The sequence below is a fragment of the Pseudoalteromonas sp. APC 3495 genome, from assembly GCF_030407645.1.
Taxonomy (GTDB): Bacteria; Pseudomonadota; Gammaproteobacteria; order Enterobacterales; family Alteromonadaceae; genus Pseudoalteromonas; species Pseudoalteromonas tetraodonis.
On record NZ_JASDDA010000021.1, the window covers coordinates 1 to 57671 of the forward strand.

The window sequence follows — 57671 nt, forward strand, 5'->3', positions numbered from 1 at the left end:
GTTCGGGGTTCGGCAAAGTATTTTATAAAGCGGGCTAATTGATAGCTCGCTTTTTTATTATGAAAAATTAAATGGAGTGCTTCTTTGATCGAGTAAAGGACGATCACTTTAGCTCGTTTTTGTTGAATTCCAGGTTAGCATTCATACCAATTCAAGCGATTCATTATAACTTCAAGTCTTGCAAAGTCACTTTATTACTTAACCATCATAAAAATAAGTATCGTATTTATTAAAATAGAAGCGATACTTGTAAGCAACTCAAAATATTAGCTAAGTCATTTGGTTCTACTATTTTTATACAATCTATGTAGCGCTAGAATTACGAAAAAAACAATTCCTCATAGTCATCTTTAGTTAGTCCATTTTTTTCAATAATTTTCACTAAACAATCCCTTAAAATTGGAAAAGTTTCATCCATAATAATACTAGGTCTTAATTTACCTCGACCGTTAACTTTGTATGAGTCTTTAAGAATCCCATCATGAACAGCGGAGGAGCGTATACTGTATGCTGCATTCAATAAAGAAGATATTTCTTTACGCTTTTCAAGGTCATCAGAAGCCAATTTTGAACCAATAATTTTTATTTGTAGAGCTAGCTCTCCATTAGTATCAGGCTTTGTTAATATCGACTCAATGGCAATACCTAGATCAATGGCTTTATTTGTATCATTCCAAGTGTTCATAGCCTGACAGAGACGAGCCAAAGAAATATCTAAAGGCAATCTAATTTTCTCATTCATAGATAAATATTTTCCAAATAAATTAGTAATTTGTTCAGCGTCAATATCATTCCATGAATCATAATGTGTAGGCTTAATAACCTCTAAATATTGAGTTGAATGTATGTCTATTATTCCAGAAAGAGGTGTAGTGTCTTCTAAAATACACCAGCGTAATTCAACGCAAGGGGCGAAGTTAGAAGCGAATAAAGATAGAAAATTAGTTATTAAAAATTCTTTATTTACATAACCTTTCATAGTTTTGATATTAGCATCACTAAGATCATTTGAAAGTAATATGCTTTTCATGGGTTGACATAAAAATGTATAGGGCGGGTGGATTTTTCCACTAGATGAAATACTTGAAGATAATTTAATTAATTTGTTATTTATATTTTCCCTGACTGTATTGGGTAAATTTCCAAAATCACAAAAATAAATACCATCTATTAATTCTGCTTTTCCTTTAAAATCCACCCCACTAATTAATGAGATATTATAAATCACTACATCTGATGAAGATTCAAGCTCTAGTAAAGATGAATAAGCAAGTTCCGCCCCAACCTCAGAAGCCTGTAAAACTAACCATTTCGCCAAATACATTGCATTAATCTTTTCCCCATACCCTCCAACGCGAAATGTTGAGGAAGATAACCTAGGGTGCTCTTCTTCAATAAGATTAGCTAATTTTATTGAATTACGTGATGCACCGTATTTCTTTGCATAATTACGCCAATCATCTTGGGCTATCCATAAAGTAAGTTGCTGTATGTTTCTTTCTACAACTGACGTATTTATAGCTTTAATTATTCGTTGATTCATACAAGTACTATCCCTAATATCTCATTATTACCAGCGCAATTACATTATACACTTAACGACTTTAATTCCAGTTACTACTCAGGCCTCATGTGATCGTTAAAAATACTCAGTACTACATCACGGAAATCACAACGAACAGTATTAGAATAATTGATAAATTTTACTAGGGCAAATGTGCTTGAACAGGATGTAAATGAGTAAAGGGTCTTGCGCATAAATGGGCAATAGTAAATTGGCCCCGCCTTCCGTTCATGGTACTCAGCCTATAGTCGGTATAGAGTGGTTTAACTTACTGTATAAAGCAGTTATTTATATCGCTAACGTGGTAAGTTGGGTTGTTTCTGGTAAATTCATTATTTTTGTCGGATGGCGTGGCTCCGCCACTTATCCGACCTATGTCAAAATGTAGGTTGGTTAAGCCGAAGGCGCCACCCAACAGGCTTTCAAATTCACTTTTTATCCGCAAATGCCACATAGCTGACATTGCTACATAGAGTTAGGATAGGAATAGAGAGAAATAATAACTCATTGATTTTATTGGTAGCCCCTGCAGGAATCGAACCTGCAACTGCCCCTTAGGAGGGGGCCGTTATATCCATTTAACTAAGAGGCCACGCTGGGTGCTAAGTACTAAGTGTTTGGAAATTATAACGGCATCTGGTTTTTTATATCAAGCATCAAATTAAGTTAATTGCTTGATAAATATATATCTTCTTTATTTAATACGTAAAGCGGTATAAATGTTCGGCTGCTGGCTGCTAAGCGTTTGCTTTGAATATCAATAACGCGTGCGTTTATTTCTACCCCGTCCTCTCTATAAATAAGGGTGCCTGACAATACATGGCTGGCTATACTGGTACCTGCAAGTTTGCGAGTGTTACGTGTAAAGGCAAAATCGCCTTGCTTATTTACGGTAATTAAATTGGCTGTTTTAAAATCAACGGCGCTATAACCAAACTTTTGTAGCTGATGTATAAAGGTTTCTGATAACTGATTACCTAACTGGCTTGTTGTAGTTAAACTTGCGTCTAAATCAACGAACGACGTAACCGCAATCGCTGCATCTTGAGGGGCTACTTGCATGGTGTCGGTTAAATCAAGTGCCATTTGCTCAACGTAATTAACTAAGCTTTTGTGGTGCTTGTTTGGATTAAATTGCGTTGTATCAGCATATTGCTCTTGCTCGTCATTGCGCTGCATTTGCGCCATGATCTGGTTAAAATCAAGATCACTTACCACTGTTTGCTCTGGCTCAGATTTGGCGGGCTCGGTCGCGGTCGACTCGCCCATTAAATTACAGCCTGAAAGTAATAATGATAATGCACTTATGCTAATTAAAGCTGAGCGCTTAGCTAAGTTAGCCATGATAAACCTCACTTACTCGCTTGTTTTAGCATGATGCCATCAGCACTGTTACTGCTATTTAACGCGTCGATCACTGATTGCGGAATAAAGCCCTGTGCAGAGCCTACAACCGCTTTACTCGCTAAACCAACAATACGTGCGTTTACTAGTATGCCACCTTGGTGGTTTACTAGCGTGCCGGCTAATACGTAACTAAAATTTTGTTCTTGGTTAAGCTCTAAGTAGTCGCGACTAAAAACAAAATCGCCGCCAGGTGTTACACGCATATAATCGGTGGTTTTAAAATCGATTACCGGTACACCAAAATTATGCAGCTCATGCATAAAGCTCTCTGCTATTTGATTACCCACTAAGTCAGCATTGTTGTAGTCACGGTCTAAAAAAACAAAGCTTGATACCGCTAATGGCGTTTTAGTATTTACGTACTGTAAATTTTCAGCCATGTCTTGCATGATGCCACGCACATAATGATTAATATTTTTACGTGTTGGCGTGTTAACTTGTTTGTTTTTATTCATCACTGCTGTTTTATTTTGATACAGCGAGTCGCTTTGTGTAGGTGCGGCTACAGGGCGTTGCTCAAAAAACATAGGCGTATCGTCGGTAATTTGTGTGTCACTATGGTTTGTCATTTGTGAACAACCAAAGCCTAGTGGCAAACATAAAGTTAATAGTAGGCGTTTCATGTGTGCTCCTAATTAATATTCACTGCGGTAAATATAGTCACCGCGCTGCTGTATTTTTTCATTGCTCCACATCACATTGATGGGAATTTCAGTACTGCCGGCAGATACAACTTGGTTGGTTTGCATATTTACCATTCGTGCATTAACAATATAAGCATGCTCTTGGCGAGTTAAAGTACCGGTGATGACAAAGTCAATAATCTGACGCTGCTTTAAGTTGCCAGTATTGCGGCTAAGTACTGAGTCTGCACTCGCTGATAAGTTAAGTTGGTTTTCAAGCCGATATTCAACCGTGTTATAACCTAATTGGGTGAATTGGGTTATTAAGCTTTCCTGAATCTGCTGGCTAAGCCCTGCCCCCTGTCCTTGAGCAACGTGAGAATCTAGGGCATCTGCTAAATAAAAGCTACTGACCGCAATTGAAGCAGTGCTTTTAAAAGGCTCTTTAATATGGCTAAGCTGGGCACTTAAGCTACTTACGTACTGGTTCACCGTATAAGGTGCCATAACCGCTTTAGGCGCATCAGTGCTTATACTCGGCTTTGGCTGAGGTGTTAAACTACAGCCCGCTAAATTTAATAATAGTAAGGGTAACAAAAGGCGCATAGTTGCCATCCTCTAAAAACATAATAACAACAAAGCAATTATTATGCCGAATACCCTTGCCACATATTTATTTTAAAGGCTGCTGGGTGTAATGACTCACAATGCAGTTGATTTGGCGCTGTTTAAGTTTATCGCAATCAGCAGCCGCATTTGCTTGTTCCTGATAAGCCCCAAGCTTTAAACGGTAGTAGGTCATGCCACTCACGTTGATAGTTTCTACATTCGCCACAAACTCCCCCTCAAATAACGAAGATGCGCTGGCTTTTATTTGATTTAAACTTTGGCTAAGTCGGTCTTTGTCGGTAACGGCTGCAACTTGGAGGGCAAACAGCGCTTTAACGGCTTGTTTTTCATCAGCTGCTGCATTCGTTGCCACTTGAGCTTTTTGTGCTACTTTTGGTGATACCGTTTCAGCTGAAGCTTTAGCTGTTGGTACTACAGGCGTATTTGTTGATGCGGTGTCTTGATTTGCCACCGCATTTAATTGGCTTATTAATAGCTTTAAGTCTTGTTCAATCACTAGTAGACGCTCAACACCTGCTTTGGCTGCTTGCCACTGCTGAGATGATGCTTTTAGCTGCGCTAACTCCTCGTCAGAAAGGCTTGCACTGGCTTGTTTAGGCTGAGGCGATTCCACTGCTGTTTTGGGACTGCTGCATCCAGATATAAAAAGAGCACCAATATAGGCGATGAGTATTGAATAGCGTTTATATAAATTAGCATGTTGCATGGTTAAACCTTATTGTTATTAGTGGCTAATAAGTTGCGCTTGGACTTGGCAGTTCAAGCCTTTCACTTTTAATTCTGCGCATACTTGTTCAAGCTCTCCTTGGGCAGACTCGGCATAAGCGACGGCTAAAATATACCGCTTTTGTTTATCGTCTTTAATATAAAAAGCATCACGCTTTGATTGCTCATTTAGATGGCGCTTAATTAATTGATAATACGCTTTCATAATCGGCAATGATGAAAACCCACCCGCATTGGCAATATACGCTGGCGTTTGTGTTTTTTCTTTCAGTTCAAAGTCAACGCCCATTACTACTTCACCTTGCGCTGGTAAATTCACCATTACTTGTTGCGTATCTTTTAAGGACTTACGTTGCTTAAACTTATCATCTATAACCGCTTTATATTCGCCAGGGCGTAAATCGGTAAACAAATAATAGCCATCATAGGCAGCTTGAGTTTGCGCCACTTGGTTACCTTGTTTATCGAGTAATTTAACGGTAGCAAAAGGCTGCACTTCACTGCTGCCTTGCTCATCTCGTTTGTAAACAGTTCCCTCCAATTCACTACTGTGATTAAGCGGTATTTCCATATATTCAACAAAACCGGCACGGGGCGTAATAGAAAAACCATCGTTTGCGGTAATTAAGAATGGATCGCTAATGCTGTCAGGCTCAATAACTATATCTGTGGTTAAATTAGCTGGCATCCCTGATAATAAGGCTATACCGTTTTCATCGGTAACGGCTCTTCGATAATTTTGTAGCCCTTTAACTTTTATCCCTTCTAAGTTTTGCTCGCCTTTATCAAATACTCCGTTATTATTTGTATCAAGGTATACATGCACCATTAACGAACCCGACTGCACTAAACTACGGCTATTAGCAAAGTAGTTGTTATTTTTAGCGTCATAACCTAGGCTAAAGCGACCAAATAAACCGATGCGCCAATTATTCTCACTATCGTAATTAAAATTACTATTTAAGCTAAACAGCTCAGCTTGCCAATTTAATCCTAACTCAGCAAACTTAATGTTATCTTCTAGCTGGTGTGTTAATTTTAATTCTGCTTGTAAATTAGAGCTTAGGTTTCGGCTAAACTCCGTTTCGTAACTCGTAATTTCACTTTCAGGTTTAATTTCGTAGTTAATACCGAAACGCGTACTCAAACGTCCAAAACGTTTTTGCAACCGGCTACTACCAAAAAAGGTGTCATTATCTGACCACTGTAAATTATTATTAAACGAATAGCCGCTATTATAGTAATTTAAGCTATTTCCAAACCTAAGGGTGCTTTGTTGAGTATCACTACTTATATGTGACGCCGTGTTTTGATAACTTAACTGACCATAATTATTTTGCATAACATTACCCGATACAAATAACTCATAAACGTCTATATCGTTATATAAATTACTGTGCGAGCTAGCATTTAATAATAGTGATGCTTTTCGCATACTAAAGCGCAAAGATTGACCGGCAAGTTCAGTTCTGGCTGCAAGTTCAAGCTCTTTTTCACTGTCATTACTTTTTTCATAATCTAAATTAATTAATACACGATTAAAAATACTCAAATTAGAGCCAAACGCATAATTATTTTGATTCTCTGCGTTATCATTTTTTAGAGCCGATGTCCCCGCATAAACAGAAAAGTAGTCAGTTACCCCCTGTTCATAGCGACCTGATAATAACCAGCCTTGTTGATCGTTGAAGTAATTTGGTGTTGTGAGGACCTGCTCGCCCTCTTGGGTTAATGAAAACTCATAAAAGCCTTCTCCCTCATTTAAACTATTACCATCAATTAAATACTCTTCAACTCTGCGCTCTACTTGTCCCTGTGGCCCGTAAAATATAAGCTCAAACGTATTAGTCCCAAACTGTAGGTCTATATTTTCAAAAAGATAGCGCCCATCAGGTAAACTAAGCTGCTGACCAATTAAAATTTTATTGCGATATAGCTCTACATCCCAACCAGCCTGTATTGCACCAGTTAAGTTTATTTGATTACTATTTACCTTTTTATACAACGGTTTGTTATTTATTTTAACTCCACGTGCGTAGTTACTAGTAAAGTTACTTCCTATTTGCGTAGAAAGTACATCACCAAACGCTATACTAGTTGCATTTAACGGCCCTAATAAGCTTGCGCTTGCGTCTTCACGGCTAAAAGACAAACGTGAATCCCTAATAACATCGCCGTTTTGTCCTGCAAGGTAGTATTCACTTTTTAAATAAGCGAGATCTTGCGAACCTAAAATTGAGTAATCTAAAGAACGGTTAGATTCATTTGCAGAATAACTAAGTTGTAAATCAGCTACTGGTGTAGATACTGCTTGGTAAGGGCTGGCTTTCCAAGGTAATGTGGGCTCTAAATTATTCGCATTCGATGATATTTTCCGCTCTTCTCGTTGTAGTTTTTGTTCTATTGGTAAAACTTGCTTAGGTGAAAAGCCAAGTTCTAAAGAATTAAAGTTAAGCCGCATGTTTAATTCAAACCATTGATTTAAAAGTGCTGAATCAACAAACACATCACCGGAATCAAGATAGTAGTCTTGCTCTGAAAATGAATAAACCTCGTTCTTTATCACTACCGCTTTATTATTTAAGTTCAGTTCAAAACGATTTTCAGGTGAAATGTACCACCCTTGTGCGGTTAAGTTTTCACTATTAATGGTAATTGCAAAGTTAAGTTGCTCAAATAAACTGTTAAGTTCAATCCAAGCGCCACTTTCACTTTTTATTGCAACCAACTCCCCTAAATAATATTGGCGTAGGTATGCTGAAAAAAACAATAGTTCACCCACAGGGATACCTGCGCTTTTATCGTCAGCGTTGTTAAAAAGCGTGACCTCTTGCCCTTCATTTTTTTCGAGCTTTAATTGCCCTGTATTCAGAGCTTGCTCGTCAGTCAAAGCCTGCCATTTTTTCTCAATATTAAATAAAGTGTTATATATAGCGTCTGTTTTATTTACAGACGCGTGTACAGAAAAACTTAACACAAACAGTATTAAGCTCACACACCATGTAAAATACATTTTTAAAATCAGTTTAATAACCCTACTGAGCTTGCATTAATATTAACCACTTTCTCGGCAAATTTGATACCTTGATATTCTTTTAAACCTGAATATACAATACGCAACTTACCAGAACCTTTAATCGCATTTTTTTCAAATAGATTTAACGTCAATCTAGCCAATGGCACTTCAGCGTAAATACTATAGTCGTTAATCATAGACACTTTCATTTCTTCACTACTATTACTTGCTTGGTAAAAAGCTTCAACTTTACCAAAAGTACTATAGTTTCCTGCTCTCGCAAGCGAGACAAGTAATGCGTTATTTTTTTGATTTTTTATTACTTCAACAGATTCAATATCTACTTCAGGTATTTTAGCCCCTTGGCGTAATATAATTGGTATGGAATAACTCAAAATCATATTAATTGTGATACCCATTCCTTGTTTATTGCTTTTAGTTTCATTGGGTAGGGCCTTAAATAATAAATGCGAACGATACTCTTTATCGTCCAAACCTTTTGGTTTTCTAAGTGCAAGCTTTACTATTTGACGCTCACCTGGAGCTAGGCGTACCTGTGATGGGCTCATACGTACCATATTGCTTAATGATGAAGGAAGTATCTGCCTATCAGTTAAGGTAATATATCCACCTTCTGGCTTTGCTGTTTTTTCCTGCCATTCTAAACGGTATGTCTGATATTCATCGCCATTGTTTATTACAATCACTTTTGCAACGCGTTGGCGCTCATCAAAAGAAATACGAGTTGGAGAGATAAGTAAATTGGCTTGGCTATTAAAGCCTATAAATAGTTGACTGGCACATGCAAGTATTAAAAAAAGTTTATATAAATTCATTTTGAGATTGCTCTTAATACGAAATTGTTAATTCAATTGTGGTGCTGTAGTTATCGTCTATATATGGTTGCCCGTTGCCACTGGTGCTTAACTGCCCGCCAACCTTTAAAACCCCCATACCATATGCGTTTGTTGTTACTGAAGAAGCATAAATGACATTGTTAAGTATAAAAGCGTTTCCACCATTCACTCTGCTAAGGGATGGATATACACCTGTATCACTTATGTTTAATTGTACTCGTGCCCCGTATCCCTCAAAAAGCAATTCTGCAGGATTTCCACTGTGCATTAAATGTATGTTGGTTGTCGAACTGGTTCCACTTGGTAAAAGAGTGATTGAGCTACTAGGTGTATTTTTTACGACAACAATCGTACCAAAGTTTAGAGGTTCAAGAACGGTCACCTGAGCAAGTACTTTAGCGCTAAAAAAAACACTTAGTAGTAAAATAAGTTTTAGCACAAAGCGCCTGCCATTAAGGCAGGCAAATACTATTAATAATCTAATATTAATGTGAATGTACCACTGTAATCGCCATCAATGTAATCACTTGAAGGCGTTGTTGCATCTGTAGTTAATGTCGCACCCATATTAAATGTAGCAGCGCCTGTAGAGTCAACTTGGATAGTTGTTGTTGCTGCACTATTTGGGTTTGCGCCAGTTAATACGTAGTAAGTAGGAGTACCAAGTGTAAAGCCTGCAGTGCCTGCAGGAGCAGTTACTGGAGAAATAGCACCCGATACACCTGTCGCATCAATTGTAAGCGTTGCAAAAGGAGAAACCCCAGACACTGAAAAAGAAGCTGGCGTACCTGCTGCAAGTACTGCAATTTCTGCGCCCGCACCTGAAGCTGCTGTTATCGATGATGTTGCAGGATTAGCTGCAAGAACAAGAGTCGCCGTATCTGTTGCAGCTGTATCTGCTGTAGCACGAATAGTACCAAAATCTAAATCTGCAGTACTTTGAAAAGTAAATGCGTTTTGAACAGTTACACCTGCGTTAAATGTCGCAGTTTCCGCTATTACACCAAAAGAAAGAGCAGCCATTGACGCAGCCAATGCTGCTTTAGTAAATATTTTGTTCATAGTTTTCCCTTAGATATATGTTATTAACCTTTTGTTCAGGTTAATTTAAGTATCGGCCAAAATCACTAAAAAGTTAAAAAATATTTACTTTATTTTGATTTATAATAACAGGATGCAAAAATAAGCGAAAAAAACCTTAAACATCCTCTGAAAATGCCGCTAAGGTACATTTATTACCCATCTTATAAAAAAACAAACACAACTGCGCCGCCTGTTGTTGATTTTTTAGCGGGCCTGCTACAACACTATAAAAGATAGTTGATTCTTTTTTTTGCTCATTAATACGGTATTGCAAAATACTGTTTAATTGAGGGTATTGCTCTTTTAGTCGCTCCACTTGCCTTTTGGCTCCGTTAGAAATTAAATAACGTCCAATTTGCACACCGTACATTGCTTTGTTTGTACTGGTAGTGTTATCAGCTAAAGCGGTTTCTGATGAGTGTTGTAACGATTGCTTAGAGCCATACTCAACACGTTTAACTTTCTCTTTCATCGGCTCTGGTACGGTATCAATATCTGTTTGTGCAGAAAGCGCTTGAATCAATAACGATAAGTCTTCTTCCATGGTGCTTAAGCGCGCTATTTGCTCTTTGTTGTTATCCCATTGCTCTAGGTAAGGTTTTATATCTTTTTCACGTACAAGCTTATCGCTTTGTGAATCTGAAGGCATTAGCTGGTTGCTGCAACCAGCTAATGCAAATGGTATTAATAATGTTATTAAATAAAGTTTCACTTTAGGCACCCATTACAAAAGACTAGCTATCTACAGCTATTATGCAATAAAAGCGCCAAGTAATATTGTTTTATAACCTGATTGGTCCGTCAGTGTAGTTACTCACAAAACAGTCAACTTTATAAAATTTAAATACCTCGCAATCATCCTCTGCACTTTTAAAGTTAAAATACTCACCTAATTTTAGTCGATAATAGGTTTTGTTATTAACCTTTGCTTTTTCAATATTTGTCGTGATTTTGTCCTTAAACAAAGGCGCTGCTTTTTTGTTAATTTGCTTCCATTCTTTGGCAACACTCTCTTGTGAATCGAGTGACGCAACCTGCAATGCAAATACTTTTTTGTTGGTATCAACCATTGCCACTTTTGTTAGCTTCGATGTTTGAGGGAATACTTTTTTCTTCACGATTGAGTTCGTTGCTTTCGCAGGCAAACTAACAGCGCGCTTACTGTAGCTTTTTGAAGGGGCTGTAATCATTTTTGTAGGCACGCTAGCATAGCGACTACTGTGTCGCTGATTGTATGGAGCGTCCCCTTTAGAGGATTTTGCGTAGCGATTACTATACCTTTGCCTTGGTCGTTCAACTTTATCTGAGGTGCTTGCGTAATTATTACCATATCTAAGATTTGGCGGCGCCTTTGTGTTTATTACTGAGCGAGCATAACGATTGCTAACAGCCTGATTAGATTGCGCTATTGCTTTACTGTTAATAATATCTAGGTGATCAACTAAATATGTGAGCTCACGTTCTAACTTTAATAGCCGCTCTATGCCAGAGCGCGCTTGCTGCCATTGCAAGGCGGCATCTTTTAGTTGAGCAAGCTCGAGCGCTGTGATGGTTACATATTCAGGTGAGTCTTTAACTTCTTCATTTAATGATGTTTTATCAGGCGATATCGTACAACCAGTACTTAATAACAACAGTAATACGACTAACAGATATCGGTGATACTTTTTGCTGTATTCACACATTGATTGTTTCTCTTTCAATAGTTTAGACCGCTCAATCAAGTCAATTTTCAATTGAATCAACAAAGCACGTTAACAACAAAACAACTTGGGTTAACATAAAGATTACAACACAATGTTAAATATGTCTGTATAACTGCAAAAATAGTGATAATTTAAAATACTAAAAAAGCTATTTTACAATCAAAAAAAGCGCCATATAGGCGCTTCTAATAATGATAAGTTTATTTAAATTAACGTTTTAATAAACGTTTTAAGCTCACCGGCGAATTCATCACGACGAAGAGCAAATTCAATGGTTGCTTTTAAATAACCAATTTTACTGCCACAATCATGGCTTCGGCCTTTCATTGCGTAGGCATCTACTTTTTCATCTTGCATAAGCATGGCTATTGCATCTGTTAGCTGAATTTCATCACCAGCACCTTGAGGGGTTTTAGCCAGTAATGGCCAAATATTTTTACTCAACACGTAACGACCAACCACAGCAAGGTTTGAAGGTGCCTCGTCAACGGGTGGTTTTTCTACCATGCTTTGAATGGGTGAGCTTTCACCTTGGTTTAACTCAACATCACCTAAATCCACAACACCAAATTTATCTACGTCATCTTTAGGGACTGGCTCAACCATAATTTGACTGTGTTTAGTTTGCTCAAAGCGAGTAATCATTTCAGCTAAGTTGTCTTTTGTTAGGTCACTTTCTACATCATCAATAATAACGTCGGGTAAAATAACCACAAAAGGTTCATTGCCAATAATAGGGGCGGCACAGTTAATAGCATGGCCTAGGCCTTTTGCTTCACCTTGACGTACATGAATAATGGTCACATCTTTAGGGCAAATAGACTGTATTTCGGCAAGTAATTGCCGCTTTACACGTTTCTCTAATGTTGCCTCTAGTTCAAAGCTGGTATCAAAATGGTTTTCAATCGAGTTTTTACTCGAATGCGTTACTAGCACTATCTCTTTAATACCAGCGGCAACCGCTTCGCTAACAACGTATTGAATGAGTGGACGGTCTACAACGGGCAGCATTTCTTTTGGAATTGCTTTAGTTGCCGGTAACATACGTGTTCCAAGGCCGGCTACGGGGATCACTGCTTTCATTATGCTCTCCTTATTTTTTAAACTGAAAATGGGTATTGAATAGCCTCGTGGCATTGATAACCAACCACCTCAAAATCATCACGTGTTACCCATGTTTCTATATCTTCGAGCGACTTAATCTCTGGGTTAATTTTTAATTGAGGAGAAGCAAATGGCTCGCGCTTTAATTGCACGTCTCGCATTAAATCTAGCTGATTTTCGTAAATGTGGGCATTGGTGATTTTATGATATGCCTTACCTGCTTTGTGGCCAGTAATTTGTGCAACCAGTGCCAATAAAACAAAACATTGAATTTGATTAAAGTTTAGCCCTAACGGTACATCACAACTTCGTTGGTACGAAGTTAAATACAGGGTATCGCCTAGTAATGAAAAGGTATGCGTATGCATGCATGGGCGCAAGCAGCCAAGCTCAAACTCACCTGGGTTGTAAAAGGTAATAATTTCGCCGCGATCATCAATGCCATTTTTTAAATTATTGATGACCTTTGCAAGTTGATCCAGTGTTGAACCATCAGGGCGTTGCCAGCCTCGTCCTTGCACGCCATAAACGCGCCCCATATCATCCTCACCTTTACGATTAGGATTATTGAGCCAGGCACTATTTTCATTGGCGTTAGCATCCCAGGTTTTACAACCTATATTGCGAAACTGCTCAGCACTGTCATAGCCTCTTAAATAACCTAATAATTCAGCAATAGCCGCTTTGTAATAGCTTTTTCGCGTAGTGATCATTGGGAACTGATTATTAGCCACATCGTATTCTAAATCAGCGTTTATAACCGTTAAACAACGTGTACCGGTACGCTTGTTTTCAATCCATTGTCCTTGGTCAACAATGCGCTGACATAATTCTAAATATTGTTTCATCTAACTTCTTCTTTTAAGCTTTTGCCGCTGTTTTTGATAGTGGTTGTTTATAGGCCCAAATAAGTAAGCCTAACCCGCCAATTATCATTGGTAACGATAGAATTTGCCCCATAGAAATGAAATCAGCAAATAGCCCCAATTGCGCATCTGGTTGGCGAAAATATTCAATACAAAATCTAAATACGCCGTAACCCAGTAAAAACAAACCCGACACACTTCCCGCAGGACGTGGACGCTTAATAAACCACAATAATATGACAAACAATACAAGCCCTTCAAAAAAAGCTTCGTAAAGTTGTGAAGGGTGGCGTGCAAGCGGGCCTCCGGTTGGAAACACCATTGCCCACGGAACATCAGTGGTACGCCCCCATAATTCGCCGTTAATAAAGTTACCTATACGCCCAGCCAGTAAACCAACAGGCACTAAAGGTGCTACAAAATCACCGACTTGTAATAACGATTTTTTACGCTTGTAAGCAAAAATAGCAATTGCAGTGATCACCCCCAGTGTTCCACCATGAAACGACATGCCACCTTGGTCTATTCTAAACAAATATAAGGGGTTTTCGATAAAATAGCTAAATTGATAAAACAGAACATAACCAATACGCCCACCTAATATAACGCCCAGCATGCCGTAAAAGAGTAAATCGCTGACTTCGTCTTTAGTCCAACCTGAACCGGACTTATTAGCTTGACGATTAGCAAACCACATCGCAAACGCAAAACCAATTAAGTACATTAATCCATACCAACGAACGCTAAGTGGCCCAATAGAAAAAATTATTGGATCAATTTGAGGAAACTCCAGTGCCATAAAAATAAACCTTTAGCTAAAAACCATTTTAATAGCGATGATAACAAGTAACATCGCGAAAACTTTCTTAATTGTATTCACAGGTAAGTAATGCGTTGCTTTGGCGCCTATTGGCGCTATAAACCATGAGGTAACAACAATCCCTAACAATGCAGGTAAATAAACAAATCCCATAAAACCATGCGCTAAGTCAGTTACTTGCCAACCGGCGCTGACATAACCAATAGAGCCAAAAAAGGCAATTACAATACCACATGCAGCAGCGCAACCAATTGCCTTTTTAATATCAACCGAAAAATAGTGCAACATAGGCACAAGTAGTGCGCCACCGCCAATCCCAATCAACCCAGATAGTGCCCCCATTATCGCACTAATACTTCCTAGCACGGGGCCTGCAGGCATCGGGTGACCTACGCTCACTTTATTACGGGCAGAAAGCACCATTCTCATAGCAATAAAAACCACACTCACCGCAAACACGGTTCGTAACATTTTCTCAGGTATAAAGCTGGCAGCAAAGCCGCTAATCAAGGCGCCAATGGCCACACCCGACATTACCCAAGGGGCAATTTTCCAAGGCACATTATCATTTTTATGATGAGCTAACGCTGAAGAAGTCGAGGTAAATAAAATAGAGGCTAAAGATGTCGCAATAGCGATAACCAATACATGATCGGCAGCGGCCACATTAAAACCCAGTAACAAGCTCGTTAGCACCGGCACAATGATTAAACCACCGCCTATGCCTAGAAGTCCTGCTAAAAAACCAACAATGCAACCTAATAACGCACAACTTGCAACTAGAAGTCCTAGTTCATACATAGTTATCTCTAATACATTTAAGAATATGTATATTTTAATTGATTATATAAACAATAACAGCTCTATCATTTAGGTGTATAAAATAAATTACCTAGCTGATGCTCTATCATAAAATTACGGGTTAAACGCAACACTTGTTTAGCATTGGGCTGTGCTAAACACTCGCTCAGTAATTGTTCCATGTCACTAACATTTAAGCGCCTAAGCACCCATTTCACTTTATTTAACGACGATAAGTTCATACTTAAACGTCTATAGCCCATGGCAATGAGTAATATTGCTCCCTCGGGATCGCCGCCAAGCTCACCACATAAACTAAAGGGCAATTCATAGTGCTCACATTCGCTGGCAATATTATTTAATACACGTAACACAGCTGGATGATAAGGATTGAATAAATCGGCCACACGGGCATTTGCTCTATCTACCGCTAATAAATACTGAGTTAAATCGTTACTACCCACTGAGCAAAAATCGACTTTTCTAGACCACTCTGGCAGCATAAATACACTTGAAGGTACCTCAAGCATAATGCCAATATCTGGCTTTTCTATTAATTGCTCAGGAAATGTTTCGCTTAACTCATAATAGGCTTGGTTATACAATGCCAGCGACTCTTCAACTTCATCAGTGCCACTGATCATAGGCAGCATTATTTTTAAATTACCTAAGCCAATATTCGCTTTGAGCATGGCTTTGAGCTGATCTAAAAAAAGCTCAGGATGATCTAGGCTAATTCTAATACCACGCCATCCTAAAAACGGGTTTTCTTCGGTAATATTAAAATAATCTAAAACTTTGTCGCCACCAATATCTAACGTTCGCATAACTACGGGGTTAGGATAATAGCTACTGAGTACTTCGCGATACCATTTTTCTTGTTCTTGTTGCGATGGAAACTGCCCTTTTTGCATAAACCACGCTTCGGTTCTGTAAAGACCAACACCATCACAAATATGGGCACTATTTTGTTGCGTATTAAGTTCAAGCCCTGCGTTGAGCAATAAACTAATATGCTCCCCGTCCAAGGTAATTGCAGGCAGTGATTGCTCTTCTAAAAAACGATTGTTGAGTAAGTTATCTTGATGTTGTAACTCGGTATACTCATCAATAAGCATTTGCGAAGGCGAAATATATAAACGCCCAGCAAAAGCATCTAAAATCATTTCTTTGTTATCAAACTGCAGTAACGGTAAATCTTCAATACCCCAAATTGCAGGCACCCCCATTGCTCGCGTTAAAATAGAGGCATGGCTATTAGCTGAACCATTAATGCTTACCACACCTGCTAAACGCTCATTTGGCACTTCGGCTAACATCGCAGGAGTTAATGTGTGAGCGATGAGGATTGTGTTTTCAGGGTAGTCTTTTATTGCATGCTCAGTGTTCACTAAGTGATGAAGCACCCGTAAGCCAATGTCTTTAACATCAACCGCACGCTCTTTAATATAAGGGTCTTGCATTTCATTAAACTGTGCAACTAAACGTTCAATCACAATTTTTAATGCACTTTTTGCACACCAACCTTCTTGTAATTGTGCCTCTACATTATGACCTAAGCTTTTAGCATCCAATAATTGCTGATACACATCAAACACCGCCAACGCCTCTTGCGGTATGGTATCGCTTAATGTCATCGATAAAGTGCTAAATTCTTTGCGCGTTGCAGCAACCGCTTGCGTGAATAAACGGCGTTGTTCATTCACATCACTATTTTTAGTAAGCTCTATGGACTTAAAATTAAGTTTAGGAATAACAACAAAGGCTTTACCAATACTAATGCCTGGCGCACTAGACACCCCTTTTAAAACCGATGTTTGATGAGACGACTCATCTTGGCGCAATACTTCTTTTATTTCGGCATGTGCAAGCTGTGAAGCTAACTGCGCTGAGAGCGTAATTAAAAACGACTCTTCATCTTGAGAAAATACTCGAGCCATTTTCTGTTGCACAACAATAACGCCTAATACCTTTTTTTGATGAACAACAGGCACAGACAAAAAAGCGTTGTAGCCTTCTTCGTTCACTTCTGGGGAGAGTTTAAAGCGAGGATGCGATTTAGCAAACGCAATGTTAATCGCCTCTTCGCGCTGAGCAACTAGCCCAACAAGTCCTTCAGTAAAGCCAATTCTAAATTTACCCACCGCATCGGGGTTTAACCCTTCGCTGGCCATTAGTACAAAGTTATCTTGACTGTAATCGGCAAAATAAATGGAGCAGCACTGGGTATTCATGGCATCTTTTACCATTTTCACAAAGCACACTAACGCATCGTCTAAATTCGCTTGTTGCGAAACAGACTCAGCTATCGATCTGAGTGTTGCCAGCATACACTGCTCCTTTTTATGTAAAACTACCTTTTGCTTCGCCAATTGTCTTTTTGTTGCTCTCGCTTATTGAAGGGCATAGCAAAAGGAGCAAACTCTTTCATAACACGTCGATAAACATCCCGTTTAAACGATACTACTTGCCTTACCGGATACCAATAACTCACCCACCGCCAATCATCAAATTCAGGATGGTGCGTTTTTAGTAAGTTTACATCTTCATCTTTACAGCGTAACTTCAGTAAAAACCATTTTTGTTTTTGCCCAATACACACCGGACTTGAGTCGCGGCGGATTAATCGTTTGGGTAATTTATAGCGTAACCAATGTTTTGAGCTTGCAACTATTTCTACATCTTCTGGTCGCAAACCTACTTCTTCGTGTAATTCACGGTACATAGTTTGTTCTGGTGTTTCACCATCATCAACACCGCCTTGGGGAAATTGCCAAGAATGTTGACCATAGCGTCTGGCCCAAAACACTTGCCCCTGATTATTGCAAATTACAATTCCGACATTGGCACGAAAACCTTCGGCATCAATCACCTTAGTGCCTCATTTGTAAGTCGATTTTTTATGATTGTTCCACATTAGCTGCAATACGGCAAATACTATTACGTACAAGCCCCGTTAACGTCCTCGGTTAAGGCAAATTAATAGCGAAATCCATTGCATGTTAATAACAAACAACACTGCCATGATAAATACATAAAAACCACACTGTTTGTGCTGGTTACTCACAGCTTGTGCATAACTTTTGTAAAACACGCTCATTTAGCAAACAAATCCACAATACAAGATCTAAAAGGTGATGTTCTCCACAGAATCTGTGGATAAACATGTTTATACATCTGTATTTATCCTTACAACATTTATAGACCTTAATTAAAACTGAACACTAAAAACAAAAAAAACAATGCAGTTCAGTTACTTAGTTAAGCTTGGCGTTTTAAAACAGTGCATAAAATTGCACCACACACGGCACGAACAAAATTCAACCAACCGCTAAAGATATCCACTAACACACTAATTTGCTATCATGGCGTTGGTATTTATTCAACTAAAATAAACAGTATGCAACCTTTAAAACCTCATTCAATCAATCAATTAATGCAACGTGTCGATGCTATTGCAGGACTCACACTAGGACAACTTGCACAGCAGTACCACTTTAAAACGCCAGATGATTTATTGCGTGAAAAAGGCTGGACAGGTCAACTGATTGAGTATGTATTAGGCGCAAGTGCTGGGTCAAAACCGCTACCCGACTTTGAGGATTTAGGCATAGAGCTCAAAACCTTGCCCATTTCATATAAAGGCAAACCGCTAGAAACTACCTTTGTGTCGGTTACCCCACTAATGAATGTAACTGGCATGACCTGGCACACAAGTAGCGTACGTAAAAAGTTGAATCATGTTTTATGGCTACCTATTTTAAGTGAGCGCGATATTGCTCCGTTTGATAGAACCATAGGCAGTGGCTTTTTGTGGCAACCCTCCCCCGCGCAAGATGCGCAATTACAGCGTGACTGGGAAGAGCAAATGGAGCTTATAGCGCTTGGTCGGGTAGATGAAATATCAGGGCATTTAGGCGACGCCATGCAAATACGGCCAAAAGCAGCTAATAGCAAAGTAGTTACCGATGCCATAGGCCCCAACGGGCAAATTATACAAACCCTGCCCCGTGGCTTTTATTTGAAAACCAGTTTTACAAAAGAGATATTAAAACAGCAGTTTCAGTTGTAATTATTTGTCGGTATTAATTTTTGCACCAAATAGATTCGCGTAACCAAAAAGGTTTTTCTCGCATCCAAAGGGTACAAATCCACTTTTCACCTAATAATACGGGTTTTCCACTATGTACTGAGTTTTTATCTACCTGATTACCAATCATATTATTAAATTTAATTACTTGTCCTTGCTTGGCTTTAACACTTACATTCCAGTCTTTAAAGGCGGTTTCTCCACCTTCAAATCCGTCATTTAAATTTATAATACGTGTTCGCCGTCTTTGACCAAAAAAATTAAGTTCTTTTTTAGCATTTTCATTTGAAGGTGTAATAAAATCATAGTGCCATTTGTATTGCTGACCTTGAGTATAACGATAAATAATCATAGGCTCAGCATATGCTAAGTCAGCATAGTCGTCTGAACATATGATGCGCTGTAATATAGCTATTAAAATATTATCGACTGGTAATTGTGTTATAAGCTGCTCATTGTCTCTGATGTCTATAACTTTTTGTCTTGTAGAGTTTTCAGCATACACCCCAGCTAAATTTAAATTATTATTAGCAAGCTTTATAATCTCCTGCGCTAATTCATTCGTTAGTTGCGTTTCTAATGTTGTCACAGGTAATGATTGTTCAGAGGATTGAATATTCAATGGCATAATTAAGCTACTCCACAACCCTATTAAATCGGTTTCAATACCCTGCTGTATAGTCTTAGGAAGGCCCGATATATGTTTTTCAAAGTTAATTGTTACTTGCGGATCAGCAGTTCGGATTGGCCAAAAGTGAGATAAAACCTTAAGAGCTTCAATTTTATGATACTTAGCTAAGCATAAAACAATGGCTAGCTCCTGAGAAGAAGTTGATGATGAAACCGCATGACATAACCAATAGTGAACAAATTCAGGAGCTGTTAGCGCAAAAGACACTATTTCTTGTTTTGGAGGAAGCGTGCCATGATATTTGGCATTTATGAGGTGAGTAACATAGTTATTTTTCATAATCATTTTATTGTTATTTTTAATACGCTCCTAAAGTAACAATAAATTTACAAACAATAAACCACCCACCTGTTATATTTGCATTTATGATTAAAAATCCCCGCATAAGCGAGGATTTTTATAATTTTAAACAAATTAAAGAATTACTGGCCTTTAACTTCTTTTAAACCATTGTACGGTGCTTTAGCGCCTAATTGCTCTTCAATACGAAGCAATTGGTTGTACTTAGCAACACGGTCTGAACGGCTTAATGAACCTGTTTTGATCTGGCCTGCAGCTGTACCAACCGCTAAATCAGCAATGGTTGCATCTTCAGTTTCACCAGAGCGATGAGAAATAACGACTGTAAAACCAGCATCTTTCGCCATTTTAATTGCCGCTAACGTTTCTGTTAGTGAACCAATTTGGTTAAATTTAATTAAGATTGAGTTAGCAATACCATTGTCGATACCACGTTTTAAAATCTTAGTATTGGTTACGAATAAGTCATCACCCACTAATTGGACTTTATCGCCCATTAGTTTAGTTTGATGAGCAAAGCCATCCCAATCAGACTCATCTAAGCCATCTTCAATTGATACAATTGGGTATTGCTCAGTTAAGTCTTTTAAGAAGTAGTTAAACTCTTCAGAGGTAAACTTTTTACCTTCACCTTTAAGGTCGTAGATATTTGCTTCTTTGTCATAAAACTCAGAGGCAGCACAATCAAGTGCAAGGGTAATATCTTTACCAAGCTCATAACCGGCATTTGCAACAGCCACTTTAATTGCTGCAAGTGCTGCTTCGTTTGATGCAAGGTTTGGTGCAAAACCGCCTTCGTCACCAACAGCTGTTGAATGACCATCTGCTTTAAGCACTTTTGCAAGGCTGTGAAATACTTCAGCACCCATACGCAATGCTTCACGGAAATTAGCAGCACCAACTGGCTGAACCATAAATTCTTGAATATCTACTGAGTTATCAGCGTGCTCACCGCCGTTGATGATGTTCATCATTGGTAGTGGCATAGAGTAAACACCTGGCGTGCCATTTAAGTCAGCAATGTGCTCGTATAGCTCTACTTTTTTAGATTGTGCAGCCGCTTTTGCGTTAGCAAGTGAAACCGCTAAAATAGCATTAGCACCTAGTTTTTCTTTATTTTCAGTACCATCTAAATCAAGCATTACTTGGTCTACATCACTTTGAGCAAGTGCATTTTGACCTTTTAAAGCCGCTGCAATTTCATTATTAATGAAACCTACCGCTTTTAATACGCCTTTACCTAAATAACGAGTTTTATCACCATCACGTAATTCTAATGCTTCGCGAGTTCCTGTAGATGCACCTGATGGTGCAGCAGCACGGCCCCATGAACCATCAGCTAAATATACCTCAGCTTCTACAGTTGGGTTACCACGCGAGTCCATAATTTCACGACCGATTACTTTTACGATTTCTGACATCTTGATTCCTCTATATTCCCAAAATGGTGAGTACGGCTAACCTAGGCCAGCCTTAGAAACAAAAAAGGCCGCGCAATATGCACAGCCTTTTTTAAATTACGAAGACGCTTTTTGGTAGGTATGAGCCGCAGCTACAAACCCTTCAAATAGCGGATGACCATCGCGTGGCGTTGAAGTGAATTCCGGGTGGAATTGCGCTGCAATAAACCAAGGGTGATCTTTATTTTCAATAATCTCTACTAGCTTTTTATCTTCAGATAAACCAGTAAAGCTTAAACCTGCTTGTTCAAGCTGTGCAACGAAGTTGTTATTAACTTCGTAACGGTGACGGTGACGTTCAACAATTTCGTCGCTGCCATACACTTCATGTACTTTAGAGCCAGGCGTTAAATGGCATTTTTGTGCGCCTAAACGCATTGTGCCACCTAAATCAGACTTTTCATCACGTACTTCTACGTTACCCTCAGCGTCTAGCCACTCAGTGATTAAACCAACCACTGGAGCCTCTGAGTTTGCATTAAATTCCGTTGAGTTTGCATCAACTAAACCGGCAACATTTCGTGCGTATTCAATTAGCGCAACCTGCATACCTAAACAAATACCTAAGTAAGGCACTTTGTTTTCACGAGCATATTTAGCCGCTAAAATCTTACCTTCAACACCACGACCACCAAAACCACCTGGCACTAAAATAGCATCTAAGCGAGAAAGAATATCCGTTCCTTTAGTTTCTAAGTCTTGTGAATCAACGTATTGAATATTAATAGTTAAACGATTTTTTAGTCCCGCATGTTTTAATGCTTCGTTTACTGATTTGTATGCATCCGGTAATTCAATGTATTTACCAACCATACCAATTGTCACTTCACCCGTTGGGTTAGACTCTTGATACAATACTTGTTCCCACTCAGCTAAATCAGCCTCAGGCGCGTCTAAATGGAAACGACGACATACAAAGTTGTCTAACTCTTGCGACTTTAATAACGCAGGGATTTTATAAATACTGTCTACATCAGGCAGTGAAATAACGGCTTTTTCTTCAACGTTTGTGAACAATGCAATTTTTGCACGCTCGTTATTTGGCAGCTTACGATCTGAGCGACAAATAAGAATATCTGGTTGAATACCGACTGAGCGTAACTCTTTAACTGAGTGCTGAGTTGGTTTTGTTTTCACTTCACCGGCAGGGCCTAAGAATGGCACTAGCGTTAAGTGAATAAATAGCGCACGTTCACGACCAATCTCTGTGCCCATTTGACGAATAGCTTCGATAAATGGTTGTGACTCAATATCACCTACCGTACCACCAATTTCAACGATTGCTATATCATGGCCTTCTGCGCCATCATAAACACGTTGCTTAATATCATTAGTGATATGAGGAATAACCTGAATTGTTGCGCCAAGATATTCGCCACGTCTTTCACGACGTAGTACATCTTCATATACGCGCCCTTGCGTAAAGTTATTACGGCTGGTCATTTTGGTGCGAATAAAACGTTCGTAGTGACCTAAATCAAGGTCCGTTTCTGCGCCGTCTTCGGTAACGTATACTTCACCGTGTTGAATTGGGCTCATTGTGCCTGGGTCAACGTTGATGTAAGGATCCAGCTTTAAAATGGTAACATCTAAGCCACGGGCCTCTAAAATAGCGGCCAACGATGCTGCTGCAATACCTTTACCCAACGAAGAAACAACTCCGCCAGTAACGAAGATAAATTTTGTACTCATGCGAACCCTAGAATATCAGGAATTAAAAGGAATATAATACCCAAACAAGTGATTTTGGAATATAAACAAGACGGGGCGAAATTGTACCAAAACATAGCTAAGCAATCCAGCTAAAATTGGTAAATCTGTGCACAAAAAACAAACATTTTTTATGTCCCTATTTATTTAGTTTTTTTATCGCATCCCATGCTGCATCCATTTCCTCTAAAGACGCAGAATCAATACATTTACCCTGTGCAATTAAGTAGTTTTGTACCTTTTCAAACCGTGCAGAAAACTTATCGTTGGCACTGCGAAGCAGTTGTTCGGGGTCGCGTTTAACATGGCGCGCTACATTAACAGTAGCAAACAGCAAATCACCTAGCTCTTCTGCTGTATGATCTGAGTATGGGTCATGAGCTAAGGCTTCTTTCACTTCTTCAACCTCTTCACTCACTTTATCAATAGCACCGTGATAAGTCGGCCAATCAAACCCTAACGCAGCGACCCGTTGCTGAATTTTTTTAGCTTTTGTTAAGCTAGGTAAACTGTTTGGTATATCTTGCCAAAGTACTGAGCTTTGGCCTTGGGGTTTAGCCGCACGCTCTTGTGCTTTTATTGCTTGCCACTGCGCAGCTAATTCGGCATCGGTTTTAGGTGTGTCTTGCGCTGAAAATACATGCGGATGACGACGCACCAACTTTTCATTTAACTGTGCCACTACATCGTTAAAATTAAATAATTGCTGCTCTTGTGCTAGTTGCGCATAAAACACGATTTGAAAAAGTAAGTCGCCTAACTCATTTTTTAAATCGCTTAAATTATTCGTTTCAATACAATCAGCCACTTCATAGGCTTCTTCAAGAGTATGCGGCACGATTGACGCAAACGTTTGCTTGAGATCCCAAGGGCATCCGCCCTCAGGGTTTCTCAGTGTTTGCATTATTTCCAGCAGTTGGCTTATAGCCTCATTATTAGCCTGATTACTGCCCTCGTTTTGCACTGTGCACCCCTTCTATCTGGTGTAACTTAGAAAGCACTTTATTTGTGCCTTGTAAGTCATGCACTTCTATTTGCATCACAAAAATAGCCGTTTGAGTGCTATCAACCGTGTTGACATTCATATTGAGCACATTGACTTTTTCATTCGCCAAAGCAGAACTAATATCACGAATTAAACCAGACCGATCGCTGGCTTCAATACGAATAGTTAACGCGTAGGAGCTGCTAATATCATCTGACCAACTTACTGAAATAACGCGCTCTGGGTGCTTGTTTTTTAAATTACTAAACGAGTCACAATCCTCACGATGCACGGCAATGCCACGGCCTTGGGTAATATACCCAATAATTTCATCCCCAGGTACAGGGCGGCAACAGCGAGCAACATGGCTCATTAAACTGCCTACTCCATCAACCACAATACCGTTTTTATCGCCAGTCACTTTACTGGGCGATTTAAAGCGAATAACCGGCTCGTGCTCCGTTCTATCGGTAATAAAGTTGAGCATTTGGTTAAGGCGAATATCGCCTGCACCAATGGCGACCATTAAGTCATCAAGCTCTCTAAAGTTAAAACGCTTTATCGCTGGGTCTAAATCTTTGTAAGTTAACTCTAACTTTTGTAATTCGTTATCAAGGATTTCTTTACCCGCGCTTAAATTTTTATCGCGGTCGAGCTGTTTAAACCAATGGTGGATTTTGGCTCTAGCGCGAGAAGACTTAATGTAACCTAACGACGGATTTAGCCAATCACGACTTGGATTTGGCTGCTTTTGGGTCAGTATTTCAACCTGATCGCCGGTACTTAATTGATGAGTAAACGGCACTATTTTGCCAAATATTTTTGCACCAATACACCGATGCCCTACATTGGAGTGAATGTAGTAAGCAAAATCAAGAGGCGTTGCCCCTAGCGGTAAGTCAAAAATATCTCCACGTGGAGTAAACACATAGACGCGGTCTTCAACCACTTGGTTTTTAAGCTCTTGCGCTAAATCGCTGCCATCAACCACTTCTTCTTGCCATTGCAGTAACTTACGCAACCAGCTAATTTTTTGCTCATAGCCTGAACCACGCCCTGGTAACGCACCTTCTTTGTACATCCAATGTGCGGCAACGCCCAGCTCTGCATCTTGATGCATGTCGTGCGTTCGGATCTGAATCTCAACAGTTTTACCTTCGGGGCCAAATACTACGGTATGAATAGATTGATAGCCATTTTGTTTTGGGGTCGCAACGTAATCGTCAAATTCTTTATTTAAATGGCGCCAATTAGTGTGCACTATGCCTAGGGCACCGTAGCAATCTTGCAGGCGCTCAACCACAATTCGCATCGCGCGTATGTCAAACAGCTGATCAAACTCGTAGTTCTTTTTCGCCATTTTTTTATAAATGCTGTAGATATGTTTTGGCCTGCCGTATACCTCGGCTTTAATACCCGCTTCATGTAGGCGCTGTTTTACTTGCTCAACCATATCAGCCATATACGCTTCACGGGCAAGGCGCTTATCATCAAGTTGTTTAGCTATATTTTTATAAATATCTGGGTGTAAATAGCGAAAAGCTAAATCCTCTAGCTCCCACTTTAATTGGCCAATACCAAGGCGATTAGCAAGCGGTGCAAATATATCCGCAGTCTCTTTGGCTGCAATCACTCGTTCTTCTTCAGCGGCGTCTTTTACGTTGCGTAAATGGCACACCTGTTCGGCTAATTTAATCACCACGGCACGCACATCTTCCACCATAGCAAGCAACATACGGCGAATATTATCGACCTGCACGGTACCATTGCCTTGATGAGCTAACGTACTTATGGTGGCCATTTGCGACACACCCGTTAATAACACCGCAACATGATTTCCTAAATGCTCTTCGACAGCGTCAATGCTCACTACATCATTTAAATAATAAGGGGTTAAATAGGCGGTGGCTAACGAGTCAGCATCTAAATTTAGCTCAACCAAAATCTCCACCATCTCTATGGCGGTATTTTGGCGTTCGCTGTTATCACAAGTTTGGCAAAGTTGCTGCGCTTTATTGAGTAAGCTAATTTTTTCCTGAGACAAATCAAGAGATTCTACGCGTGAAAAAAAATCACCCGCTTTGTCATGTTGATGAGATTGACGTGTCGCTACCATAATGCGCTTTACCTCCGTTGAAATAACGCCATAGTTTCGATATGCCCCGTATGAGGGAACATATTCATTAGCCCTATTTTATTAAGTTCAAAGCCGGCTTGCGAAATAATAGCGCTGTCACGGGCTAAAGTAACAGGGTCGCAAGAGACATATAAAATCGCTTTAAACTGCGTTAATGGAAGCTGCTCTAAAACTGCCATAGCACCAGTGCGAGAGGGGTCGAGTACTAAAATATCTAACTCTTTATTAAACCACGGCGCTTTTTTAATACTCGTGGTTAAATCAAAACAATGAAATTGAGTATTTGTAATAGAGTTAGTGTGCGCATTTTGCGTCGCTAATGCAACCGCCGAAGTAACGCCTTCAATTCCTGTTACTGTTTTAGCCTGCTTTGCTAACACTAAAGAGAAGTTACCAATACCACAAAATAAATCCAGTACATTTTCATCACCTTGTAATGCTAACCAGCTCACCGCTTGAATTAACATTGCCTGATTTACACTCGCATTGACCTGAATAAAGTTATTTAGTCCAAATTCAAATTTTATATCTAACTGATCAAGCTTATAAAATGGCATCGCTAAATGGGCATGATCAATGGTATCGCTATCACTTTGCCACACTAATTGCCAATGATATGCCGAGACACTTTGCTCAACAAACGCTTTATCTGTGGGCGAAATGGCTTTTGTATGACGAATAACAATAAAGTGTTGCTCATCTGCAGCGCATAACTGCAAATGACTTATACTGTGCAGCGCCTTATTATGATTAATTATGTTATCAAATACGTTAAATACCTCTGCAAATACGTCACTTAATACTGGGCAATGATTAATGCTAACAATACTTTTAGAGCCACGTGCTCTATAGCCTACCCGCATTTTTTTTGCTGCTTTGTCGAACATTACGGCAATGCGGGCACTACGTCGGTAATGCGTTGCTTGGCTTAGCAGCGGAGTTTGCCAGTTTAAATCGGTTAATTTTGCAAATTTGGCAAATAATTGATTTACTGCTGCTTGCTTTTCAACGACTTGTTGTGTGGCATCTAAATGCTGTAACTGACAACCACCGCATTGGCTGTAGTGTTCACAAATGGGTGTAGTGCGATATTCACTGGCTTTGAGTATTTTAAGCGTGTCAGCTTGGCTGTAACGTGCTTTATCATCAACTAACTTGGCTTTTACTCGCTCACCAGGTAATGCCCCACTGACAAAACACACTTTATTATTATGCTTAGCAATACCACGTCCGTGGTGATCCATTGCCGTTATATCAAGTTCAAGTGATTGCTGTTGAAGTGGTTTTTTCTTTGCTTTAAATATTTGTGCCATTAGGCATTACCTTAAAAGGTTGATGAATCACGTCTCTACCTAGATACTTTGAGAATAACTATGAGTATGTATATACTCACATTCAATAAAAATGATAATAATGCTCAGATTATGACCAAACTAGGCTTGCGCGATTCTGTTTTAACACTCACCCTGATCCCCACAGTGATCATCGGGCTATTACTAGGTGGTTATTTTACAATAAATCGTTACATTGAGCTTGATGAAATTTTATATCAACAAGGCACAACGATTGCTGAACCTCTGGCTATTGCACTTGAACAGCCTTTACTGGAAAAAAATAAAAAACTGCTTAATCGCATCATTCGCTATACACACAACAAACACTCCCCTTCGATTAAATCGATTGCCATCTTTAATGATAACAACCAACTTATTATAACCAGTAATTATCATCGCTCATTCGACACTTTAATTGAGCAAACGCAATTAAATGGCTTTAAAGCCACCTATGTTCAGCAAAGTGAAGACTTAGTAACCTTTTTCACCCCTATCATTAACCATACAACCCCCAATAGCGACTGGAATACTTCTGAGTTCCAAACCTCATTGGGCACCGTTGTGATTCAGCTTAACCGCGACAAAGCTGTTATTGGCCAACAACGTGCATTATTGGTCAGCGGTATTATTATTATTCTCGCCTTAGTATTAGCCGCTATTTTAGCGCTAAGACTTAGTCGGATGTTTATGACCCCGCTTAATAAGTTAGTACTTGCTACCGACAGATTGATTGAAGGTAAAAGACAAACCGGATTAACTGAACCCATGAATGGCGAGTTTGAGTTATTACGTGAGGGGCTCAATACCATCTCGCATTCTATGGTGATGCAAAAAGATGAAATGCAAAAAAATATTGATCAGGCAACCAGCGATTACCGCGAAACGCTTGAACAATACGAAACACAAAATATCCAGCTCACCATGGCTAAAAAAGAAGCGCAGGATGCTAACCGCGTTAAATCTGACTTTTTAGCTAAAATGAGTCATGAGTTACGCACCCCACTTAACGGGGTTATTGGATTTACCCGTCAGCTTTATAAAACGCCTCTGAATAAAAACCAAAAAGATTACCTTGATACCATAGAGCTTTCGGCTAACAGCTTAATGACTATTATTAGTGACATATTAGATTTCTCCAAGTTAGAAGCAGGAGCCATGGAGCTTGAGTCTATTCAGTTTCAACTGCGCGATAGCGTAAACGAAGTAATGACATTACTAGCACCTAGCGCACACGACAAACAACTTGAGCTTTCTATTTATATTAATCCTCAGGTGCCTGACCACTTAACCGGCGACCCCACACGGTTTAAACAAGTGCTGATTAACTTATTAAGTAACGCTATAAAATTTACTGAAAAAGGCGCGATAAAAGTTGATATTAGCCATCGTTTGCTTGATGAAGAGCGCACCTCTGTCTTGGTGTCAGTCGCAGATACTGGGGTAGGTATTCCAGCAGATAAACAAGACGCGCTATTCACCGCCTTTGGTCAAGCCGACTCCAGTATTACCCGCAAATTTGGCGGTACCGGCTTAGGGCTTATTATTACTAAACATATCGTTGAAGCAATGAGCGGCCGTATTACCTTAAATTCAGCCCCTGGTAGCGGAACTTGTTTTACCTTTAATGGTGTATTTAGATTACCAAATCATGTATTTATCAACGATTTGCCTACCCAGTCATTAATTGGTAAACGTGTTCTTTATTTAGAGCCGCATAAGCATACCCATCATGCTGTTGCCTCATTATTACAAGAGTGGAAAGTTAGTGTCACTCCTTGCTATAACGAAACCGAATTTTTAGAGTGCATAAAAAATTCAGAGATCAATTTTGATATTTGTCTTATTGGTCACATGGCATCAGTTGACGATATGCAGCGTTTAAAAAGCTATGTAAAAGCGGTTAGAGAATCAACCGATTATTTATATTTAATGCTCAATACCGTATCGCACAACATGCGCGAAGCCTTCATCGGCAGCGGCGCTGACGCCTGTTTGAGTAAACCTCTTAATCACCGAAAGCTATGTGAGCTGTTAGCAGCACCTTATCGACTCGACCACCCGGCACATAATATAGAACAGCATGAACAAACCCTGCTGCCACTAAAAGTGTTAGTGGTGGATGATAATGACGCTAATTTAAAATTAATTTACACCCTACTCAACGAGCAAGTTGAATTAATTGATACCGCGCATAATGGGTCACAAGCGTATAGTTTAAGCAAAAGCCATAAATATGATGTGATTTTTATGGATATTCAAATGCCTATAATGGATGGTATTACAGCCTGTAAACTCATTAAAGAGTCATCTTTGAATGAAGATACGCCTATTATTGCCGTAACTGCGCATGCACTTAATAGTGAAAAAGAACAGTTATTGAAAGATGGTTTTGAAGGTTATTTAACTAAGCCTATCGATGAAGATATGCTAAACCAGATTATTTGCGATCATAGCCCGCAATTACCAGTGAGTCGTGATAAGTCAAAAAGCACATTTGAACATAGCCCTGCTCCTTTTGATAGCACTCGCCTTGACTGGACGCTGGCATTGCAACGTGCAGGCGGTAAAGCAGAATTAGCCAATGAAATGCTTAATATGTTACTGCTAAGCGTGCCCGAAACCCTAAACTTACTAAATCAAGCAATAACCAGCGAAGATTGCCCTCAAGTACTTAGCGTTATCCATAAATTTCATGGCGCATGCTGCTATACAGGTGTACCAAAATTAAAAACATTGGCTGAAACGATCGAAACATCACTTAAAAATGAATGTACGCTTGAGAATATTGAGCCCGAGTTATTTGAGTTGCAAGACGAGCTTGAAAACTTACTTGTTGATGCCAACATTGATATCACTAATAAATAAGCTCGTCTTTAATATCGTTAATTATAACTCTACGCGCGAGCTTCAAGCATTAAGCGTTTCATATCACGAACCGCTTTATCTAAACCGTCAATGGCTGCGCGGGCAATAATAGCGTGGCCAATGTTTAGCTCATAAATCTCTGGCATCGCCGCAATTGGTTTTACATTGTGATAATGCAGACCATGGCCAGCATTAACAATTAAACCAATACTGGCTGCATATTTCACCCCTTGGCGAATGTGCTCAAGCTCTTTGGCAGTGTCTTCATCGTTGGTGGCATCTGCGTAAGCCCCAGTGTGAATTTCAACATAAGGTGCACCACACGCTTTTGCTGCATCTAACTGCGCTTTATCAGCATCAATAAACAGCGATACTTTAATTCCAGCTTGCGTTAATGTTTTAGTTGCAGCGGCTATTTTATCGATATTGCCTGCCACATCTAAGCCCCCTTCAGTGGTAAGCTCTTCACGTTTTTCAGGCACTAAGCATACATATTCAGGTTTAACCTCAAGTGCAATAGCAATCATTTCATCGGTTACTGCGGTTTCAAGGTTCATACGTGTTTGAATGGTTTTAGCCATTACATACACATCGCGGTCTTGAATGTGTCTGCGGTCTTCGCGTAAATGAATAGTAATGCCATCAGCACCGGCATGCTCTGCAACACTGGCTGCATGGGCAGGATCAGGATAAGAAGTGCCTCGTGCTTGGCGAAGCGTTGCAATATGATCTACGTTCACGCCTAGAAGAATATCTTTCATTTTTGTACCTGTGAAATTTGTTTATTGAGAGGCCGTAAATAATTCACGACTTTTTAATGGCTTGTTGCCCAACAATGGTTTTAATAAATAACGACTTAATTGCTTTGCCATATATAACACATCCGCTTGGCTAAAGTCATGATTTGCTATAGCATTGAGTTGTGAACCAGTAAACCCAGAACGCGAGTCGTGTTGCACCGCAAAGCCCACTTCTGCAAAGTAGCTATACGTTTGCGTGTCATCAATTGGCTCACCATCCGCATCAAAACTAAAATCAACCCCATAACCTAGTAGCTCTAGCAATTGAAACTCATAAGAGCGAAGCACTGCTTGCATGTCAGTCCCGCTATTAAGGTTTTCTAGGTGAGTTTTATAAAGTTGAAAAACCTGATCAATGGGTTCATTAATCGGCACAATTCGGTTGGTTAATTCATTTAAATAAAAGCCACAGTAAAGCTTATCACCGGTTAAAAATAACGGATTACCATGAAGCTCAAATTTATTGATGTACTTTAAATCGTATTTGCCATTGTAATGGACGAGTAAGGCTTGAAATGGTTGGAGTTGGGCTTTGTATTTAGTGGCCTGGCGGCCACTAACTCGTGCGAGCATTCTAAGCTGGCCAACACCTTCTACTAGCATATCGAGCATTACTTGCGAGTCGCTATATGGACGCCGATGTAATAAATAAGCTTTATAGAAATCGCTGTCCATAAATTATGCTGCGTATAAAATGTTAATCTTCACCGTAACCTAAGCTTCTTAAGGCACGCTCATCGTCAGCCCAGCCCGATTTAACTTTAACCCACAGTTCTAAAAACACTTTATTTTCAAGCATTTCCTCTAAGTCTTTACGCGCTTCACGGCCGATTACTTTTAGCTTTTCGCCTTTGTTACCAATTACCATGCGCTTTTGCGTTTCACGCTCAACTAGTATCAGGCCATTAATATGCCAAATACCGTTTTCTTGCCATTTAAACTGCTCTATTTCCACAGTCACTGAATACGGTAACTCTTCACCCATAAAGCGCATTAGCTTTTCACGGATAACTTCAGCCGCCATAAAGCGCATTGAGCGGTCAGTTACGTAGTCATCAGGAAAATAAAATTCGCACGGTGGTAAGCGCTTAGTCACTTCTTCTTTGATCAGGTTAATGTTTTTACCCTGAGTCGCAGATACGGGCATAATACCAACAAAATCAAACTTATCGCCTAAAAACTTCATATGTGGAAGTACAAGGTCGCGATCTTTCACTTGGTCAATTTTGTTAATAACTAACAATACCGGCTTGCCACTTTGGCTTACTTTGTTAAGTACCATGTCGTCATCGGCATTCCAATGAGTGCCTTCAACCACAAAAATGATCAGCTCAACATCACCAATTGAGCTAGACGCTGCACGGTTCATTAAACGGTTAATAGCACGCTTTTCTTCAACGTGCAGGCCTGGGGTATCGACGTACACCGCTTGGTGCTTACCCTCAGTATGAATACCCATAATACGGTGGCGCGTGGTTTGTGGCTTACGTGAGGTAATACTGACTTTTTGCTCAATAATTTCATTAAGCAGTGTTGATTTACCCACATTAGGACGGCCAACAATCGCAACCATGCCACAAAATGTGTCTATTTCGCCTTCATGAGGCTGTATTAAGGTATCAAGATTCATTTTTAAGTATCTTCAATGCTTTTTCGGCCGCTTTTTGTTCGGCTTTACGCCGTGAGCTGCCAACAGAAATAATGCTATCCATTCCATCAACGATACATTCAACCGTGAATGTTTGATTGTGTGCCTGACCTTTAGTATCAACTACGGTGTAGCCTGGTAATGATAGCTTACGAGCTTGCAAATACTCTTGCAGCAGGGTCTTAGGATCTTTTTGGTTAAGCCCTGGTGAAATAGCATCTAAACGTGATTCATACCACGCTAAAATAAGCTCGCCGCAGCGATCTATGTCTGAATCTAAAAATACAGCGCCAATAATAGCTTCAACTGCATCCGCTAGGGTTGACTCGCGTCTAAAACCACCACTTTTTAGCTCGCCAGGACCTAAGCGTAGGTAATCACCAAGCTCAAATTCAAGGCCAAATTCAGCTAAAGTCTGGCCGCGAACTAAAGTCGAACGCATGCGGCTTAAATCGCCTTCGCGTGCTTTAGGAAATTTAGCGTACAGTGCATTGGCAATGACAAAGCTCAAAATTGAGTCGCCCAAAAATTCGAGTCGCTCGTTATGTTGACCTTTGTGGCTGCGATGCGTCATTGCTTGCTCAAGTAACCCTTGATCAGCAAATGTGTAGCCAATTCTTTTGTATAACTCTGTTACATTTTTTTTCATTGTTACTGAATATTACCTAGGCGTTCAAAACGAACACCAGTTGGAACCCATCCTGGTAAAATGTCATCTGGGCCATTATCAAATTCAAAACTCATCCATATAAAGACAGCTTTACCCACCAAGTTTTCTTTTGGTACAAAGCCCCAAAAGCGACTATCTTGGCTGTTATCGCGATTATCACCCATCATAAAGTAATGATCAGCTGGAACCACCCATTCATCCGCAGGTGTGCCCAATTGCTGGTAGTAACGCCCCTTACGTTCAGGCGATTTTGGGTTGATTAAAATGTCATGGTTAGTCGTGGTTAAATCTTCATTTAAACGCGCTAAATCCATTGGGCCTTGCTTAAATTCATTATCATTAATTAATTTAAAATCAATTTTATTGAATTCATTACAAAGAAGTGCGCCCTTTTGAACTTCGCCTTCTTCGCATTTTGGTTGAATATATAAACGCTTATCACGATAAACAATTTTATCGCCAGGTAAACCTATAGCACGTTTAATATAGTCCACTCTCTCATCTAACGGGTATTTAAAAACAACAATATCGCCACGCTCTGGTTCGCTTACATCCACTAATTGGCTGCGCCATACTGGGTCTTTAATCCCATAAGAATACTTTTGCACTAAAATAAAATCACCCACTAATAAGGTGGGCATCATTGAACCCGATGGGATCTGAAACGGCTCAAAAATAAATGATCTAAAAATAGTGATAGCAGCAATCATCGGAAAAATCGACTTTGCTGTTTCAGTAATCATTGGCTCAGGCGCAATCAATGCTGCGGTTTCTTCATCAAGTTGACCTCCGGCAGAAGTTTGAGCAATTGCTAAACGTTCCTGCCTTTTAGGGGCAAACATTAAGTGATCTATTAACCATATTAGACCTGAGCCTAAAGTTAACAACACCAATAAAACTGAAAAGTAGCCAGCCATTTATTATCCTTTATTTTTATTTACCAACTTTCAAAATGGCTAAGAACGCTTCTTGAGGCACTTCAACGTTACCAAGTTGCTTCATTCGTTTTTTACCATCTTTTTGTTTTTGAAGTAATTTTTTCTTACGGCTCACGTCACCACCGTAACATTTAGCGATTACGTTTTTACGTAGTTGCTTAACAGTTGTTCGAGCGATTACATGTTGTCCAATCGCTGCCTGAATCGCAATATCAAACATTTGACGTGGTATAAGTTCTTTTAACGCATCAGCAAGCTGTCGACCACGTGATTGTGCGCTGTCGCGGTGAACAATGATAGCCAATGCATCCACACGCTCGCCATTGATAAGTATATCTACACGTACCATGTCTGAAGTTTGGAAATGCTTAAAGTTATAATCAAGCGAGGCAAAACCACGGCTTGTTGATTTTAGCTTATCAAAGAAGTCCATTACCACTTCAGCCATTGGCAGTTCATACGTTACTGCAACTTGCTTACCGTGATAACTCATTTTAGTTTGCATACCGCGCTTATCAACACATAAGGTGATTACGCTGCCTAAGTACTCTTGTGGAACTAAAATATTAGCTTCTACAACCGGCTCACGTATCTCTAAAATATCGTTAACTGGTGGAAGATCAGACGGGTTATCAATTTGCGTCGTGCCCTCTTTAGTTACCACCTCGTAAATAACCGTTGGTGCCGTGGTGATTAAATCAATGTCGTATTCACGCTCTAAACGCTCTTGGATAATTTCCATGTGTAACATGCCCAAGAATCCACAACGGAAACCAAACCCTAACGCAGTTGAATTTTCTGGTTCAAAGAATAACGAGGCATCGTTTAAGCTAAGTTTGTTAAGGGCATCGCGGAATGACTCGTAATCATCAGAGGCTATTGGGAACATACCCGCATAAACTTGCGGCTTAATTTTTTGAAAACCAGGTAAGCGCAGTGGTGCCGCATTTTTTTGATGAGTAATGGTATCACCCACCGGTGCACCATGTATTTCTTTGATACCAGCAATAACAAAGCCTACTTCACCAGTGCGTAAAACACCGGTGTTAGTTTGTTTAGGCGTAAAAATCCCCACATGATCTGCGGTATGTACGTTTTCGTTTGACATGATTTTAATTTTGTCGCCCGCGCGAAGTTCGCCATGTTTGATACGCACTAGCGATACAACGCCTTGGTACGGGTCAAACCAAGAATCGATAATTAGCGCTTGTAATGGCGCGTCTTTATCACCAACTGGTGGCGGTACATCTTTAACGATCATTTCAAGTACTTCAGCAATACCTACACCTGTTTTGGCGCTACATTGCACCGCATCAAGGGCATCAATACCAATAATGTCTTCAATTTCTTCGGCTACACGTAATGGATCAGCTTGCGGTAAATCAATTTTATTAAGTACCGGTATAACTTCTAAGTCCATTTCAATGGCGGTGTAACAGTTTGCTAATGTTTGCGCTTCTACGCCTTGACCAGCATCAACAACAAGCAGTGCCCCTTCACAAGCCGCTAACGAACGCGATACTTCATAGGTAAAGTCAACGTGCCCAGGGGTGTCGATAAAGTTAAGTTGGTAAGTTTCACCATCATTCGCTTTATAATTTAAGGTTACACTTTGTGCCTTGATGGTAATGCCACGTTCACGTTCAATATCCATTGAATCCAGAACTTGCTTCTGCATTTCACGGTCGGTTAAACCACCACAAACTTGGATCAAACGGTCAGAAAGGGTCGATTTACCATGGTCAATGTGGGCGATGATCGAAAAATTACGGATATGCTTCATAAACTGGATTCTAAACTTCTATTTTAAAGGACTAAGGTCATATGCCTAAATAACTTGAAAATACTTGCTGTGTATTTTCAAGTTACTGTGGCATAAAAACGCAATTTTACATTTAATTGGCGTCAATCACCATCTATTTGAGTTAAAGGGAGGCTAATTGGATGAATTTTTATCACTTTTATCTCATGTCTTAATGATTTCACCCATGTTTTAGCAATTAAAAAGCCGGTGATCCCACCCAATATCGCGGCTAAAATTTGCCAGCCTTCGGCTAACAATATCAATTCACTGGCTATTAAAGCGAATATTAAACTCAAAAACAAAGGCAGCATGTAAACTGCAAAGGCATGCTTTACAACATGGCTATCATCCAATGACAAAGTTACTTTTTGGCCTATTTCTAACTGTGTTTCAAATTTATAAGGTAATGTTTTTTTGGCGGTACCAAATAACTTACTAAACACTTGTGAGCCACAACGTCCATTACAGCCTTCACAGGCCTGTTTTTGTTGGGCTTCTAAATGCGCAACGTGGCCACTAAGGGCCACGACGGTTAACGTTTGTTCAATCATAGTTTAGTTACTTATAATGCCCGCGATACAGACTCAGCAATGGCTTTGGCACTCATGGTTGGAATGTTTCCCACCACAGAGACATCAAAATTTCCGCCGTTGTGTACATAAATCGTAGTTGCCCCTGAGGTGAGAGCACCGCTTAAACGCTTACCCGGTAGTGGTCGTTGTACAAACACAGATACTTCAACAAACCCATCAGAAAATAAATAATAGTCTGTTAATTCATTATTTAAGTCGAGCTTATGCCTGTCTGACTTAAGTAATTCAAACCCCTCAGGTAACCAGCCAATAGTCCAATTCATGGCATTCGCTTTAGTTTGTTCATCAATTGAATTGGCAGGTAATGGGGTTGGAAAGTTACGATTAAGCACTTCTAATAATAAGTTTGCCGGTTGCTCAGTCACGCTAATATGAGTGAGCTGTAATTGCTCAAGCGCTTCACCTTGATGATTAACATACGCCGCTTTTAATAATAACGACGACTCAGTATCAATCCATATCCAATAGTTGTATTTGTCTTCGTTTTTAGATTCAATTCGAACTAATTGCGCGGGACGCCCAGCAATACGGCCTTTACCACCAAGCACAAAATCATAATGCGCACTTAAGCGGTTAATATCTTTAAAAAGCACTTCAGGAATAGGGCCGGCAATTGAGTCGGTTGTTAATGAATACGGCTCTGATTGTGGCTCAAAATAGGTAACTTGGTTGTCAATGCGGATCATTTCAAGGCCAGCACCGTTGAGTAAACTCAAATGCTCAAGCTCAACGTCCCCCTGTTTAGCATGCACCCAACGGTAGGGCTCCATACTTTTGCCTTTAACAACAACAAAAGAGGCATCAAAATTACGTGTATGAACTGCACTGGCCATTTCAAGCAGTAAATCTTTAGCGGGGTTTGTGTCATTGGCGAAAGCATTAAAACTTAACACCAACGACATAACAAAAGTTATTACTTTCATCTAATTAGTTTTTTTCCTCTTGTGACGTTTCATCTGTTTTCGCAGTTTTCAACGAATGAGCCACACGTGCTTGACGCTGGTGTTCAAGTACTAGAGCGCCAATACGTTGCTGTTGAAGCTCTCGTAAGCCTTTCTCTGCGTTCTCTAGCGCCGGTGCTGATGAATAACTCACTGGCGATGCCATGCCGGTTAACGGCGTGGTTTGTAATAAAGGAATTTCGTTTTGCACAGCATCTTCACCTTGCGGCAAGGTGTTCACGCCAACAATAGTAAACATTGCCACGCTAGCTGCAATTGCTAACTGCGCAACCGGCTTGCGCCAATTAAACGCCACGATTTTATTATCGGCTTCAGTATTTACCGGCTTTGCCACACTTTCAGACTGGCTAAAGTCTGCATAAACCGGCTCACTATCAAGTGCTAACGAAATGCGATCGCTAATATCAAAATCCATATTTTTGTTGTTTTCTTTAGCTCGCATTGCATCACCGATTAACGCGTAACGGCCAAATGTAGCTACATCAGCAGATGCAATCTCGGCATCATTTAATGCTTGCTCACCGTCAAGTAATGCTGATAACGATTCGTTATCTAAGCGGTTAACGTGTGCTTTTGTCATACTAAGACTCGCCTATTAATGGGTTTAATTTGTTATCAATTGCTTCACGGGCACGAAAAATACGCGAACGCACCGTCCCGACTGGGCAATCCATCACCACGGCTATTTCTTCATAGCTCATCCCCTCAATTTCTCTAAGGGTAATCGCGGTTTTTAGATCTTCAGGCAAACTATCAATCGTATTAAAAATAACAGCGCGTACTTCTTCGCTTAATAGTAAATTTTCAGGTGATGCGTTTGAACGCATTGAATCAGCACCCTCATAAAACTCGGCATCGTCAGCATCTATATCATTTGCTGGCGGTTTACGCCCTTGAGCCACTAAGTAATTTTTAGCACAATTAACGGCGATACGGTAAAGCCAAGTATAAAAAGCACTGTCACCACGAAAGTTTGGAAGGGCACGATACGCTTTAATAAACGCCTCTTGTGCTACATCAGCAATGTCACCCTGATTTGATACATAACGTGAGATCAAACCGGCAATCTTGTTCTGATACTTCTTAACTAATAGGTTAAAGGCGTTTTTATCTCCCTGCTGAACCCTTTTCACTAACGCTAAATCTAATTCCTGCTCGCTCATTCGAGCCGGTACTCCTCTGATTGATTCTTGCTTATTATTCATAGTGTCGCCATTGTTCACACCTACTCTGACCCTTAGATGAATAAAAAGTTCTGCTTCATATTGTTTTTTTATAAAATAGCTAAAAAATTACGTATTTATACGCTAAAACCACTTCGTGGTAGTGCTACAAATATGGTACAACTATAAGTATTAAAAATAAATATTGCTCTATCTGAGCATTGTAACCGCAAAGTACCTCACAGATGAACCAAAATAAACATCACATTACCGATGTCGCTATTATTGGTAGCGGCGCAGCAGGCTTATCACTTGCTTTATCTTTGGCTAATTACTGTAACGTTACCGTAATTAGTAAAGGTGAATTAACCGAAGGTTCTACTCTTTATGCCCAAGGCGGAATTGCCGCTGTTTTTGATAAAAAAAATGACAGTATAGAGTCTCACGTTGAAGATACCTTAGACGCCGGTGGCGGTTTATGCGACAGAGAGGCGGTTCATTACACTGCCAGCAATGCTCATGACTGCCTGCAATGGCTGATTGACCAAGGCGTGCCTTTTGATATGGAGTTTGATAGCAAAGGTAAAGAGCGCTTTCATTTAACTCGTGAAGGTGGGCATAGCCACCGACGCATTTTGCATGCAGCCGATGCCACAGGCAAAGCTGTGCAAACAACCTTGATTAGCCAAGTTCAAGCGCATAGCAATATCACCTTGTTAGAGCATTACAACGCGATTGATTTAATTACCGATAAAAGTATCGGCAAAACGGGTTCACATGTTCATGGCATGTATGTGTGGAATAAAAAAGCCAAAAAAGTAGAAACAATTGGCGCAAAATTTGTTGCCCTAGCAACGGGTGGCGCAAGTAAAGTATACCTTTATACCTCTAACCCTGATGTTTCTAGCGGTGATGGTATTGCCATGGCATGGCGTGCAGGGTGTCGCGTTGCTAATATGGAATTTAATCAATTTCATCCAACCAGTCTTTATCACCCTGAGTTGCAAAACTTTTTAATTACCGAAGCAATGCGTGGTGAGGGAGCCTATTTAAAACGCCCAGATGGCACGCGATTCATGAAAGAGTTTGATGAGCGAGAAGAACTCGCCCCGCGCGACATAGTCGCGCGCGCTATCGATTTTGAAATGAAGCGCCTTGGTGCAAATTGCTTATATTTAGATATTAGCCACAAAGACAAAGATTTTATTATTGAACACTTCCCAACGATTTACGCCAAATGTTTAAGCGTAGGGCTTGATATCACCAAGGAGGCAATTCCTGTTGTCCCTGCTGCGCATTATACCTGTGGCGGCGTTATGACCGACTTTAATGGCAAAACCGACTTAGCTAATTTATACGCTGTAGGTGAAGTGGCTTACACTGGGCTGCACGGTGCTAACCGTATGGCAAGTAACTCATTATTAGAGTGCATTGTATTTGCCCATGCAGCAGCAAAAGACATTTTGAGTAAAATAGAGACCGCTCCTGCACTGGTTGAGTTACCTAGTTGGGATGAAAGCCGCGTATCTAACTCAGATGAAGAAATCGTGATCACCCATAACTGGCATGAGCTGCGATTATTTATGTGGGATTATGTTGGGATTGTGCGCTCAACCAAACGACTTGAACGCGCGCTTCATCGTGTTGAACTATTACAGCAAGAAATCCACGATTACTACGCGAACTTTAGAGTGAGTAATAACTTACTTGAGTTACGTAACTTAGTTCAAGTAGCCGAGCTTATAATTAGAAGTGCTATGGAACGTAAAGAAAGTCGCGGACTGCACTTTACCATTGACTACCCAGAGCAAAACGAAAATCCAACGCCAACTATTTTGACTCCAAAGCGCAATTAATTGCCGCAAGTGTTGCCCGTTTTAAACGCGCATAGCTTTGCTCATCAACACTATTGGCTGAGATAATCAGCCAATAGTTTTCACTAAAGCCATTAATATACAACCACACACTGCGACCAAGTAATCGGCTTTGCTTACCAATAACCCCTTGAATTAGCAGCTTTTCATTCTCAAAACGAAATTGATTTGGCTCTAATAATATAACGCCCTGCTCTGGCTGAGCAGCCACGATTTTTCGCCAAACGATAATGCCAGCAACGATATTAAGCGCAATGCAAAAAAGAGTTGCCAAAATAGAAGTGGTAAATAAGCATAATATTAAAGTTAGCACACAAAAAAAGACCACAATCTGTTTGTGGTCTGTCTGATTATTTGTGACGGTAAACCTATACACGAACTCGGTCTAAAATTAGCTCAACCATACTGTTTAGCTCAACGTCTTTACATTTTTCATGGCCCATAAACCAAGCAAATAAATCTGGGTCTTCTTGTGTTAATAAGCGCTGAAAAGTCGCCTGCTGTTTAGCATCTAACGAATCATAAGCTTCTTCAACAAACGGCATAAACAAAACATCTAGTTCTAACATGCCACGGCGGCAAGCCCAACGGATACGTGCTTTACTATGTATTTCAACCATTTTAAACCTCATATTTAATTAATTCGAGTTTAACAAATGCACGTTAATTTAACAGCACTAAATTATAAAAAAACAACGCTTGTTGGTGGCTGTACCATCGGCTTTAACTACGTTATTATGTGGTTTCATTTGTTATTGCAAAGAAGGTGTTTATGTCTCTGGTTTATGCATGTCCTTTATCACATCAGGTTATTAGCCTCTCAGGCACAGATAAATTATCTTACCTACACGGACAAATCACTCAAGATCTCAATAAAATCAACAACAACAACTTTTTGTGGACAGGTCACTGTAGCGCAAAAGGTAAGCTGTGGGGTGTATTTAAGCTATTTTCTTACCAGCAAAACTATTATTTAACCGGATCAAGTGCTGAAGTAGAACGCTCACTGGCTGAGTTAAAAAAATACGCTGTATTTGCAAAAGTTGAAATTAATAAAGCCCCAGAGCGATTAATTGGTTTATTAGGTGATGACCTAACTGATTTGCTTACGCAACTTGATATTCACTTTAGTGACGATGCCACAGCATGCGACTTTGCTAACGGCAAAGCCCTTAAACTTGCGCCAAACCGCGTTTTACTTATGGTTGATAGCCAATTTTGCTTACCTGATGAAGTATCTACCCTCGACAACGACGCTATGTGGCAACAGGCCTCACTGCTAGCTGGTGAGCCTCAGTTAAGCGTTGATGCAATTGATGAATATGTGCCGCAAATGGTTAACCTTCAAGCCATCAATGGCATCAGTTTTAAAAAGGGTTGCTACACCGGCCAAGAAACCGTCGCACGTATGAAATACTTAGGTAAAAATAAACGTGCCATGTATATCGTTACAGGGCAAAGTGAAGGATTGCTCGATGCACCCGATATCGAAACCCAGTTAGGTGAAAACTGGCGCCGCGCGGGCAAACTTATTGCGCAAAGCTTTAATGAAAAAACACACACTTTAACTGGCTTAGTTGTGTTGCCAAACGATACTGACACCGCTCAGGTTCTTCGTGCAAAACATACCCCTTCGGTAGAGCTAAACATTCTGCCTCTACCTTACTCTCTTGAAGATGAATAATAGGAATGACTATGATCGTTGCAGCAAATAAAGTGGTAAAAATGCATTACTCTGTACTAGATAATGACGGCAATACCATTGATAACTCATTTGGCGGTGAGCCATTAATTTTTATCGTTGGTACGGGTTACCTGATCTCAGGACTTGAAAACGCGCTGCAAGGCAAACAAGCTGGCGATACACTAAGTGTAAAAGTTGAACCTGAAGAAGGTTACGGTGAGCGTCATGATCACCTCATGCAAGCCGTGCCAAAATCAATGTTTGAAGGCATGGACATTGAAGTGGGCATGCAATTTCGTGCAACCACCGATGACGGCGACCAGTCAGTCATGATCATCGATATTCAAGACGAAGAAGTGATTGTTGATGGTAACAACCCACTCGCTGGTATTACGCTCAATTTTGATGTAGAGATTTTAGAAGTACGCGATGCAACGGCTGAAGAGCTTGAGCATGGCCATGTACATGGTGAAGGCGGTTGTGGTCACGATCACTAAACCCTAACCCAGTAATAAAAAAAGCGCCTCAGGCGCTTTTTTTATAGCATATTATTATGCGTACGTAATTTAACTTGAGGCTCTGCTGCAGGTGCTTCGCCAGGGGTTATTTTATCTTCAAGCGCAGCAACTAATCCTGCTTGGTCATTAGTCCCTAAGCGGTATTGGCTGCCATCTTTAAGCGTTAATTGCACGGCACTAAAGCCTGATACTGAATAAATCCAACCATCATGTGTAATGCGAATACCAATACCGTGACGGTATGAGTTTTGTACTGCTTTTACGTCAACTATGTCCTCTAGTGCTAATTTTTGACCCGCAACGCCTGGACCAAATGCCCAGCTAATATGGGCTTCATCAACTTTAATGGTTAAACCATGAAATAAAAAACCCACCAGCAATAAAATACCTGCAAATACCATTAACGGCACATCGGCACCCATTAAATTCCATGCAAGTGCAACAAAACCACCTATCCATGCCAATACTACAAATATAAATACCGCATACTGCTTATGCTGATACATAACACTCTCAATTAAAAAGTTAAAAAATTAAAAACTGTATACTAACGTTGCGCTGAGCTCTGAATCATATTTAAGCTTATCTTCTTCAGGCTTAGAGTTATAACGGTACATATAAGCAAACTTGAGCGATACAGCCCCAACCACTTGGCTAATTAAGGCGGTTTCTGACTTTAACCGTGAGTTAAGCCCAGATAAAGACTGCTCTATACTAATGTCTTGGTTAAATCGGGTGCGCTTAGATACTAATCGCTCCCATTGCATGGCAATACGTAACAAGTAACCCATTTTGTCTTTATCGTCTTCGCTTATTGTTGACTCATCATCAGCAACGGAGCGATATAAACCAGGGCCAATATCTATATCTACTTTGTTTTTAACCCCTTGATAAATACGTGCACCATAGCCGGTTGCCACCGTACTTTTAAAATCCAGACCGCTAAATTCATCCTCTTCATAATCGCCATAAATAAAGAAAGACGAATTTTTAACACCAACTTTATAGTTACCCTGCGCAGAAACAAACACGCGATTAGCCGTAACATCCGACTGGCCCGTTTCTTCATTTTCGTCACGTTTGTATAAGGAATCTATTTTGAATTGATTACGCCAGTTTTCAAAATCTTGGTAAAGATTACCTTTGAGTTTAAAACTGGTTGAGTTGGTATTACCTTTACTTAAAATAAAACCAAACTCGGTATCACCATAAAGTACTTCGCCTTTGTGTAGCTCATGAATTTCTTCATCGGAGAGCTCCCCATATTGATGAAAATCTTCAAAGGGATCCACTGCCCAGCTGTAGGAGCTAAATAATAAAAGCAGTAATACAACGTACTTTCGCAAAATACATTCTCTTGCAAATGGTAATAATGAAAAGGGGCCGAAAAAGTTATTCACTTTCTTTCCATAAAATATGGCAAAAAGGCGCGTCTTTATCACGGCTAATTAAAATTTTCGCAAATAAGACGTCTTCGTTATCAAACTCAAGGCCCACTAATACTTGAATAAAATGCTCAGGCTCTATTTCTAGTGCAACAAAATCTTGCCACTGTTCATCGGGCTCATCTTCTTCAATAAAGCCAAGTTCTTCACGATGCAGGTTAAATTCTTCAACATCTTTATCACTCAGGTTGTTGGGAGCCAGCTCCAAAAAAATATCATAAGCTTGATGGGTTGCTTCTTCTACCGTAAATAAACGTGGACCTGACATGAGTGGTTAACCTCTGAGCTTTTAAGTTGGCGCCATAATATCAAAAGTTGTTAGTGTTTTGATAAAAAAAACACGTTAAATACTGACTTTTTTACTTTTACCTAATACTTATAGATATTAATGGATTGGTTAGCATTAGGGTCTGTTGACTTTTAAAGATTAAATTTGCCTTGAAAGATAACAGACCGCAATTGCATTAAAAAATTCACTTTGTTTTTTATTCATCTTCACCCACTTTACTTAGCACAAATAAAAACATAAGCTCAAGTAACAGGTCAGAGGAGTGCAAGATGATAAAACTAGAAAAAAAACAGGGCATTGCCACCGTCACATTAAATCGAGTAGAAAAACAAAATGCCTTAAGCTTTACTATGTTTATTGAGCTTAACAAGGTGATTAAAAATATTAAAAAAGATGCCAATATTCGTGCGGTTGTATTAACCGGTGAAGGCGAACACTTTTGTGCAGGGCTTGATATTAACGCGGTTATGGCCTCGCCAATGAATATTATAAAACTCCTATTTAAATGGCTTCCTGGTAATCAAAATTTAGCGCAAAAAGTAGTACTTGGTTGGCAATCATTGAGTGTGCCTGTTATTGCCAAAATAAACGGAAATTGCCTTGGGGGTGGATTGCAAATAGCACTGGGTGCCGATTACCGGATTGTTCACCACGATGCCAAACTCGCCATTATGGAAGCGCGCTGGGGGTTATGCCCAGATATGGGCGCTAATGTTATGCTTTCAGGCTTAGTAAAACGCGACCAAGCGCTTTGGTTAGCAAGTCACGCAAATCCAATAAACGCACAACATGCTTTTGAACTAGGTTTAGTAACCAAAATAACCGACGATACAGATAAAGCAACTAAAGAGATGCTTGATACACTGCTAGCGCGCTCACCTGACACATTAGCCGCAATAAAGCGTGTAACTCAACAAAGCTATAAAGCTCCTGCTCGAAAAATACTCGCTAAAGAAACATGGAGCCAAATTCGCTTACTGATCAACCCTAATACTAAAAAAGCCATTGCTAAAGCTAAAGGGAAATCTGATATTGAGTTTACAAACGCCAAGCGCTGGTAACATTGATGGTAATACTAAGGCACAATGCATAAAACAGCGTTATTTGTTAAAGTTAGGCTCCTCTATTCTAGTGAGCCAAATTAATGAAATACCTACTAAGTAGCGCAATTATTTTATTGTGCTTGGCAACAAGCAAATTCATTATGCATCTTCTTGATGCAAGTTTTCCTGCTCCTCTACTCGCCATGGTTTTGCTGCTAACGTTACTGTTATTAGGCATAGTTAAAGAACATCAACTCGCCCCCTGCGCATCACCTATTTTGAATGTAATGCCTATTTTCTTTATTCCTGCAGGCGTCGGTTTTATAGAACATTTAGGGCTGATTAAATCACATTGGCCTTTCTTAACTGCGGTCATCTTATTAGTCCCACTCAGTAGTTTAATTTTAGTGGCAAGCCTAGTGGGCTACTTTAAAGGCAGAGCTAATAATGACTAACTTAACCACTAGCATAAACCCCAGCCTATGGTGGTTAACCGTGCCATTTATTATTATTCTCTTTATTGCGCTAAGAGCGGTTAATCTTAAAATAAACCAGAGTATTTTAAAGTCATTAACCAACCCTGTTTTTTTAAGCATTGGCATTATTGCCCTACTGTTAGTTAACCTTAAATTACCTTATTCACAATTTGCCTCACATAGTCAGTTACTAAGTTGGCTATTAGAGCCGGCCATAGTTGCTTTAGCCTTGCCGCTTTATCAGCAATTTATGCACGTACGTAAAAACTTACTATTAATTGTCGCTACTTGCAGTATAGGTATTGTTAACGCCACACTAGTGGCTTTTGTATTAAGTATTTTATTTGCTGTGCCCTCACAATTGAGCGCCTCTGTTGCGGCACTCAGTGTAACAACCCCTATTACACTGCTGGTTACTGACTCATTAGGAGGAATTAGCTCACTTGCCGCTGCCATGGTTATTTTTATTGGTTTATTGGGGGCTTTATTTGGCTTTATATTGCTCAAATTAGTTAAGATTTATAACTTTGAGGCACAAGGAATTGCAATCGGTACCGCGTGCCATGCAATTGGTACCGCGGCAGCTATTGCCGAACACCCAAAAATAGGCGCATTTTCATCAGTGGCTATGGCACTCAGTGCATTATTAACCGCAGTGATAGTACCACTATTATATCCAATTTTAGTTAACACTTTGTTATAGTAAGCGGATAACAGTATCGCTAAAAATAGAGCCCAGCATGATCAGTTCCGAAATTCAGCAATTTGAAAAGTACTACGCCCTACTTACCGAGTATTTAGTTACCTACAGTATGCAAATAGTGGGCGCTATTTTTATTCTACTCGTTGGCCTGTGGGTCGCTAAAAAGCTCGCCGAAGTTGTAGCAAACTTAATGACCCGCCACAACATTGATATCACCCTGACTAATTTTGTCAGTAATGTTGTAAAAGTACTGCTGATCATTATGGTGATCATTATTGCGCTTGGTAAAATTGGCATTAGTGTGACCCCATTCGTAGCTGCAATAGGTGCCGCCTCATTGGGCGCAGGCTTAGCGTTACAAGGCATGCTTTCTAACTATGGTGCGGGTCTTGCTATTATTGCTACGCGGCCATTTGTGGTTGGCGATACCATAGAAGTAAAAGGCGTTAGTGGCCAAGTAAAAATAATTGAGCTGGGGCACACCGTATTAATTAATGAAGAAAAAGTAGAAATAACCATTCCTAACAAACATATTGTTGGCGAAATTCTACATAACTCATTTAATTATTCACTGGTAAAAGGTGAAATAGACATAGCCTACAGTGCCTGTAGTGATACTGCGATAAGCCTTATTGAAAACGTATTAGTCAATCACGAACTCGTAGCTAAACAACCCAATGCACAAATTGGTATAGAACGTTTTGCTGATAGCGGCGTCACCATTAGTTATCGTTATTGGGTGCCCACCACTAAAATTATTGAAACTAAACTCGCTATAAATGGCGGTGTGTATAAAGCGATTAACGATGCCAATATTGAAATTCCGTTTCCACAACGCATTGTTACGCTTAATAAAAGCGACCTAAAATAAATAAAAACCTTAATATGATTTTAAATCATATTAAATTAATTAAGCGTGCTTACAAATAAAATAATAACGAGTCCTTATGCATCAATCACCTTTTTATCTAGGCGACTGGCAGGTAACACCTGCCAGCAATTGTATACAATGTGCTGAAAAAGTAACGCAATTAGAACCTAAAGCAATGGATGTATTATTATATCTTTGCTTACAAAAGGGCGAAATTGTCACCAGTGACGAATTACTCAATCAGTGCTGGCAAAACATTGAAGTAGGCGATAACCCACTGCATAAAACCATCACACAACTGCGAAAAGCACTGGGTGATAAGGCAAGCTCCCCGCTATACATAGAAACCATTCGTAAACGCGGCTACCGTATTATTGCAAAACTTGAATTTCCATTTGCAGAAGATACATCAAGCTCTATAAACACGTGGCAAGGTGGTTCTCCTTTTTTAGGTTTAAGCGCGTATAACCCAACCGATACCCATTTATTTTTTGGTCGTAACCAAGCCATCACCACCTTACTCGAAAACGTATCAAACCAAGTAAAATCTGGCCGTGCTTTTTGCTTAATACTTGGCCCAAGTGGTACGGGTAAATCGTCGTTAGTCAATGCGGGTATTTTACCAAAGCTACTTGATGAGCGCGGTTATGATGGTATTGGCGTTGTTTCATACACTCAGCTCGACTTTGCAGATGTGCATCAAACTAGACTGTATTTAGATTTAGCCTCAGCCATGCTTGATTGGGATATAAACCAACAACCCGTATTTGAAGGATTAAGCTCGCAAACACTGGCGCAGCAATTAGAGCACACAATTGACGAAGTGATAAACACGTTACAAACTGCAATCAGTAAGGCAAATACAAAGCTAAACACACCGCAGTTTTTTTTGTTTATAGACCGCTTAGAGGTGCTGCTTTCATCGCCACTATTTAGTCCCAACACCCGAAGTCATTTTTTATCGATTATTGAACGTTTAGCCACCTCTAAAGCGGTGATCGTATTTAGTGCGTGTCGTAACGACTTTTACCCTTTAGTGGTAGAGCAACCCAGCCTTATGGCCGCAAAAGCGAACGGCGCCCATTATGATTTAACCCCGCCCAACCGCCAGGAACTACAACAAATTATTCGCTTGCCGGCATTAACCGCTAATTTAACGTTCTCACACGACCCGCAAACCAAAACTCCGCTGGATGAAATACTCTTTGCAGATACCGCCAACAACCCTGATGCCCTGCCCATGTTGCAATACACACTGCAAGAGCTGTATTTACAGCGCAGTGAAAATAATGAGTTATTGCACAGCGTGTATGAAAAACTCGGCGGTATTGAAGGCGCTATTGGTAAAAAGGCAGAAGATGTTTTTATTGGGCTGAGCGCAAAACAACAACAGCAACTAAAAAGCGTATTATCGCAGTTAGTGACGCTAAACCCAGATGGTAAAACCATTACTAGCCGTGCGGCCCGCTTACAAGCATTAACCAACACCAGCCAAAAAGAGCTTGTACAAGCCATGGTCGACAGTCGCTTATTTGTATCGCACTTACAAAACCAAGAAGCCTGCTTTAGCCTTGCCCACGAGGCATTATTACGCCAATGGCCACGTGCCAAACAGTGGATAAACGATCATAAAGACGCCCTTGCTATTAAAAGCCGTTTGCACCACCACACGCAACAGTGGCTTAATGAACATAAAAGTAGCGCTTACCTATTAGCACCGGGTAAACCATTGCAAGAAGCGCTCACGTTATTAAACGACAATATATTCAAACTAGACAATGACGAACGCGCGCTTATAACCAGCTCTCTTAAACACAGTAAAACAAAAACAATCATAAAACGCGGCACGGTCGCTCTGCTTTGCTTACTTACCTGTGTTGCCCTATTTATGAGTGTTACCAGTTTTCAAGCGCAGCAACTTGCACAGCAAAAGCGCCAAGAGGCCGAAAGCCTACTTGGCTTTATGGTCGGTGACTTTGCCGATAAACTGCGCAGCGTTAAGCGTATGGATTTGCTCGATGGCATTAGTAATAAAGCACTTGAGTATTTTACCAATCAAGCAGATGAGCCCAGCTCTCTTTTTAGTTTTAACGACCAAAAAGCCGAATTTAACAACCGCTTTCAATATGCACAAACTCTTGAGGCTATGGGCGAAGTGGCCTATTCTCGCGGTAAAACCATTGAGGCCTTCACTGCCTTTGAAAACGCCCGCATTCGCCTTGAAGCACTATTAAAAATACAACCAGATAATTTAGAGCTATTAACGCTTGCCGGTGCCAATGCCTTTTGGCTCGGTCAGCTTCATTATGATAAAAGTGATTACGCTGCTACTGAGCCATTATTTAAAAAATATCATGCCTACAGCGAGAAAATGTATTCATTAGCACCGAATGGTTTTAACTCGATTATGGAGCTATCGTATTCGCATAATTCGCTGGGCTCTTTGTATTTAAAGCAATTTAACTACACTGCCGCGAAACAACGCTTTACAAAGTCGCTCGCCCTTAAAAATGAAGCCCTTGAGCTTAAACCCAGCAACAAAAACTTACTGCGCGATAAAGCCGATACCATCAGTTGGCTGGCAAAGACAGAAGAAAGGCTAGGTAACTTTAATGCCGCATTAACCATGTATGAAAATGCATCTAATGAGTTAAAAAGTTTATTAATTGAATATCCAGATGATGCCAGTTTATCAAGCAGTTTAGCTTATACTTATATTCAACAAAGCTACCTTTTGAGCTACCTGCCAAATAAACAACCAGCCTACAAAAAAGCACAGCAAGCCACAAAAACAGTTAATACCGCACGATTGCAAGATCCAAAAAGTAAAGACATTCAACATTCTTATTATCGTTTTTTAGCCCACCAGCTAATGCTTTCACCTAATAAAAACATTGATAACCGAGTTAAGGATATTATTAACTTTTTGAAAGTGCAGGGCTTTAAAAATAACTTTGCAATTAATACTCAATTGATCCTTATACAGTACTTTATTGATAGACAGTCACCACTTAAAGCATATGAGTTTTTAACAGCCCTTGAAAGTGATACAAGCTACCAACAGTACATAGCTAATAAAGCAAAGAGTGGTGATAATGTAGACTTTACGAATATAAATTTACTTAAAGCTAAATTAGCTGAAAATACCGTACAGCGAGAGCAATTTTGCTTAAATGCGCTTAAAGCCATTGCTGAAACAGTAAAAATAAACCAAAGCGTTCACGTAACGCACCCGCTGTTACAGGCATACACCTGCTTAAATAGAGCAAACGAAATCCCCAAAATAAAAGCAAGTCTAGTTAAATTAGGCATTACTCACTTTAAACTATAACCACGAATACAAAAGGAAATAATATGGATAGCTCTCAAGAACAAATTAACTTTACTGTAAATATTGAATTAGACAGTAACGACAACGCCAATTTTACATACTTTAAAGATAACAAAGAAGTCTCTGGCGGTGGCGTTGTCAGAACTGAAACCGCAGGTATTTATAGCTTAAATGAAGCAACACTTGCTAAAGGTTTTTTATTCACCGGAGCCACTATCACTGATAAAGAAGGCGACTGTGCTGGTGATTTTAAATCAGAAATCAATGATGATGGCCAATCAATCACCATCACAGACACAGATGAAAATAATGGCACTGTGTGTTTAATATTTAATGTTGAGTGCAATGGTAAAGCCTATGAAAGCGCCGACCCACAAATTGAAAATAAAGACAAAAATTAATAAACAACGCTTAATATTTAATTTTTGTTTTCCAAATTGCACAGGCCTTTAACGCCTGTGCATAATAAAAAATACTATTAATCAAAAACTTAAAAGCAGAAGATTACCGAAAGGTTTAATTGCACTTTTTTATGTAAATTTGTAGACATCAAAAACGTCTGTATCATGCTAAGGCTAAAACGTGTCTAAACAAATTAATAAAAAAGAGACTCCAGCGGTTAAAAACGATAAAGCACTCCCCTTCGATTGCGCTTTATCGAGTCCTTTTTCTCATACCCAATTTGGCGCTTTAATTGAATTATTTAACGGCACCGCCGAAGGCATTTTTGTACTTAATGAGCACGGTGGTTTTGAGTTTGCAAACCCAAAAGCAGCACAGCTATTAGGTTACTCTCAGCAATCTCTAATAGGCGAAAATTTACTGTCGTTTTTACACGGTGCAGACCTTGATAAATATAAACAGACGTTATTAAATTGGATAGACATTAAAGATACTTCCCTTAGCTTTGGCCCAAATGAAATAAAAATAAATAAAGCGAATGGTGATATTATTGAAGCAGACTTATCAATATCTAGTATGCCAAAAAGTATTGCATCGGCGCAAAAATTATACGTTTGCATACTTCATGATCTCAGTACGCATAAAGCGATGTACAACCGTTTAAAAATACAAGCTTCAACCGATCACTTAACTGGGCTCGCTAATCGTTTAGCTTTAGATGAGTCACTAAAAAAATACTGGCAAGAAAGTATTCAAAGCCAACAACCTCTAACCAGCATATTGATTGATGTAGATCACTTTAAAAAATTCAACGACACCTATGGGCATATTAAAGGTGATAAATGCTTACAAAAAATTGCAAAAATGCTTTTGCATTGTATCCCGTCAAGAGAGTGTTTGGCAGCGAGATATGGCGGTGAGGAGTTTGCTATTATTTTACCGCGTTGCGATATAAAAAGTGCAACGATTGTTGCCAAGCATGTACAACAACAAATTAATGCGATGACATTTACAGATATAGGCCTGCCACCAGAGGTTAAAGTTAGTGTGAGCCAAGGGATTGCCTGTGAGCACAATAGTCAATACCGTACCTACGAGGCGCTGTTGTACGCCGCAGACACGGCTTTGTACCGCGCAAAAACCGAAGGTAGAAATAAAATAAGTACTGTTGTTTAAAGTTTAAATTAAAGGCCATTCCATGGCGCTATATCTACCCTAAAAGCCACTAAATTGAGTTACTTTACTGGCGTTTAGATTAATTTTAAATGCTGTAGATAAGAGATTAATCTTTATATAAAAATTACAGTAATAACAAACTACCTAACCCTAAAAAGGTCACAAAGCCGACAATATCAGTGACTGTGGTTAAAATCACTGAACCCGACAACGCAGGGTCAATTTTCATTTTATCTAAAATAGAGGGGATCACTACGCCCGCCAACGATGCTGCCACTAAGTTAAGTAATATTGCCACAGTAATGGTTATACTGAGCATAATATCGTTAAACCATACAAAGGTTAGCAAACCAATCACTAATGCCCACACCAAGCCATTTACCGCCCCTACTCGCAACTCTTTTTTAAGTAATGCGTTTCGGTTTGAGTCAGTAACCTGACCCAGAGCCAGTCCTCGTACAATAACCGTTAAGGTTTGGCTACCGGCAATACCGCCCATTGACGCCACTACAGGCATTAATACCGCAAGTGCAACCACTTGCTCTATAGTTGCGCCAAACAAACCGATAAACCACGAGGCTAAAAATGCCGTTGCTAAGTTGATACCTAACCAAATACCACGGTTTTTAGCACTTTTACGAACACTGGCAAATAAGTCCTCGTCTTCTCGTAAACCACCGGCCTTTGCTGCCGCTTCGTCGGCTATTTCTTGACGTAATTCATAAGCTGATGCAATGGTTAAACGCCCTATTAATTTGTTATCGGCATTAACCACTGGCATGGCCATTTTCTCGCTATGAATAACCACTTCAGCGGCTTCATATAAATCATGGTCTGCGTGCAATGAGGTAAAGTCATGATTAGCTAACGTCATTAAACTCTCGTTATCATGCGCTTTTATCAGATCATTAACCGCAACTTCACCGATTAAGCTACCTTTACGGCTCACCAAATAAATAACTTCGCTGTATTGCGGTAAGCCTTTGTGTAGCAGCTTTTTAGCGCCACCCGCAGTGAGTTTGTCTGACACCTTTAAAAAATCAAACCCAATCCAGTGACCTAATTGCTCTGGTGTATATTGCTGAGCCAGTTCGTATTGCTTAGTTTGTGCTTCATCGAGTTGTTTTTTAGCGTAATCAATAAAACGTTGTGGAATAACTTCTTCTAACTCAAGTAGCTCTTCAACATTTACTTCGTCTAATAATTTAAATCCGGCACTGTCATCTAGTGTTTGTAGTAACCATAAACAGCTATCTTCACTTAAATTAACAAAAATTTCGTGCTGCGTGTCTTCATCTAATAAATGCCAAATTTCAAGACGCTGCTCTTTAGGGATCGCCTCAAACAATAAAGATAAGTGCTCAGTTGATAAAGTTTGCTGAGCATCTATAAGTAATTTATTTTTGCGCTCAGTGGTATCACACTGCAATAAGTCATTTATGAGTTGTGGTAACTGATCAACCGGATACTCTATCATTTAAAAACCCTAAAATAGTCGTTTCACTATAAATTTACTGTAATAAGTAAGTACTTATTAATGAGATTAGCTAGGATCTGTTTATCTTTCGAGGTTGAACATGTTTCAATCCAAAAAGGTCAACAGACCCTTATAGTGTACATTAGTCGCTAATAAAAATATTAAAAAATCGCTGTGCTGTTAAATATTTATGGATGTAGCAGGCTATAAACTATTGCGCTTTAGCTAAAAATAAAGCAAAAAAAAGCCGTAACTAAATAAGTCACGGCTTCCAAAAGCAATTAATAGCTAAGTGTTATTTATATTTTAAACTGACCAACTAAATCACCTAAGTTTTGACCTCGTCCCGCTAAGTGCTGACTTACCGAAGAAGTCGTTTTACTCGATTGCGTTAATTCATTCACAATTTCTTGAATTGCATACACGTTACGGTTTATCTCTTCTGTAACGCTACTTTGCTCAGTAGCTGCGGTGGCAATTTGTGTACTCATATCGTTAATTGTTGTTACCGATGTAGTAACCGCACCTAAACTTTCAGATATAGCGCGTGAAGACTCTACAGAGCGGTTACAGCTTTGTTGACTCGCTTGCATGGCTCCTACAGCCGCAGTGACTAAGTTATGTAATTCGCTAAGCATTTCATTAATTTCTAATGTGCTATCTTGAGTACGGCTTGCTAAGCTTCTTACTTCATCAGCTACAACGGCAAAACCACGACCTTGCTCACCCGCTCGTGCAGCCTCAATAGCGGCGTTTAATGCCAGTAAGTTCGTTTGCTCAGCAATACCCCCAATAACACTCAACACGCTATTAATCTTTTTAGACTGTTCACTTAACGAGTTTACTTGCTCAGCGGCTTGGTTAATTTCGCCCATTAAGTTTGAAACTTCACTGAGTGAAACATCCACACAATCTTGCGCATTGGCCACTTCTTTTGTTGCTGCCTGCGTTGATACCGCAACTTGTGTGGTATTTTGTGCCACTTCATGCGAGGTTGCTGACATTTCAGTAATAGCGGTGACTACTAGTTCAGTTTCATGGTTATGTTTCAATAATTTATCTTCAATTAATAAGGTTTGCGTATTGATATCTGATGAGGCCGTTTTAACATCGCTCGTCACATCGACCACGCCCGAAATAATACTATGCAGCTTACTAACAAACAGATTAAACGATTCACCTAGTTGACCAATTTCATCATGGGTGTCAATCACTAATCTTCTGGTTAAATCACCTTCACCTTTGGCTATGTCATCTAAACTTTGTACCATTCGATGTATTGGTTTAACCATATTACTCGCTGCATATAAGGCACCCACGGCTGCTAAACCAAGTAGCAGAAGTGATATTAAAAATAAGGTGGTCATTTTTTCAGTTAAATGCTCAGCCATGGTTGCTTGGTATTTAACTAGTTCAGCCTCAATGTCATCCATATAAGTACCCGTACCAATCATCCAGTTAGTACCTGGGATCATGGCTGCATACCCTATTTTTTCAATCAAACCCGTCGTGTTGGGTTTTTGAAAGTGATAGGTAAAAGACCCACCCCCTTTACGAGCTTGCTCTAGTAAACCAACCACTATTTTTTTACCGTTTGGGTCGGTCATGTCTATTTTATTTTGCCCTTCAATTGCATCGCCTAACAATGCATGAAAAACACTCACGCCATCGGTATCGTAAATAAAATAATAGCCATCTTCGCCAAATTTTAAATCCCTTAGCGCATTTTTTGCGTCTTGTTCATTACCTTGTGCTAATTGGTATTGCACTATTTGAGAACCAATTTCAATTTCTGTTTTTAGCAGCGTTTGTTTATCTGCTATTAGTTTGGTTTTGAATTCATTAAAGTATTGCTGCTGATTTTGCTTCTCTAAATAATATGAACCCGCCATAAAACTGATTAGCAATACAATTAATGGTAAAACAGCCAACAGTAGCAATTTGTTTTTTAAGCTTAAATTACCCATTATTTCTCCAATTAACATTACAAGCCATCAAGCTCTTTTTATTTTGTAGCCCGTTAGCTAAAAAATTTCATTGTTTGCATTACTATACAACGCATACCTGTATACAAATTAAGCACAAACGAGATCGTTTAGCAATCTAATACACTCTTACAATAGTAAAACACACTAAAAAACACTTTATAACTAGACGATAGTATATAAGCAGTAATAAAGAACCAAAACCAATTTAGCCTTTCAAATAGCCAGTACACAGCTTGTTAAACTTCCTTAAAGCTAAATTAACCTGACTAACGCTATTTTAGCTTTAATGAAATTAAATATTGGGCATCACACAAAGGTCTTGCTTTCTGAGTTAAAACGCAAATAATGAAGCAACTAACTACTGGGTAAGAATGAGGAAAATGAGTTACATACTAACCACCCAATGCGCCGATGATATTGGCTTAATCGCCAAAATTACCGGACTGTGTCACAGACATAACTTAAACATTATTCGTAATAACGAGTTTGTAGATAAAGATGCACAGCGCTTTTTTATGCGCACTGAACTCACTGGCGAACCCCACACTGAGTTTTTAGCACAGCTGCGCGAAGTATTACCCGCAGGTGCAAAAGTGGCGCTACACGGTGAAGAAAAGACCAAAGTTGTTTTATTAGCCACAAAAGAAGCCCACTGTTTAGGCGGCATGTTGTTAAAACAATTTGAACAAACCCTAAACATAGAGATACTTGCCGTGATTGCCAATTATCCTACATTAGAGCCTTTGGTTAAGGGATTTGATATTCCTTTTCATGTGGTTTCTCATGAAGGACTTACGCGCAGTGAGCACGACGAAAAAGTCGGTGACTTAATTGCCAGCTATAACCCTGACATTATTGGGTTAGCTAAATACATGCGTATTTTAAGCCCTGAGTTTGTTGGTCGATTTGAGGGTAAAATCATCAATATTCATCACTCATTTTTACCGGCTTTTATTGGTGCTAAACCGTATCATCAGGCGTTTGAGCGCGGTGTAAAAATTATTGGTGCCACGGCTCACTTTGTAAATAATGAGCTAGATG

Annotated in this window: 53 protein-coding genes and 1 tRNA gene (1 of these 54 running past the window's edge); 13 read left to right on the top strand and 41 right to left on the bottom strand. The window is 39.7% G+C overall.

The annotated features are described in order from the left end of the window. Window positions 1–319: 319 nt before the first annotated feature. The 18 genes from QL984_RS10130 to rppH form a co-directional block, all read right to left on the bottom strand. Window positions 320–1543: a HEPN domain-containing protein gene (locus tag QL984_RS10130; protein ID WP_024602659.1), complete on the bottom strand. Its 1224-nt coding sequence runs from the start codon at window positions 1541–1543 to the stop codon at window positions 320–322. A 538-nt stretch (window positions 1544–2081) separates the two neighbouring features. Continuing rightward, window positions 2082–2156 (bottom strand) — tRNA-Arg (locus QL984_RS10135). A gap of 74 nt (window positions 2157–2230) precedes the next feature. Continuing rightward, a complete protein-coding gene (locus tag QL984_RS10140; protein WP_024602661.1) occupies window positions 2231–2908 on the bottom strand; it encodes a FlgO family outer membrane protein in 678 nt (225 codons plus the stop codon). 8 nt (window positions 2909–2916) lie between these two features. Continuing rightward, entirely contained in the window at window positions 2917–3594 is a 678-nt protein-coding gene (locus tag QL984_RS10145) for a FlgO family outer membrane protein (protein ID WP_024602662.1), read from the bottom strand. Window positions 3595–3606: 12 nt separating this feature from the next. Continuing rightward, window positions 3607–4200: a FlgO family outer membrane protein gene (locus QL984_RS10150; RefSeq protein WP_013465607.1), complete on the bottom strand. Its 594-nt coding sequence runs from the start codon at window positions 4198–4200 to the stop codon at window positions 3607–3609. Between the two features lie 67 nt (window positions 4201–4267). After that, on the bottom strand, window positions 4268–4930 hold the full coding sequence (locus tag QL984_RS10155) for an SPOR domain-containing protein (RefSeq protein ID WP_024602663.1): 663 nt from the start codon (window positions 4928–4930) through the stop codon (window positions 4268–4270). A gap of 18 nt (window positions 4931–4948) precedes the next feature. Continuing rightward, the gene (locus QL984_RS10160) at window positions 4949–7840 is read right to left on the bottom strand and encodes an MSCRAMM family adhesin SdrC (protein ID WP_235190250.1); all 2892 of its coding nucleotides are present in this window, start codon (window positions 7838–7840) and stop codon (window positions 4949–4951) included. A 131-nt stretch (window positions 7841–7971) separates the two neighbouring features. Then, a complete protein-coding gene (locus QL984_RS10165; protein ID WP_024602665.1) occupies window positions 7972–8802 on the bottom strand; it encodes a fimbria/pilus periplasmic chaperone in 831 nt (276 codons plus the stop codon). Between the two features lie 13 nt (window positions 8803–8815). Continuing rightward, window positions 8816–9262 (bottom strand): DUF4402 domain-containing protein, encoded by a 447-nt coding sequence (locus QL984_RS10170; RefSeq protein ID WP_024602666.1) that lies wholly within the window; start codon window positions 9260–9262, stop codon window positions 8816–8818. Between the two features lie 32 nt (window positions 9263–9294). Then, window positions 9295–9885 (bottom strand): DUF4402 domain-containing protein, encoded by a 591-nt coding sequence (locus QL984_RS10175; protein WP_024602667.1) that lies wholly within the window; start codon window positions 9883–9885, stop codon window positions 9295–9297. A 136-nt stretch (window positions 9886–10021) separates the two neighbouring features. Next, window positions 10022–10618 carry an SPOR domain-containing protein gene (locus QL984_RS10180; RefSeq protein WP_024602668.1) on the bottom strand — a complete coding sequence of 199 codons (597 nt, stop codon included), beginning with the start codon at window positions 10616–10618 and terminating at the stop codon, window positions 10022–10024. 70 nt (window positions 10619–10688) lie between these two features. Next, complete coding sequence (locus QL984_RS10185; RefSeq protein ID WP_171040128.1) at window positions 10689–11540, bottom strand: SPOR domain-containing protein; 852 nt, start codon at window positions 11538–11540, stop codon at window positions 10689–10691. A 276-nt stretch (window positions 11541–11816) separates the two neighbouring features. After that, window positions 11817–12695, bottom strand: coding sequence for a UTP--glucose-1-phosphate uridylyltransferase GalU (gene galU, locus QL984_RS10190; protein WP_013465615.1), 879 nt, complete (start codon window positions 12693–12695; stop codon window positions 11817–11819). Window positions 12696–12712: 17 nt separating this feature from the next. Further along, window positions 12713–13564, bottom strand: a complete 852-nt coding sequence (locus QL984_RS10195; protein ID WP_013465616.1) for a thymidylate synthase — start codon at window positions 13562–13564, stop codon at window positions 12713–12715. A 13-nt stretch (window positions 13565–13577) separates the two neighbouring features. Next, window positions 13578–14381 (bottom strand): prolipoprotein diacylglyceryl transferase, encoded by an 804-nt coding sequence (lgt, locus tag QL984_RS10200; protein WP_013465617.1) that lies wholly within the window; start codon window positions 14379–14381, stop codon window positions 13578–13580. A 12-nt stretch (window positions 14382–14393) separates the two neighbouring features. Continuing rightward, window positions 14394–15203 carry a sulfite exporter TauE/SafE family protein gene (locus QL984_RS10205; RefSeq protein WP_013465618.1) on the bottom strand — a complete coding sequence of 270 codons (810 nt, stop codon included), beginning with the start codon at window positions 15201–15203 and terminating at the stop codon, window positions 14394–14396. A 65-nt stretch (window positions 15204–15268) separates the two neighbouring features. Beyond that, window positions 15269–17533 carry a phosphoenolpyruvate--protein phosphotransferase gene (ptsP, locus tag QL984_RS10210; protein WP_013465619.1) on the bottom strand — a complete coding sequence of 755 codons (2265 nt, stop codon included), beginning with the start codon at window positions 17531–17533 and terminating at the stop codon, window positions 15269–15271. A 23-nt stretch (window positions 17534–17556) separates the two neighbouring features. Beyond that, on the bottom strand, window positions 17557–18075 hold the full coding sequence (gene rppH, locus QL984_RS10215; protein ID WP_013465620.1) for an RNA pyrophosphohydrolase: 519 nt from the start codon (window positions 18073–18075) through the stop codon (window positions 17557–17559). 528 nt (window positions 18076–18603) lie between these two features. On the opposite strand from rppH, the gene mutH reads away from it, so the two are divergent. Then, a complete protein-coding gene (gene mutH, locus QL984_RS10220; RefSeq protein WP_013465622.1) occupies window positions 18604–19275 on the top strand; it encodes a DNA mismatch repair endonuclease MutH in 672 nt (223 codons plus the stop codon). 13 nt (window positions 19276–19288) lie between these two features. On the opposite strand, the gene QL984_RS10225 is transcribed toward mutH, so the two are convergent. The 6 genes from QL984_RS10225 to rlmD all read right to left on the bottom strand — a co-directional run bounded on the left by QL984_RS10225 (window position 19289) and on the right by rlmD (window position 27889). Next, entirely contained in the window at window positions 19289–20263 is a 975-nt protein-coding gene (locus tag QL984_RS10225; protein ID WP_013465623.1) for a 2OG-Fe(II) oxygenase, read from the bottom strand. Window positions 20264–20406: 143 nt separating this feature from the next. Then, window positions 20407–21705: a phosphopyruvate hydratase gene (gene eno, locus QL984_RS10230; RefSeq protein WP_013465624.1), complete on the bottom strand. Its 1299-nt coding sequence runs from the start codon at window positions 21703–21705 to the stop codon at window positions 20407–20409. 96 nt (window positions 21706–21801) lie between these two features. After that, a complete protein-coding gene (locus tag QL984_RS10235; RefSeq protein WP_013465625.1) occupies window positions 21802–23436 on the bottom strand; it encodes a CTP synthase in 1635 nt (544 codons plus the stop codon). Between the two features lie 157 nt (window positions 23437–23593). Next, on the bottom strand, window positions 23594–24418 hold the full coding sequence (mazG, locus tag QL984_RS10240) for a nucleoside triphosphate pyrophosphohydrolase (protein ID WP_024602670.1): 825 nt from the start codon (window positions 24416–24418) through the stop codon (window positions 23594–23596). Continuing rightward, a complete protein-coding gene (gene relA / locus QL984_RS10245) occupies window positions 24399–26555 on the bottom strand; it encodes a GTP diphosphokinase (protein ID WP_013465627.1) in 2157 nt (718 codons plus the stop codon). Before relA ends, mazG begins: the two co-directional genes overlap by 20 nt. A gap of 8 nt (window positions 26556–26563) precedes the next feature. Further along, window positions 26564–27889 carry a 23S rRNA (uracil(1939)-C(5))-methyltransferase RlmD gene (rlmD, locus tag QL984_RS10250; RefSeq protein ID WP_036953603.1) on the bottom strand — a complete coding sequence of 442 codons (1326 nt, stop codon included), beginning with the start codon at window positions 27887–27889 and terminating at the stop codon, window positions 26564–26566. A 111-nt stretch (window positions 27890–28000) separates the two neighbouring features. On the opposite strand from rlmD, the gene barA reads away from it, so the two are divergent. Then, window positions 28001–30775 (top strand): two-component sensor histidine kinase BarA, encoded by a 2775-nt coding sequence (gene barA, locus QL984_RS10255; RefSeq protein WP_013465629.1) that lies wholly within the window; start codon window positions 28001–28003, stop codon window positions 30773–30775. Window positions 30776–30804: 29 nt separating this feature from the next. Here barA and pdxJ read toward each other — a convergent pair whose 3' ends face one another. The 10 genes from pdxJ to rpoE all read right to left on the bottom strand — a co-directional run bounded on the left by pdxJ (window position 30805) and on the right by rpoE (window position 39353). Further along, window positions 30805–31536 (bottom strand): pyridoxine 5'-phosphate synthase, encoded by a 732-nt coding sequence (gene pdxJ / locus QL984_RS10260; RefSeq protein WP_010387803.1) that lies wholly within the window; start codon window positions 31534–31536, stop codon window positions 30805–30807. A gap of 21 nt (window positions 31537–31557) precedes the next feature. Beyond that, entirely contained in the window at window positions 31558–32250 is a 693-nt protein-coding gene (recO, locus tag QL984_RS10265; protein ID WP_013465631.1) for a DNA repair protein RecO, read from the bottom strand. A 22-nt stretch (window positions 32251–32272) separates the two neighbouring features. Then, window positions 32273–33205, bottom strand: a complete 933-nt coding sequence (gene era, locus QL984_RS10270) for a GTPase Era (protein ID WP_013465632.1) — start codon at window positions 33203–33205, stop codon at window positions 32273–32275. Next, window positions 33195–33872, bottom strand: coding sequence for a ribonuclease III (gene rnc / locus QL984_RS10275; protein WP_008466504.1), 678 nt, complete (start codon window positions 33870–33872; stop codon window positions 33195–33197). Before rnc ends, era begins: the two co-directional genes overlap by 11 nt. Before the next feature lie 2 nt (window positions 33873–33874). Next, window positions 33875–34810 (bottom strand): signal peptidase I, encoded by a 936-nt coding sequence (gene lepB / locus QL984_RS10280; RefSeq protein WP_013465633.1) that lies wholly within the window; start codon window positions 34808–34810, stop codon window positions 33875–33877. Window positions 34811–34826: 16 nt separating this feature from the next. Continuing rightward, the gene (lepA, locus tag QL984_RS10285) at window positions 34827–36614 is read right to left on the bottom strand and encodes a translation elongation factor 4 (protein ID WP_013465634.1); all 1788 of its coding nucleotides are present in this window, start codon (window positions 36612–36614) and stop codon (window positions 34827–34829) included. A 122-nt stretch (window positions 36615–36736) separates the two neighbouring features. Next, window positions 36737–37186 carry a SoxR reducing system RseC family protein gene (locus QL984_RS10290; RefSeq protein ID WP_013465635.1) on the bottom strand — a complete coding sequence of 150 codons (450 nt, stop codon included), beginning with the start codon at window positions 37184–37186 and terminating at the stop codon, window positions 36737–36739. 11 nt (window positions 37187–37197) lie between these two features. Beyond that, entirely contained in the window at window positions 37198–38151 is a 954-nt protein-coding gene (locus QL984_RS10295) for a MucB/RseB C-terminal domain-containing protein (RefSeq protein WP_016899682.1), read from the bottom strand. A 4-nt stretch (window positions 38152–38155) separates the two neighbouring features. Further along, window positions 38156–38770, bottom strand: a complete 615-nt coding sequence (locus QL984_RS10300) for an RseA family anti-sigma factor (protein WP_024602341.1) — start codon at window positions 38768–38770, stop codon at window positions 38156–38158. Window position 38771: 1 nt separating this feature from the next. Then, complete coding sequence (rpoE, locus tag QL984_RS10305; protein WP_010387792.1) at window positions 38772–39353, bottom strand: RNA polymerase sigma factor RpoE; 582 nt, start codon at window positions 39351–39353, stop codon at window positions 38772–38774. A gap of 245 nt (window positions 39354–39598) precedes the next feature. Here rpoE and nadB point away from each other — a divergent pair, with 245 nt between their 5' ends. After that, window positions 39599–41209, top strand: coding sequence for an L-aspartate oxidase (gene nadB, locus QL984_RS10310; RefSeq protein WP_013465638.1), 1611 nt, complete (start codon window positions 39599–39601; stop codon window positions 41207–41209). Here the strand turns inward: nadB and QL984_RS10315 are convergent. Next, on the bottom strand, window positions 41184–41540 hold the full coding sequence (locus QL984_RS10315; RefSeq protein ID WP_013465639.1) for a hypothetical protein: 357 nt from the start codon (window positions 41538–41540) through the stop codon (window positions 41184–41186). The two genes, nadB and QL984_RS10315, sit on opposite strands and share 26 nt — an antisense overlap. Window positions 41541–41595: 55 nt before the next feature. Further along, the gene (locus tag QL984_RS10320) at window positions 41596–41847 is read right to left on the bottom strand and encodes a succinate dehydrogenase assembly factor 2 (RefSeq protein ID WP_013465640.1); all 252 of its coding nucleotides are present in this window, start codon (window positions 41845–41847) and stop codon (window positions 41596–41598) included. Window positions 41848–41999: 152 nt separating this feature from the next. Between QL984_RS10320 and QL984_RS10325 the strand changes: the two genes are divergently transcribed. Both QL984_RS10325 and QL984_RS10330 read left to right on the top strand, forming a co-directional pair. Beyond that, entirely contained in the window at window positions 42000–42911 is a 912-nt protein-coding gene (locus QL984_RS10325; RefSeq protein WP_016899678.1) for a folate-binding protein YgfZ, read from the top strand. A gap of 11 nt (window positions 42912–42922) precedes the next feature. Continuing rightward, window positions 42923–43408 (top strand): peptidylprolyl isomerase, encoded by a 486-nt coding sequence (locus QL984_RS10330; protein WP_013465643.1) that lies wholly within the window; start codon window positions 42923–42925, stop codon window positions 43406–43408. Window positions 43409–43449: 41 nt separating this feature from the next. On the opposite strand, the gene QL984_RS10335 is transcribed toward QL984_RS10330, so the two are convergent. From QL984_RS10335 to QL984_RS10345, 3 genes are read right to left on the bottom strand one after another with little or no spacing between them, the layout of a single operon-like run. After that, window positions 43450–43935: a hypothetical protein gene (locus tag QL984_RS10335; protein WP_013465644.1), complete on the bottom strand. Its 486-nt coding sequence runs from the start codon at window positions 43933–43935 to the stop codon at window positions 43450–43452. Window positions 43936–43962: 27 nt separating this feature from the next. Further along, window positions 43963–44775: a DUF481 domain-containing protein gene (locus tag QL984_RS10340; RefSeq protein ID WP_013465645.1), complete on the bottom strand. Its 813-nt coding sequence runs from the start codon at window positions 44773–44775 to the stop codon at window positions 43963–43965. Between the two features lie 46 nt (window positions 44776–44821). Further along, window positions 44822–45142 carry an HI1450 family dsDNA-mimic protein gene (locus tag QL984_RS10345; RefSeq protein ID WP_013465646.1) on the bottom strand — a complete coding sequence of 107 codons (321 nt, stop codon included), beginning with the start codon at window positions 45140–45142 and terminating at the stop codon, window positions 44822–44824. A gap of 290 nt (window positions 45143–45432) precedes the next feature. Between QL984_RS10345 and QL984_RS10350 the strand changes: the two genes are divergently transcribed. From QL984_RS10350 to QL984_RS10380, 7 genes are all read left to right on the top strand, one after another. Further along, window positions 45433–46224, top strand: coding sequence for a crotonase/enoyl-CoA hydratase family protein (locus QL984_RS10350; RefSeq protein ID WP_024602340.1), 792 nt, complete (start codon window positions 45433–45435; stop codon window positions 46222–46224). Between the two features lie 83 nt (window positions 46225–46307). Next, window positions 46308–46661: a CidA/LrgA family protein gene (locus tag QL984_RS10355; RefSeq protein WP_013465649.1), complete on the top strand. Its 354-nt coding sequence runs from the start codon at window positions 46308–46310 to the stop codon at window positions 46659–46661. Further along, complete coding sequence (locus tag QL984_RS10360) at window positions 46654–47385, top strand: LrgB family protein (protein WP_013465650.1); 732 nt, start codon at window positions 46654–46656, stop codon at window positions 47383–47385. Before QL984_RS10355 ends, QL984_RS10360 begins: the two co-directional genes overlap by 8 nt. A gap of 37 nt (window positions 47386–47422) precedes the next feature. Beyond that, window positions 47423–48256 carry a mechanosensitive ion channel family protein gene (locus tag QL984_RS10365; protein WP_024602339.1) on the top strand — a complete coding sequence of 278 codons (834 nt, stop codon included), beginning with the start codon at window positions 47423–47425 and terminating at the stop codon, window positions 48254–48256. A 76-nt stretch (window positions 48257–48332) separates the two neighbouring features. Then, a complete protein-coding gene (locus QL984_RS10370; protein WP_024602338.1) occupies window positions 48333–51587 on the top strand; it encodes a winged helix-turn-helix domain-containing protein in 3255 nt (1084 codons plus the stop codon). 23 nt (window positions 51588–51610) lie between these two features. Then, window positions 51611–51988, top strand: coding sequence for a DP-EP family protein (locus QL984_RS10375; RefSeq protein WP_016899671.1), 378 nt, complete (start codon window positions 51611–51613; stop codon window positions 51986–51988). Between the two features lie 181 nt (window positions 51989–52169). Beyond that, window positions 52170–53165 carry a GGDEF domain-containing protein gene (locus QL984_RS10380; RefSeq protein ID WP_024602337.1) on the top strand — a complete coding sequence of 332 codons (996 nt, stop codon included), beginning with the start codon at window positions 52170–52172 and terminating at the stop codon, window positions 53163–53165. Between the two features lie 124 nt (window positions 53166–53289). Here the strand turns inward: QL984_RS10380 and QL984_RS10385 are convergent, their stop codons facing one another. Both QL984_RS10385 and QL984_RS10390 read right to left on the bottom strand, forming a co-directional pair. Beyond that, on the bottom strand, window positions 53290–54642 hold the full coding sequence (locus QL984_RS10385; protein ID WP_016899669.1) for a magnesium transporter: 1353 nt from the start codon (window positions 54640–54642) through the stop codon (window positions 53290–53292). 299 nt (window positions 54643–54941) lie between these two features. Then, on the bottom strand, window positions 54942–56609 hold the full coding sequence (locus tag QL984_RS10390; protein ID WP_024602336.1) for a methyl-accepting chemotaxis protein: 1668 nt from the start codon (window positions 56607–56609) through the stop codon (window positions 54942–54944). Between the two features lie 401 nt (window positions 56610–57010). Between QL984_RS10390 and purU the strand changes: the two genes are divergently transcribed. Continuing rightward, a protein-coding gene (gene purU, locus QL984_RS10395; RefSeq protein WP_013465657.1) for a formyltetrahydrofolate deformylase crosses the window boundary here: on the top strand, window positions 57011–57671 show its 5' portion. Its footprint extends 170 nt past the window's final position; only the first 661 of its 831 coding nucleotides appear in the window; it begins with the start codon at window positions 57011–57013; its stop codon lies off the right edge, out of view.

Coding starts and splice junctions, on each gene's coding strand:
- QL984_RS10130 (WP_024602659.1), bottom strand. CDS start 1,543: ATGAATCAACGAATAATTAAAGCTATAAATACGTCAGTTGTAGAAAGA.
- QL984_RS10140 (WP_024602661.1), bottom strand. CDS start 2,908: ATGGCTAACTTAGCTAAGCGCTCAGCTTTAATTAGCATAAGTGCATTA.
- QL984_RS10145 (WP_024602662.1), bottom strand. CDS start 3,594: ATGAAACGCCTACTATTAACTTTATGTTTGCCACTAGGCTTTGGTTGT.
- QL984_RS10150 (WP_013465607.1), bottom strand. CDS start 4,200: ATGCGCCTTTTGTTACCCTTACTATTATTAAATTTAGCGGGCTGTAGT.
- QL984_RS10155 (WP_024602663.1), bottom strand. CDS start 4,930: ATGCAACATGCTAATTTATATAAACGCTATTCAATACTCATCGCCTAT.
- QL984_RS10165 (WP_024602665.1), bottom strand. CDS start 8,802: ATGAATTTATATAAACTTTTTTTAATACTTGCATGTGCCAGTCAACTA.
- QL984_RS10175 (WP_024602667.1), bottom strand. CDS start 9,885: ATGAACAAAATATTTACTAAAGCAGCATTGGCTGCGTCAATGGCTGCT.
- galU (WP_013465615.1), bottom strand. CDS start 12,695: ATGAAAGCAGTGATCCCCGTAGCCGGCCTTGGAACACGTATGTTACCG.
- QL984_RS10195 (WP_013465616.1), bottom strand. CDS start 13,564: ATGAAACAATATTTAGAATTATGTCAGCGCATTGTTGACCAAGGACAA.
- lgt (WP_013465617.1), bottom strand. CDS start 14,381: ATGGCACTGGAGTTTCCTCAAATTGATCCAATAATTTTTTCTATTGGG.
- QL984_RS10205 (WP_013465618.1), bottom strand. CDS start 15,203: ATGTATGAACTAGGACTTCTAGTTGCAAGTTGTGCGTTATTAGGTTGC.
- ptsP (WP_013465619.1), bottom strand. CDS start 17,533: ATGCTGGCAACACTCAGATCGATAGCTGAGTCTGTTTCGCAACAAGCG.
- mutH (WP_013465622.1), top strand. CDS start 18,604: ATGCAACCTTTAAAACCTCATTCAATCAATCAATTAATGCAACGTGTC.
- QL984_RS10225 (WP_013465623.1), bottom strand. CDS start 20,263: ATGAAAAATAACTATGTTACTCACCTCATAAATGCCAAATATCATGGC.
- eno (WP_013465624.1), bottom strand. CDS start 21,705: ATGTCAGAAATCGTAAAAGTAATCGGTCGTGAAATTATGGACTCGCGT.
- QL984_RS10235 (WP_013465625.1), bottom strand. CDS start 23,436: ATGAGTACAAAATTTATCTTCGTTACTGGCGGAGTTGTTTCTTCGTTG.
- relA (WP_013465627.1), bottom strand. CDS start 26,555: ATGGTAGCGACACGTCAATCTCATCAACATGACAAAGCGGGTGATTTT.
- rlmD (WP_036953603.1), bottom strand. CDS start 27,889: ATGGCACAAATATTTAAAGCAAAGAAAAAACCACTTCAACAGCAATCA.
- barA (WP_013465629.1), top strand. CDS start 28,001: ATGACCAAACTAGGCTTGCGCGATTCTGTTTTAACACTCACCCTGATC.
- pdxJ (WP_010387803.1), bottom strand. CDS start 31,536: ATGAAAGATATTCTTCTAGGCGTGAACGTAGATCATATTGCAACGCTT.
- recO (WP_013465631.1), bottom strand. CDS start 32,250: ATGGACAGCGATTTCTATAAAGCTTATTTATTACATCGGCGTCCATAT.
- era (WP_013465632.1), bottom strand. CDS start 33,205: ATGAATCTTGATACCTTAATACAGCCTCATGAAGGCGAAATAGACACA.
- rnc (WP_008466504.1), bottom strand. CDS start 33,872: ATGAAAAAAAATGTAACAGAGTTATACAAAAGAATTGGCTACACATTT.
- lepB (WP_013465633.1), bottom strand. CDS start 34,810: ATGGCTGGCTACTTTTCAGTTTTATTGGTGTTGTTAACTTTAGGCTCA.
- lepA (WP_013465634.1), bottom strand. CDS start 36,614: ATGAAGCATATCCGTAATTTTTCGATCATCGCCCACATTGACCATGGT.
- QL984_RS10290 (WP_013465635.1), bottom strand. CDS start 37,186: ATGATTGAACAAACGTTAACCGTCGTGGCCCTTAGTGGCCACGTTGCG.
- QL984_RS10295 (WP_016899682.1), bottom strand. CDS start 38,151: ATGAAAGTAATAACTTTTGTTATGTCGTTGGTGTTAAGTTTTAATGCT.
- QL984_RS10300 (WP_024602341.1), bottom strand. CDS start 38,770: ATGACAAAAGCACACGTTAACCGCTTAGATAACGAATCGTTATCAGCA.
- rpoE (WP_010387792.1), bottom strand. CDS start 39,353: ATGAGCGAGCAGGAATTAGATTTAGCGTTAGTGAAAAGGGTTCAGCAG.
- nadB (WP_013465638.1), top strand. CDS start 39,599: ATGAACCAAAATAAACATCACATTACCGATGTCGCTATTATTGGTAGC.
- QL984_RS10320 (WP_013465640.1), bottom strand. CDS start 41,847: ATGGTTGAAATACATAGTAAAGCACGTATCCGTTGGGCTTGCCGCCGT.
- QL984_RS10325 (WP_016899678.1), top strand. CDS start 42,000: ATGTCTCTGGTTTATGCATGTCCTTTATCACATCAGGTTATTAGCCTC.
- QL984_RS10330 (WP_013465643.1), top strand. CDS start 42,923: ATGATCGTTGCAGCAAATAAAGTGGTAAAAATGCATTACTCTGTACTA.
- QL984_RS10335 (WP_013465644.1), bottom strand. CDS start 43,935: ATGTATCAGCATAAGCAGTATGCGGTATTTATATTTGTAGTATTGGCA.
- QL984_RS10345 (WP_013465646.1), bottom strand. CDS start 45,142: ATGTCAGGTCCACGTTTATTTACGGTAGAAGAAGCAACCCATCAAGCT.
- QL984_RS10350 (WP_024602340.1), top strand. CDS start 45,433: ATGATAAAACTAGAAAAAAAACAGGGCATTGCCACCGTCACATTAAAT.
- QL984_RS10355 (WP_013465649.1), top strand. CDS start 46,308: ATGAAATACCTACTAAGTAGCGCAATTATTTTATTGTGCTTGGCAACA.
- QL984_RS10360 (WP_013465650.1), top strand. CDS start 46,654: ATGACTAACTTAACCACTAGCATAAACCCCAGCCTATGGTGGTTAACC.
- QL984_RS10365 (WP_024602339.1), top strand. CDS start 47,423: ATGATCAGTTCCGAAATTCAGCAATTTGAAAAGTACTACGCCCTACTT.
- QL984_RS10370 (WP_024602338.1), top strand. CDS start 48,333: ATGCATCAATCACCTTTTTATCTAGGCGACTGGCAGGTAACACCTGCC.
- QL984_RS10375 (WP_016899671.1), top strand. CDS start 51,611: ATGGATAGCTCTCAAGAACAAATTAACTTTACTGTAAATATTGAATTA.
- QL984_RS10385 (WP_016899669.1), bottom strand. CDS start 54,642: ATGATAGAGTATCCGGTTGATCAGTTACCACAACTCATAAATGACTTA.
- QL984_RS10390 (WP_024602336.1), bottom strand. CDS start 56,609: ATGGGTAATTTAAGCTTAAAAAACAAATTGCTACTGTTGGCTGTTTTA.